The organism is Tenacibaculum sp. UWU-22, assembly GCF_041021355.1.
Classification (GTDB): domain Bacteria; phylum Bacteroidota; class Bacteroidia; order Flavobacteriales; family Flavobacteriaceae; genus Polaribacter.
Window position 1 is genome coordinate 57,672 of record NZ_JBFNGP010000004.1, and the last position, 57,671, is coordinate 115,342.

The window sequence follows — 57,671 nt, forward strand, 5'->3', positions numbered from 1 at the left end:
CATGGATAACAAGAACGTCATACAGGTAGAAAATTTGTCAAAGCTATTTGGCGATTTTATAGCGGTAAATAAAATAAGTTTTGAAGTAAAAGCAGGAGAAATTTTTGGATTTTTAGGAGCCAATGGCGCAGGAAAAACTACAGCTATGAAAATGCTTATCGGCATATCAAAACCCTCATCAGGTAAAGCTTCTGTGGCGGGTTTTGATGTGTATAAACAAGCAGAATCTATAAAAAAGAATATTGGATACATGAGTCAAAAATTTGCTTTATATGATGACCTAACGGTAAAAGAAAATATTAATTTTTTTGGAGGCATATATGGTTTATCTAAAAAACAAATAAACACAAAAAGCACAGAATTAGTTGAAGAACTAGGACTCGAAAAGGTTGTTAATAGTTTAGTAGCTTCTTTACCTTTGGGTTGGAAACAAAAGTTAGCATTTTCAGTATCGCTATTACATGAACCCAAAATTGTTTTTTTAGATGAACCCACAGGTGGAGTTGACCCGATTACTCGACGTCAGTTTTGGGAACTCATTTATAAAGCAGCGCATAAGGGTACTACTATTTTTGTGACTACTCATTATATGGATGAAGCCGAATATTGCAATCGGGTATCTATTATGGTTAATGGTAAAATTGAAGCGTTAGATTCTCCTAAAAATTTAAAATTACAGTATAAAACAAACACAATGAACGAGGTGTTTTTAAAGCTAGCAAGAGGATGAAACGGTTTATAGGTTTTGTAAGAAAAGAGTTTTATCACATATTTCGCGATAAGCGCTCTTTATTTATTTTGTTTGGAATGCCTATAGTACAAATACTACTATTTGGATTTGCCATTACCAACGAAATTAACAACGTAGACATTGCTGTTTTAGATCAGGCTAATGATACCACAACAAAAGAAATTATAAATAAAATAGCAGCTTCAAAACATTTTAATATTGTTGATATTATCAGGCAAGAATCATCAATACAATCTATTTTTAAAAGAGGAAAGGTAAAGGCAGTTATTCAATTTAAAAATAATTTTGGAAATAATCTTATAAAAGAAAAAAACGCTACAGTACAAATACTTACCGATGCTACAGAACCTAATATGGCAAGTACAATTAGTTATTATATTACCTCTATTCTTAAAAAATACCAACATCAATTACTTAAAAATACAACAACCAATTACTTAATAGTTCCTGAAAGTAGAATGGCTTATAATGCCGAATTAAAAAGCGTTTATATGTTTGTTCCAGGTGTAATGACCGTTATTTTAATGTTGGTTTCAGCAATGATGACCTCGATATCGATTACTCGTGAAAAAGAACAAGGCACTATGGAAATTTTATTAGTTTCTCCTTTAAAACCTTTTCAAGTCGTTATCGGTAAAGTGTTTCCGTACATTTTTTTATCTATTATTAACGCAATTATTATTGTGCTGTTGAGCATTTTTGTATTTAATGTACCTATAAGAGGAAGCTTGTTTTTATTTGGATTTGAAAGTGTATTATTTATTATTACGTCACTTGCTTTGGGCATTTTAATATCAACAATAGCCACAACACAACAAACGGCAATGATGATGTCTTTAATGGGTTTAATGCTTCCTACCATTTTACTTTCTGGTTTTATTTTTCCTATTACCAGCATGCCTTTGTTACTTCAAATTATTAGTAATGTTATTCCTGCAAAATGGTTTATTATTATTATAAAGGCTATTATGTTAAAGGGTGTTGGTATTAGCTATGTTTTAAAAGAAACACTGATACTTGTTGCTATGACTTTAGTATTTATTGGTATAAGTATAAAAAAATATAAAATTAGATTAGAGTAATATAAAATCAATACAAGAGTAGGGAGGTAAATCTTGTGAAACTAATATAAACGTTAAATGAAAATAATTTTTCACATTATAAAAAAGGAGTTTAAGCAAATCTTTAGAAATAAAGGAATGTTACCTATTATTTTTATTTTACCTGTTATACAATTACTCATTTTATCTAATGCGGCAACCTATGAAATAAAAAATATAACCTTTGGTTATGTTGATGCAGATAACAGTGTTATTTCTAGAGGATTAATAGATAAGTTTAAGGCGTCTACTTATTTTAACGTATCTCGTCGGTTTTCTTCTGAAAAAGAAGCTTCTAAAGCAATGTTAGAAGGAAAAATAAAGGCTTATATAAATATTCCTACACATTTAGAACAAGCATTACAAAAAAATAAAACAAAAGATATCGGTGTTTTTATAGACGCTATCGATGGTTCTGCGGCAGGGGTAATTAATGTTTATATAACCCAAATTATTCAAAACTATAACAAACATATTGCTACCCAGTTTATACCGCTTTCAAATACGTTTAAAAGACCCATCAGTATTGATAGTATACCGCTGTTTTGGTATAATAAAACGTTAAATTATAAAACATTTATGGTACCTGGTATTTTGGTATTGTTTGTTACCATGATTACGCTTTTTTTATCGGGTATGAATATTGTTAGAGAAAAGGAGATAGGCACCTTAGAACAAATTAATGTAACTCCTATAAAAAAACAACAGTTTATTATAGGTAAGCTGTTTCCGTTTTGGGTAATCGGTTTGGGGTTGTTAACTATCGGATTATTTCTTGCTAAGGTTATTTTTAATGTACCTATCTTAGGGAGCTTATCTTTGTTATATGGATATACCTCAATTTATATATTAGTAGTTTTAGGTATAGGTTTATTTATTTCAAACTTTACAGATACCCAACAACAAGCCATGTTTATTTCGTGGTTTTTTATGGTAATTTTTATTTTAATGAGTGGTTTATTTACGCCCATTGAAAGCATGCCTAAGTGGGCGCAACTGCTTACCGATTTTAATCCGATTAAATATTTTGTGCAAATTATACGAATGGTAATGCTTAAAGGAGCTGGATTTGTTGATATTTTACCATTAACTATTAAAACAGCTGTATATGCATTTATAATGAATAGTTTAGCCGTTTTAAGTTATAAAAAAACCAATTGATGTTTTATGCAATAATATTGTTATCCGTTATTTATTATTTACAAAAAGCACCAATGTATTAAGAAAAACAAATTGAATTGTAAACAAAGAGAATACTATTATGTTTAATAGTTATACTTAAACTTTAATAAATCATTTTTTTGGAACTACTTCCCGATACAGAAATTAGAGAAAATATGCCCTAAGATATCTTTATCAACATCATATTCACCCGTAATATTACCTAAATGACGTAAACATTCGCGAATATCAATGGCAAATAAGTCAGAAGGTAAATTATCTTCTATTCCTTGTTGCACCCCTGTAATTGCCAATAATGCATTATTTAAAGCTTCAAAATGTCTAGAATTGGTAACAATAGTTTGGTTGTTACTTAAAGCGCCTTTATTTACCAAGCTAGTAAGTTCTTGTTTTAGTTTATCAATAGCTATATTTTGTTTAGCAGAAAGTAAAATTAAATTGTCAATTTCTGATTGTAATATCAAAATTTCACTACTAGACAAGGTGTCAATTTTATTGGCAATAACTAATAAACGTTTATTCGGAAAACGTTGTTTAATTGTTTCAATTTCTTCTAAAAAAATGTTTTTAGAAGATAGGTACTTGTTAGCATCAATTAAAAAGATAATTAGTTGCGCATTTTCTGCTTTTTCGAATGCTTTTTTAATCCCTATATTTTCAATTGTATCTTCTGTTTCTCGAATTCCAGCGGTATCAATAAACCGAAAAACAGCTCCGTCAATAATCAATTCGTCTTCAATTGCATCGCGTGTAGTACCTGGAATGTCTGAAACAATGGCTTTTTCTTCGTTTAATAACGCATTTAAAAGGGTAGATTTACCAACATTAGGCTCTCCAATAATAGCTACAGAAATTCCGTTTTTCATAGCATTTCCAAAAGCAAACGAGTCGATTAATCGTTTTAATACCACACTTATTTTAGCGACTAGTTCTTTAAACTTTGCTCGATTGGCAAATTCAACATCTTCACCTGAAAAATCGAGTTCTAACTCAATTAAAGCCGCAAAATCTAATAATTGGGTGCGTAACTCTTTTAATTCGTTAGTAATACCCCCACGCATTTGCTGCATGGCTATTTGATGTGAAGCTTCAGAATTTGAAGCAATTACATCGGCTACGGCTTCTGCCTGACTTAAATCTATTTTACCATTTAAAAACGCTCGCATGGTAAACTCGCCATTATCAGCTATACGACAGCCATTTTGTAAAAAAAGTTGGATAATTTTTTGCTGTATAAAACTAGATCCATGACACGATATTTCAACCACATTTTCGCCAGTATAAGAATTAGGCCCTTTAAATATCGAAACCAATACTTGGTCGAGTACGATTTCTTTATCAACAATATATCCTAAGTGCAAGGTATGAGAGTTTTGACTTTTTAGTGTTTTACCTTTTTTTTTAGGTTTAAAAAAAGCACTAACAAGTGTTATTGCATCTTCACCAGAAAGTCGTATTATAGCAATTGCACCAACACCCGAAGGGGTTGCTAAAGCGATAATTGTATCGTTTTTAATCATCCTGCAAATATACGGAGTTTAAAAGTATATTTTTACTATTATTTAGGGGTGTAGGCTACACAAGGTATAATCATTTCTTCTAACGAAATTCCGCCATGTTGATAGGTGTTTTTGTAGTATTTTACAAAATGATTATAGTTGTTTCGGTAAGCAAAGAATAAATCTTCTTTAGCAAAAATAAATCGATCGTTAATGGTTGTTGATGGTAAAAAAATAGCCTTAGGATCTGTTACCGCATACACATCTTTATCTTGATACGTTAGGCTTTTTCCTGTTTTGTAACGTAAATTGGCACTAATATTTTTATCGCCAATCACTTTACTTGGATTTTTACAATTTATGGTTCCGTGGTCGGTAGTAATAATTAATTTTTGGTTTAATTCTTTAGCTTTTTTTATAATTTCAAATAACGATGAGTTTTTAAACCAGCTTTGTGTTAATGAGCGATAAGCTTTATCATCGCTAGCCAGCTCTTTTATTACTTCCATTTCGGTTTTAGCATGTGAAAGCATGTCAACAAAATTATAGACAATAACTGTTAAATCATTTTGTTTTGTAATATGGTAATTCTCAGCTAAATCTTTCCCTGCTTTTAAAGAAGTAATTTTATAATATTGATGTTTAATGGGTAGATTTAAGCGTTTAATTTGAGCGGTTAAAAAATCGTTTTCATATAAATTTTTACCACCTTCATCGGTGTCGTTTTTCCAGTAGTTGGGGTATAGATTATTCATATCTAAAGGCATCAAGCCAGAAAAAATAGCATTTCGGGCATATTGAGTGGCGGTAGGTAGTATACTGAGGTATGATTTTTCAGCTTCTTTTTTATAATAGTCATTTATAAAAGGTTCTAAAACTCGATACTGATCGTAACGTAGATTATCAATAACCACTAAAAGTACATTTTGCTTTTGTTGTAAATGTGGTACAACATAATTTTTAAATAGCGTGTGTGAAAATGTGGGGCTATCAGGGCTTGTTAACCAATTTTTATAGTTCTTTTTAATAAATTTAAAAAACAAACTATTTGCTTCAGATTTTTGAGTTTCTAAAATCTCTAGCATTTCAATATTGTTTGTGTTTTCTAATTCTAGTTCCCAATGAATCAGTTTTTTATATAAATCAACCCATTCTTCGTAAGTGTTTATCATTACCAAATCCATCGAAATTTTTCTAAATTCTTGTTGGTAATTAACACTTGTTTTTTCAGAAACTAATCGAGAGGTGTCTAAGTTTTTTTTAAGGCTTAATAAAATTTGATTTGGGTTTACGGGTTTTATTAAATAATCAGCTATTTTAGAGCCAATAGCTTCTTCCATAATATATTCTTCTTCGCTTTTAGTAATCATTACAACAGGTAGATTAGCTTGTTGTTGTTTAATCGTAGTTAACGTTTCTAGACCAGTAATTCCTGGCATATTTTCATCTAAAAAAACAATATCAAAATTATTTTCATTAACTAAATCTATAGCGTCAGCACCATTGTTAGCCGTGGTAACTTGATAGTCTTTTTGTTCTAAAAATAAAATATGAGGTTTTAATAAATCTATTTCGTCATCGACCCAAAGAATATGCATTTTATTCATAAAAAAAACTCTGTTTTATTGGTTAGTATACAAAGAAACGGTTAAAATAAGTTTTGTTATATTTAAAAATGATAAAAATACGTTAATAAATTTGGTTTTGTTAGCTTTGTACCTTAGTCTACAAAATTATAAATGAGTACAAACACCAATAAATTAAAAATACTTAACGATCCTGTTTACGGCTTTATAACAACCCCTAACTCTTTAATTTTTGATATTATAGAACATCCTTATTTTCAACGGTTACGCCGTGTAACACAAATGGGATTGTCTAATTTGGTGTATCCAGGGGCTAACCATACTCGTTTTCATCATGCTATTGGATGTATGCATTTGATGGAAAAAGCGGTTCAGGTTTTACGAACTAAAAAAGTGCTAATATCTACCGATGAAGCTACGGCTTTATACTTAGCTATTTTATTGCACGATATTGGTCATGGAGCGTTTTCACATGCCTTAGAAAATAGTATTGTTGATCATATTTCACACGAAGAAATTTCGTTGAAATTTATGCATGTATTAAATAAAGAATTTGAAGGTAAATTAAATTTAGCTATTGAAATTTTCACAGGAAAATACCATAGAAAATTTTTTAATCAATTAATTTCTAGTCAGTTAGATATTGATAGGTTAGATTATTTAAAACGCGACTCTTTTTACACAGGTGTTACTGAAGGTAATATTTCATCAGACAGAATAATTGCAATGATGCATGTAAAAAATGATGAATTAGTTATTGAACATAAAGGAATATACTCGGTAGAAAATTTTATCATAGCTCGTAGATTAATGTATTGGCAGGTATATTTACATAAAACGAGTTTGGTAGCCGAAAGTATGCTGGTAGGTATTTTAAAACGAGCTAAAGAATTAGCTAAAAAAGGGGTAGAGCTACCCGCAACAAAGCCATTGTATTATTTTTTATACAATCAAATTTCAAAAGAAAATTTTACAGATCAAACCTTAGATATTTTTTCCAAATTAGACGATTACGATGTGTTATCAGCAATAAAAGAATGGACTAATCATCAAGATAAAGTGCTTTCTAAACTGTCGCAAATGTTAATGAACCGAAATTTATTAAAAATAGAAATACAAGACACTGCATTTACTAAAGGATACCAACAAAAAATAATCGATAAAATACAAAACAAACTACAACTTTCTAAGACCGATTTAAGTTACTTTATTTTTACCGATAGCGTTTCAAATCAAGCCTACAACACACAAAAACCCATAAAAATACTTACCAAAAAACAAGAGTTAAAAGAATTGGCAAAAGCTTCAGACCAGTTAAACCTACAAACCCTTACCAAACCCGTAATAAAATATTATTTTTGCTATCCTAAAAAACTAATTTTAGATTAATCGTAGGTTTTTTTATATTTTTGCCCTTTATGAAATTTACAGCCAAACAAATAGCGGAAATTTTAGAAGGTGAAATAGAAGGAAATCCTGATAAAGAAGTTTCAAAATTATCTAAAATAGAAGAAGGAGAAGAAGGTTCTTTGACTTTTTTATCGAATCCTAAATATCAATCCTATCTATATACTACAAAAGCATCTATTACTATTGTAGATAAGGATTTTATTCTCGAAAAAAAAGTAAGTACCACACTTATAAAAGTAGAAAATGCTTATAAATCTTTTTCAAAACTATTAGAATTTTATAACGAAGTAAAAAACAATAAAACAGGGCGAGAAGAACCCCATTTTATATCGTCTACAGCCATTCTTGGCGCTAACGAATATATTGGTGCTTTTTCGTATATAGGTGAAAATGTTAGTATTGGTGAAAATGTAAAAATTTATCCCCATACATATATTGGAAATAATGTAATTATCGGCAATAATTGCACTCTTTTTTCAGGCGTAAAAATTTATTCAGAAACAAAAATAGGAAACGATTGTAAACTACATTCAGGCGTAATTATTGGTTCCGACGGATTTGGTTTTACACCTAATGAAAAAGGAGAATATAAAGCTGTTCCTCAAATAGGAAATGTTATTATTGAAGATAATGTTGACATTGGTTCTGGAACAACCATAGACAGAGCCACTTTAGGCTCTACAATAATAAGAAAAGGCGTAAAGTTAGACAATCAAATCCAGATTGCTCATAATGTAGAAATAGGCGAAAATACCGTAATAGCCTCACAAACTGGTGTAGCTGGTTCTACCAAAATAGGTAAAAATTGTATGATTGGAGGGCAAGTAGGCATTGTTGGGCATATTAGTATTGGCGATAATGTAAAAGTACAAGCACAATCAGGTATTTCTAAAAGTTTAAAAGATAATGAAACCGTTCAAGGTTCACCTGCTTTTTCATATCCCGATTTTAACAAATCGTATGTGCATTTTAGAAACCTACCTAAAACAGTAACCACCTTAAATAAAATAGAAACGAAGTTAAATACTCTAAAAATTAGTGATGAGTAAAAAACAAAAAACAATAAAACAGCAAATAACATTATCTGGTGTTGGATTACACACAGGTAACCATGTAACGATGACCTTTAAACCTGCTCCCGTAAATCATGGTTATGCATTTACACGAGTAGATTTAGAAGGAAAACCTACTATTGAAGCTAAAGCAGACTATGTATTTGATACTCAAAGGGGTACTAACCTTAAAAAAAATGGCGTATTAATACAAACATCTGAACATGTTTTGGCAGCAGCAGTAGGGTTAGAAATTGATAATTTATTAATAGAAATAGATGCTGCTGAACCACCTATTATGGATGGCTCTTCAAAGTTTTTTATTGAAGCTTTAGAAAAAGCTGGTGTGGTTGAGCAAGATGCTGATATTGAAGAATATGTTGTAAAAGAAATCATTTCATATAAAGATCCTGTTTCTGGTAGCGAAATAATTTTAATGCCTGCAGACGAATACCAAATAACTACTATGGTAGATTTTGGAACTAAAGTTTTAGGCACTCAAAATGCCACCCTAAACAGCATTTCAGAATTTAAAACTGAAATTTCTGCGGCTCGAACATTTAGCTTTTTGCACGAAATAGAAATGCTTTTAAATAACGATTTAATTAAAGGTGGCGATTTAAATAATGCCATTGTGTATGTAGACAAAGAACTATCATTAGACACAATGGAAAAATTAAAAAAAGCGTTTAAAAAAGACGATATTAAAGTAAAACCTAACGGTATACTCGATAATTTAACATTACATTGGGCAAATGAAGCGGCACGACATAAACTATTAGATGTTATTGGCGATTTAGCTTTAGTAGGCACCCGTATTCGAGGTAAAATAATAGCCAATAAGCCAGGGCATGCTGTAAATTCAGCATTTGCTAAAAAATTAACGAATATTATAAAAAAAGAAAAACGAAATAATGTTCCGCGATTTGATTTAAATCAACCTCCATTAATGGATATTCATAAAATTATGAGTATTCTACCTCACCGCCCTCCATTTTTGTTAATTGATAGAATTTTAGAATTATCAGATAAACACGTGGTTGGTATGAAAAATGTTACGATGAACGAAAGTTTTTTTGTAGGACATTTTCCTGGAGCACCTGTTATGCCTGGAGTTTTACAAGTAGAAGCAATGGCTCAATGTGGGGGTATATTGGTATTAAGCACTGTACCCGACCCTGAAAATTACTTAACATATTTCATGAAAATGGATAATGTTAAATTTAAACAAAAAGTATTACCGGGCGACACGCTTATTTTTAATGCCGAATTAATATCACCTATTCGTAGAGGTATTTGTCATATGCAGTCGTATGCTTATGCAAACGGAAAATTAGTAGCAGAAGCAGAATTAATGGCACAAATTTCAAGACAAAAATAAGTATGAATCAGCCTTTAGCCTACGTACATCCACAAGCAAAAATTGCTCGAAATGTGGTAATAGAACCTTTTACAACTATACATCCTAACGTAGAAATAGGATCGGGCACATGGATTGGTTCTAACGTTACCATTATGGAAGGAGCCCGTATTGGAAACAATTGTCGTATTTTTCCAGGAGCTGTTATTTCGGCAGTACCCCAAGATTTAAAATACAACGACGAAGAAACCTTAACTATTATTGGAAACAATGTAACTATAAGAGAATATGTTACCATAAATAAAGGTACCAATGATAGAATGAAAACAGTAGTAGGAGACAATTGCTTAATTATGGCATATTGCCACGTGGCACATGATTGTGTTGTAGGTGATAACTGTATTTTTTCAAATAATACCACTTTAGCAGGACATATTAATGTAGGAAATCATGTGGTATTAGCAGGCATGGTTGCCGTACATCAATTTTGTTCTATTGGCGATTATGCATTTGTTACAGGGGGGTCTTTAGTACGAAAAGATGTTCCGCCTTATGTTAAAGCAGGGCGTGAACCTTTGTCGTATGTCGGAATCAATTCAATAGGATTACGTAGAAGAGGCTTTGAAGCCGAGAAAATAAGAGAAATTCAAGACATTTATCGAATTTTATATCAAAAAAACTATAACAATACCCAAGCATTAGAAAAAATAGAAGCTGAAATGGAGGCAACTCCAGAACGAGACGAAATTTTACAATTTGTTCGCGACTCTCAAAGAGGTGTTATGAAAGGGTATTTTGGAGGATAAAATAATAAACCATAAAATAAAAATAGCATATTACATATGGCATCAACATCAGATATTAAAAAAGGACTATGTATAAAATATAGTAATGATATTTATAAAATTATCGAATTTTTACACGTAAAGCCAGGTAAAGGACCAGCCTTTGTTAGAACCAAATTAAAAAGTGTAACCACAGGTAAAGTTATCGATAATACTTTTTCTGCAGGACACAAAATAGAAGATGTTCGAGTAGAAACACATAAATATCAATATTTATATGCCGAAGGCGATACTTTTCATTTTATGAATACAGATGATTATAATCAAATTTCGTTACAAAAATCAGTTTTAGATGCTCCAGATTTATTAAAAGAAGGAGAGGTGGTAACCGTTTTAATTAATACTGAAGATAGTTTACCTTTATCTGTAGAAATGCCATCGCACGTAATTTTAGAAATAACCCATACAGAACCTGGGGTAAAAGGTAATACAGCTACTAATGCTACTAAACCTGCTACCGTAGAAACAGGAGCTCGAATTAATGTGCCTTTATTTATTAACGAAGGTGATAAAGTAAAAATAGATACTGAAAAAGGAGCATATACTGAACGTATAAAAGAATAAAAATCTCTAAAACAGGTATTGTCTAGTATTAGATTTTATTAGCTACAACAAAAACATGAAATTTAAACAACCTCAAACTTTAGCACAAATAGCTTCGTTATTAAATATCGATTTTGTAGGCGATAAAAATTTTACCATAACAGGTATAAATGAAATTCATGTAGTTGAAAAAGGAGATATTGTTTTTGTTGATCATCCAAAATACTATCAAAAAGCTTTAGATTCTGCCGCAACAACCATATTAATTAATAAAAAAGTTGCGTGTCCAGAAGGTAAAGCCTTATTAATTTCGAACGACCCGTTTAGCGATTTTAATAAAGTAACAAAACATTTTAGTCCTCTTATAACCGAAGCAGCTAAAGAAAATATTTCTAAAAGTGCCGTAATCGGTGAAAATACGATTATTCAGCCTAATGTTTTTATAGGCGATAACGTTAGTATTGGTAAAAATTGTTTGATTCACCCAAATGTTACCATATATAACAATTCTGTGATTGGCAATAACGTTACTATTCATGCAAATACAGTTATTGGAGCCGATGCTTTTTATTATAAAAACAGACCTCAAGGTTTTGATAAATTACTTTCATGTGGTAGGGTGGTTATAAAAGACAATGTAGATATTGGAGCTTCTTGTACTATAGACAAAGGAGTAACTGGTGATACCATTATTAAAGAAGGCACAAAAATAGATAACCAAGTACACGTTGGTCACGATACAAAAATTGGTAAAAAATGTTTAATTGCTTCACAAACAGGTATTGCAGGCTGTGTTATTATTGAAGATGAGGTTACTCTTTGGGGGCAAGTAGGTACGGCAAGCGGAATAACAATTGGCGAAAAAGCAATTGTATTGGGGCAAACAGGCGTTACAAAATCTATTGCAGGAGGAAAAACATATTTTGGAACACCAATTTCTGAGTCAAGAGAAAAATTAAAAGAATTAGCAGCCATCAAGCGTATTGTTAAAAACGCTTCCGCTAAATAAAAATATAAAAAATGGTTTTTTAGTAGATTACAAAAAACTATTTTTGTCACATAAAAAAAAATAATATAAAAATAAACCAATGAGTGTTTTAGTAAATAAAGATTCAAAAATAATAGTACAAGGCTTTACGGGAAGTGAAGGCACATTTCACGCAGGTCAAATGATTGATTATGGTACAAATGTAGTTGGCGGTGTAACCCCTGGAAAAGGCGGTCAAGAACATTTAGGAAAACCTGTTTTTAATACCGTTTCAGATGCTGTAAAAAAAGTAGGTGCCGATACCTCAATTATATTTGTACCCCCTGCATTTGCTGCTGATGCTATTATGGAGTCTGCCGATGCGGGTATTAAAGTAATTATTTGTATTACAGAAGGAATTCCAACGGAAGACATGGTAAAAGTAAAAGCGTATATAGATGCTAAAGAAAACTGTACCTTAGTTGGTCCTAACTGCCCTGGGGTAATTACACCAGAAGAAGCTAAAGTGGGTATTATGCCTGGGTTTATATTTAAAAAAGGAAAAGTAGGTATCGTATCTAAATCAGGAACTTTGACCTACGAAGCTGCTGACCAAGTAGTAAAACAAGGCTATGGTATTACTACTGCTATTGGTATTGGTGGTGATCCTATTATTGGTACCACAACAAAAGAAGCTGTTGAATTATTAATGAATGATAATGAAACAGAAGCTATTGTAATGATTGGTGAAATAGGGGGTAATTTAGAAGCAGAGGCTGCTCGATGGATTAAAGCTGATGGAAATCGTAAACCTGTTGTAGGGTTTATTGCAGGACAAACCGCTCCTGCTGGTAGAACTATGGGACACGCTGGAGCAATTGTTGGTGGAGCAGACGATACTGCTCAAGCTAAAATGAAAATTTTAGCAGAAAATGGTATTCATGTGGTTAGTTCACCTGCTAAAATTGGAGAAACAATAGCAAAAGTATTAGCTTAATTGTTAAAATATACTTAAAAAAAATAGTTTTAAAATCGACTACTATATCTTAGTAGTCGATTTTTTTATTAAAAAACATACAAACTAACTCAAACTAAAAAAATATGAAAAAAATTTATCAAGTTTTAGGTGTTTGTCTTTTTATTCTTATAACAAGCTGTAAAACAGACGAATCTTCTGAAATTAAAACAGAGCAACATGTTGACTCTAACCAAATTTCATACACAACCGTTACCAATGACCCTACAGGGTTACGTTTATACACCTTAAAAAACGGATTAAAAGTATACCTAAGTAAAAACACAGACGAGCCTAAAATTCAAACCTATATAGCTGTTAGAGCAGGTTCTAATTACGACCCTAAAAATTCAACAGGTTTAGCTCATTATTTAGAGCATATGTTATTTAAAGGAACACACAAAATTGGAACACAAGATTGGGAAAAAGAAAAAGGATACTTAAAAAAAATATCCGACTTATATGAAGCGCATAGAGCTACAAAAGATGAAAACCAAAAAAAACTAATTTATAAACAAATCGATAAAGTTTCTTTAGAGGCCTCTAATTATGCAATTGCAAACGAATATGATAAAATGGCTGCTTCATTAGGTGCTACAGGTACCAATGCGCATACTTGGTTTGAAGAAACGATATATAAAAATAAAATACCAGCAAACGAACTAGATAAATGGATTGATTTAGAAGCTGAACGCTTTAGCACTCTTGTATTACGGTTATTCCACACAGAATTAGAAGCTGTTTTCGAAGAATTTAATAGAGGGCAAGATAATGATTTTAGAAAAAGTTATGCGGCTATGTTAGATGGTCTTTTTCCAACTCACCCTTATGGGCAACAAACTACCATTGGAACAGGGCATGACTTAAAAAATCCATCGATGGTAGATATTCATCATTATTTTGATACCTACTATGTTCCTAACAATATGGCAATTGTATTAGTAGGTGATATAGATTTTGACACAACAATTAAAAAAATTAACGATACATTCGGTAAATTCAAGAAAAAAGAAGTAACCCACCCAACGCTACCCAAAGAACAGCCCATTACTAAGCCTATTTTAAAAGAAGTGTACGGGCCAACATCAGAAAATGTTACGGTATCTTTTCGTTCAAAAGGGGTAAATACTGAAGAAATGAAATTTGTTACGTTATGTGATATGATTTTATCAAATGGTAATGCAGGCTTAATTGATTTAGATTTAAACCAAAAGCAAAAAGTACAAACAGCAGGTAGTTCTACCTTGTTTTTAAATGATTATGGCTTTCATAGGTTTTCTGCAACACCTAAATCAGGGCAATCCTTAGAACAAGCTAAAGACTTGTTATTAGGTGAAATAGAAAAACTAAAAAAAGGTGAATTTGACGATTGGATGATTAAAGCAGTAATAAACGATCTTAAGTTAACCCAAACTCGCCAATACGAAAATAGTGTTGCTTTAGCCACCGCTTATTACAATGCTTTTATACATCACGAAAACTGGACAGATAAAGTGAAGTTTTTAGACGATTTAAAAAAAATTTCGAAAAAACAATTAGTTGATTTTGCCAATTCGTTTTATAAAAATAATTATGTAGTTACCTACAAGCGTAAAGGTGAAGATAAAAACATTGTAAAAGTTGAAAATCCAGGTATAACACCTGTTCATTTAAATAGAGATAAAAGTTCTGCTTTTATAACAGCTTTTAATAAAATACAATCAAAACCACTACAACCTAAATTTATAGATTATAAAGAAGCATTAAAACAAACGAAAACCGAAAGTGGTATTCCGGTTACCTATGTTACAAATAAACAAAACGATTTATTCGATTTAAATATTATTTTCGATATGGGTAAGGATAATAATAAAAAGTTAAGTATAGCTGCAGGTTATCTAGAATATTTAGGCACCGATAAATATACTGCCGAACAACTAAAAAAAGAATTTTATAAACTTGGGGTAGATTATTATGTAAGTGCTCAAAGTGATAAAACATACGTAGGTTTAAGAGGGTTACAAGAAAATTTACCAAAAGGTTTAGAATTATTAGAACATCTTTGGAATCATGCTAAAGCAGACCAAAAAGCCTATGATAAATATGTTGAAAAAATAGATAAGAGTCGTCAAGATGCAAAAACACAAAAAGGAAATATTCTTTGGAGTGGGCTAATGAATTACGGAATGTATGGCGAAAATTCTAGGTTGCGAGACATTATGCAAATAGATGAATTAAAAGCCATTAACCCTGAAGAATTGGTAAATATTATTAAAGACATGAAAAACTATAAGCAACGTGTTTTTTACTACGGAAAAAATGTAGACCTTGCTATAGACGCTTTAAACAAAAACCATAAAATTTATGGAGAATTAAAAGATTATCCAGAAGCTAAAGAATATAAAAATATTGATACTGGAGGTAATGTGTTTTTCACTAATTACGATATGGTACAAGCCGAATTACTATTTTTAGCAAAAGGAGCTCCTTTTGACCCTAAAAACATAGCGGTTTCTGCTTTATTTAACACCTATTTTGGTAGTGGTTTATCATCTATTGTATTTCAAGAAATTCGTGAAAGTAAATCGTTAGCCTACTCAGCATTTGCTGGTTACAATAAAGCTAGCAAAAAAGGGAAGCCTAATTATGTTATAGCCTACATAGGTACACAAGCTAATAAATTAGAAGAAGCGGTTAATGCGATGATGCATTTAATGAATAATATGCCAGAGGCAGAAAAACAATTTAAAGCGGCAAAAGAGGCTACTCTAAAGAAAATAGCAGCCGAAAGAATTACCAAATCAAATATTTTTTGGAATTATGAAAGATTAAAAAAATTAGGTATCGACCACGATAATCGTAAAGAAATTTACAATGCCATAAAAAATATGACAATGAAAGATCTTAAAGATTTCTTTGATAAGAATATTAAAGGACAGTCGTATAATGTTTTAGTAATTGGTAATAAAAAAGAATTAGACGCCAAAGCATTACAAAAACTAGGTAAAATAAAAGAATTAGATGTTGATTACTTGTTTAATTACATTAATAAAAAAGAAGTAAAACAGTAAGTAATTTTTTTTAGTTTTCAGCTAAAAAAAGCCTGTTTAAAGTTAAACTTTAAACAGGCTTTTTATTTTCGATGTTGTCTCGTCTTAATATATGAAAGTGTAATCAAAAATTTTATACTACTTTAATTTCACATACATATTATTATGAGTTGGTTTTTGTAACATAGAGTTTGTAAATTCTTTTAATTCTTGAGGTGGTAATGTGGTGCTGGTAGATTGTCGGCTACCCGTAGTAATAAAAGTAATAGCTCTATGTAATAACGGTTCGTCTGTATCGCCTAATACCCCCAAGTTACCATAATCTTCGGGTAGTTTAATAGTAGGTTCAAAACCATCTTTATTATTTGTTCCGTCTTTATTAATCATTTCGAGTACTATAGGCTGCATTGCCCAAGTATGATCTGGGTTTACATTTTCTTTTGAAAAATCGGGTGAATCGTATAAAGTAACCGAACCTACGTATTTTCCATGTGTTTTAGTACCTATTAGGTTTACGTTGCTTTTACCTAAATAAGGAATTAAACCATTAATAACTAGTTCAGAAGCAGAGGCAGAATTACCCGTAGTAATAAAATAAATAGAATTTAATGCTAAACTGTTAATGGTTCTAGGTGTTTCTTCATTACTATTTTTTATCTGATCTCTAAAATTATTGTTTAAATATTCAGGGTTTACAACTGCTTCAACTTTTGGATTCCATAATTCTTTTGCAAACAATTGCCCCGTAAATTGTCCCGTAATCATACTTGCTAAATAAACCGCTGTTCGAACAGAGCCGCCACCATTATATCGTAAATCTATAATTAAATCATCAATACCCGCAGCTTTAAAATCAGCAAAAACAGCATTTAAATCATCGTCAAAATCACTCACAAAACCGTTATATAATAAATAACCTATTTTTTTACTTCCTTCGTTAAAAACGGCTGTTTTGTATATGGGGTTTTCTAAATATTCGCTCTTACTTAAATTAATAGTTGTTTCATTGGTAATAGGGTCTCCATAATTATAATCCGCTAAAGAAATTGTATAAGAGTCAGCACTTGAAAACAGCAAGCTTTTATAATTATTAGGGGTAAGTTGTATTCCGTTTATTTCGGTAAAAATCATGCCACGGGTAACACCTTTGGCTTCTGCATCGGTTTCTTTAGCTACATATTTTACAAATCCAAAAACTTTTGAATTATCACTTTTATAATACACCAAACCAAACTCCATTCCGTTTGTTTTAGTAACCCCTTTAAATGATTGCTCTAAAGCTACATAATCACTTACAATCCAAGACCACTTATCTATGGTATCTCTTTTATATAATAAATTTTCAAATAAGTTTGAAGGGTCGTTATATCCAGATAAATAGTTGGTTAATTGTTCGTTTGAGCTAAAACGTGTGTCAGCTAAATCTGCAATTTCAGGTTGCCATAAATAGTATGCGTTTAAACCTTTCCAAATAAAATTTTGTACCGCAACATCTTTAGGTATCGTAGAATCTTTTTTAGAACAATTAATTAGTAATAGAGTAATTGAGCAAAAAACAGTAATTTTAATAAATTTATTCATCACAATAGTAACGCTATATGGTTTTGTATATTACAAATTAGCTAAAAATATTTTAAAATAAATAATTAAATTTTTTATTTTTATTTGTAACAAAAAAAGTATTGCCTCGTCATAGGGGTAAGCAGCAAAATAAAAACTGCTTATTAAACCAAACTAAACTAATGACACAATCGGACTTTTTAAAAGTTGTTTTACCATTTAAAGACAAAGTTTTTCGTTTGGCAAAGCGATTGTTAATATCTACTGACGAAGCAGAAGATGCAGTGCAAGAGTTGTACCTTAAATTATGGAAAAATAAAGAAAAAATAAGCGATTATAAAAATGTGGAAGCATTTGCAATAACAATGACTAAAAATTATTGTTTTGATAGGTTAAAATCGAAACAAGCTCATAATTTAAGTTTAATACACAGTAATTATCAAGAAAAAAGAACTAGTTTAGAAAAAAATATAGAATATAAAGATAGTGTAACCCAAGTACATGAATTAATAGAAATGTTACCCAAACAGCAAAAAATAATTATTCAATTACGAGATATAGAACAATATAATTTTGATGAAATTTCAGAAATAGTTGATATGAATCCAACGGCAATACGAGTAGCTTTATCAAGGGCTCGAAAAACAATTAGAGAAGCTTTAATAAAACAACATAGCTATGGCGTTAACTAATATAGAAGAATTACTAGAAAAATATATAAATGCTGAAACCACTTTAAAAGAAGAGGCATTATTGCGTAGCTATTTTACTTCAAATAATGTGGCATCACATTTGCAACAGTATATACCGTTGTTTACATATATTGATAATTGTAAAAATGAAACGTTTACCAAAACCATTAGGTTAAAATCAGTAAAGAAAAATAAAACAAGCCGTAAATGGTTATCGGTAGCCGCATCAATAACAGTATTAATTGGCCTTTATTTTATAGGTAATAAAGTTTATCAGCGGCAACAACAAAAAAAGCAATTTGAAAAATTTAAAGAAACATTAGAGTTTGTTTCATTAAATTTAAATAAAGGCAATGAAGCAACAGAGTATTTGTACACTTATGAAGATACAGTGCATAAAATACTAAAACAAGTAAAATAAAATTTAAAAAAAACAATAAAGAGTGAAAACCATGAAAAAACAAATTTTTGTAATTATATGTATATTTCTTAGTGCTTTTAGTTATTCGCAGTCTATTTTTAATAAATTAGAAGATTTAGACGATGTAAAATCGTTTGTACTAACCAAAGATGCATTTGAGTTATTAAAGAAATTTCCTGATGCCAAATCAGAAGATATGGAAGTGTTCAATAGCGCCAAAGGCTTAGAAGAGCTAAAGGTTTTTTCTACTGAAAATACGGCTATAGCTTCTCAAATGGAAAACTTAGTAAATTCGGCTGTTAAATCTGGCGGTTTAACACAATTAATGCGAGCCAAAGACCAAGGTTCTCGAGTAAAAATTTTTATAAAAGCAACCAGTAATAAAGATTTGGTTAGTGAAGTGCTTATGTTTGTAAAAGATAAAGATAGCACCAACGGAAAATTGAATTCTACTATTGTATCTTTAACAGGACAAATAGATGTAAATAAATTGTCGAAAATAGCAGACGGTTATTCAAAATAAATTGTGTTGTGTAAGATAAATTTTCGCAGAATGTATAATGTAAAAAAAATTAAAAAACACTGTTTGTAAGTGTTATAAAAACAAATAAAGACACTAACTAAAATTTATTCGCATGAAAAAAACTGGACTATATGCTTTAATTATACCTTTATTATTTATTGCTTGTCAAAATGAAGCATCTTTGCAAAATTACCTAGTAGAAAGTCAAGATAAAGAAGATTTTTTAAACTTAGATATTCCTGCAAGTGTTTTAGAACTAAATACAAATGAAGCTACTCAAGAACAGCTTGAAGCCTATAAAACAATACGAAAAATTAATATCGTAGCATTGCCTTACAGTAATTCAAATGAACAAGAATATCAACATGAAAAACAAAGGTTACAGGCTATTTTTAAAAACCCAAAATACAAAAGTGTCTTAAAATTTAATACAAGCGGAAGAAAGATGTTTGTTTATTATTTAGGAGACCCTGAAGCAATTGACGAAATTGTGGCTTTTGGTTATGGTAAAGAACTTGGTGTAGGTGTTGCTCGTCTTTTAGGCGATAATATGAACCCATCTAAAATTTTAGCAATGGTAAAAAATGTGAAAGTAGATAGTACCAACGTCCAATTAATTAAATTTAAAAATTGGATCAAGAAAAATAAAAACGATATAGAATAGTTATTCAACTATAATAACATTATCAGAACGCCTATTTTTTTTTTACTAAAAATAGGCGTTCTGTTTTTAACCAACTCTTAACAACCAACAAAAGTAAAATTGTTACTTTTGAGCGTTAATTATTGAAAAGAGTTATCACAATATGAAAATTATTAAAATTTTAGTGCTATTTCTTGTATGCACAAGTTCTTATTTACAAGCTCAAGACAGCAATTTATACAGAGCTGAAAGAGAAAAAATAAATGATTTAATACACACCAAATTAAAGGTGTCTTTTGATTTTGATAAAAAAGAATTGTACGGAGAAGAATGGCTAACGGCAAAACCCCATTTTTATCCGACAAGCACTATTACATTAGATGCCAAAGCCATGTTAATTCACAGTGTTCAGGTAAACAACAAAGCTGTACACTACGAATATGACAAAAAAAAGCTAGTTATAGATTTGCCTAAAAAATATACTCGAGACGAAGAATATACTCTTTACATAAAATATACTGCGCAACCCGAAAAGGTAAAACAAAAAGGAAGTGCAGCCATTACAGAAGCTAAAGGACTGTATTTTATTGATGGAGACAAAGCTAATGGAAAATCACCTCAAATATGGACGCAAGGCGAAACCGAAGCAAGTAGCTGTTGGTTTCCAACAATAGATTCGCCTAACCAAAAAACCTCACAAGAAATTTATATAACAGTACCTGATATATATGTTACGTTGTCAAACGGTAAATTAGAAAATCAAACCAAAAATAACGACGGTACTCGAACAGATTATTGGAATTTCACTAAAAAACACGCTCCTTATTTATTTTTTATGGGAGTAGGTAACTATAAAATTGTAAAAGATCATTACAAAAACATACCCGTAAATTATTATGTAGAAGCTCCGTACGCTCCATATGCAAAAGAAATTTTTGGCGACACCCCAGAAATTTTAGCTTTTTATTCAAAAATAACGGGGGTTGACTATCCATGGAGTAAATACGACCAAATTGTAGGTCGAAACTATGTGAGCGGTGCTATGGAAAACACCACGGCTGTTATACACGGTGAAAGTGCTTATCAAAAACCTGGACAGTTAATTGACGAAAACAGACAAGAAAACACCATTGCTCACGAGGCATTTCACCATTGGTTTGGCGATTTAGTAACCACCGAAAGCTGGTCTAATCTAACATTAAACGAAAGTTTTGCTAATTATAGCGAATACCTATGGCGTGAACATAAATATGGTAAAGACGATGCTGATGCACACTTGCTAGAAGAAACACAAGGATATAAAAGAGGACAAAATTTTGATAAAAATCTAGTTCGTTTTAATTACGCAGACAAAGAAGATGTGTTTGATGCGGTAACCTACAATAAGGGAGGGGTTATCTTACACATGTTACGAAATTATTTAGGTGACGAAGCCTTTTTTGCAGGATTACATAAATATTTAGTTGATAATCAATATAAATCTGCTGAAGTACCTCAATTACGAATAGCATTAGAAGAGGTAAGTGGTAAAGATTTAAATTGGTTTTTTAATGAGTGGTATTATGGTAGTGGACATCCTAAAATAGAGATTTCTTATGATTATAATACTTTAGAAAAGAAAGTAACGGTAAATATAAAACAAACACAAAATCAGCTCTTTCAATTTCCGTTTGCTATTGATGTTTTTGAAGACGGCAAAGCTACGAGACATCATGTTTTTGTAAAAGATAAAGATGCATCGTTTACCTTTGACTACAAGCACCAGCCCGATTTAATTCAAGTAAATGCTGATGGCGTTTTATTGTGTGATATCGTTGAAAATAAAGTATTGAGTGATTATATTTATCAGTTAAAACACGCTCAAAACTATATACATCGCAGAGAAGCGTTATTAGAAGTAGCTAAAAAACAAGACGATAAAAAAGCATTTAATGCCCTAGCAGCCGCACTAGCCGACCCATATTATAAAATTAGAATTTTAGCCTTAGAACATATCGATCTTATTAATAAAAATAGCAAAAAAAATGTTATTAATACTATAAAAAATATGGCTACCAACGACCCTAAAACTTTAGTTCAAGCCGCAGCTATAGAAACATTAGGTAAATTAACCGACCCTGAGCTTAAGCCTATATTTACAAAAGCTTTAAAAAGTAAATCATATTCGGTTATGGGTAAAGCCTTAGTAGCAATGTATTATATTGATAAATCGGTAGCCGTTGCTAAATCTAAAGAATTACCTCTAGAGGTTAAAAAAATTATAGCTACACCGCTTACTCGTATTTATTTACAAGAAAATAATACTGACGAACTTACTTTTATTGCAGGTAATGTTATTAGTGGTATGTTTTTAAATGGAGATAAAAAGGTACAAGCATTATACAAAAATGCTTACGACAAAATAGCCAAAAGTAATAATGTAGAAGCAATACAAAATTTAGCTGATGATATTGTAAGTAAAGGAAAACAGTATAAACAATATAATTTTGATAAGGTAGGTATAAATATGCTTAAGCAAATTATAGACGTTCAAAAGGGCGAAAACAACACAAATAGAAGTAAAATTGAAACAATTGTTAAAGAAGCAATGGAAAAATTGCTATTATAATTGCTATCTATTTAAAAAGAAGTATATTTGCACCCTTAAAAATAAACATTATTAAATAATTAATTATGAATCATTACGAAACTGTTTTCATTTTGAATCCCGTTTTATCTGACACTCAGATAAAGGAAACAGTACAAAAGTTTGAAGACTATTTGGTTTCTAAAGGTGCCGAAATGATACACAAAGAAGATTGGGGGCTTAAAAAATTAGCCTATCCAATCGAGAAGAAAAAAAGTGGATTTTATCACTTGTTTGAATTTAAAGTTGCAGGCGAAGTAATTGCTCCGTTTGAATTAGAATTTAGACGAGATGATAGCATTATGCGTTATTTAACCGTAAAGTTAGATAAACATGCTGCTGCTTGGGCAGAGAAAAGAAGAACTCATGTTAAATCTACAAAAAAGTAACAAATGGCAACGATAGAACAACAAGCAAAAGGTGGTAAACAAGGAGAAGTACGCTATTTAACTCCTTTAGACATTGAAACTAAAAAAGAATCTAAATATTGCCGTTTTAAAAAGAATGGTATAAAATACATCGATTATAAAGATGCAGATTTTTTAATGTATTTAGTAAATGAGCAAGGTAAAATTTTACCAAGACGTTTAACAGGTACTTCATTAAAATACCAACGTAAAGTAGCACAGGCAATTAAAAGAGCTCGTCATTTAGCTTTAATGCCATACGTAGGTGATATGTTAAAATAATAAAGCAGTAGAGAATGGAATTGATATTAAAACAAGACGTAGAAAATTTAGGTTTTAAAGACGATTTAGTAACTGTTAAAAACGGATATGGTCGTAATTATTTAATACCTCAAGGATATGCAATTTTAGCAACTTCTTCTGCTAAAAAAGTATTAGCTGAAACTTTAAAGCAACGTGCTTTTAAAGAAGCTAAGTTAGTTGCTGATGCTAACGCATTAGCTGAAACTATTAAAGGATATGAGTTAAAAATTACCTCTAAAGTGGGTAGTGGCGATAAATTATTTGGATCTGTAAACAATGGTGATTTAGCTGAGGCTTTAGCTAAAGTTGGAACAGCAATAGACAAAAAATTTATTAAAGTTGCTGGAGGTAATGTAAAAAAATTAGGTAAATATAATGCATCAGTACGTTTACACAGAGAAGTTGTTGCTGATATAGCATTTGAAGTTATACCTGAAAAAAACAAATAAGCTATACTGATTAGCATTATTTATTTTATATAAAAAAAGAGGCGGTCTAAAATTTTAGACCGCCTCTTTTTTATGTTATTTATTAGATAAGAAGTTTATCTAATAATGGTTTGCTTTCTGTCTGGACCAACCGAAACAATTGTAATAGGTACCCCTGTTTCTTTTTCTATAAAATCAATATAGTCAAGTAAGTTTTTGGGCAACTCTTCTTCAGTAGTCATTTCAGTTAAATCGGCTTCCCAACCTTTAAATTCAGAATATATTGGCGTAATATTTTCTGGTTCGATATTGTACGGTAAATGTGTAACCTCTTTGCCTTTATATTTATATGAAGTACATACTTTTAAAGTGTCAAAGCCAGATAAAACATCACCTTTCATCATCATTAATTGGGTAACCCCATTTACTTGCACAGCATATTTTAAAGCCACTAAGTCTAACCAACCACATCGACGAGGTCTTCCTGTAGTCGCTCCAAATTCGTGCCCTACACGAGCCATTGTTTCACCATTTTTGTCAAACAATTCAGTAGGGAAGGGGCCTGATCCTACACGAGTGGTATATGCTTTAAAAATACCATATACATTACCTATTTTATTAGGTGCCACACCTAAACCTGTGCAAGCACCTGCTGCCGTTGTATTTGATGAAGTTACAAAAGGATAGGTACCAAAATCAATATCTAACAGCGAGCCTTGAGCGCCTTCTGCTAAAATTGTTTTATTTTCTTTTATGGCTGTATTTAAATAGTCTTCGCTATCTATAAACTGAAGGCTCTTTAATTTTTCGATTCCTTTATAAAACTCTACTTCTAGTTCTTTTAAATCATACGATATTTGAATATTAAAATAATCAAGTATCTTTAAGTGTTTTTGAGTAAGAGCTTGGTATTTTTCTTTCCAATCATCTAATTCTAAATCACCTACACGGATACCGTTTCTACCTGTTTTATCCATATAAGTAGGACCAATTCCTTTTAATGTAGAGCCTATTTTTGCTTTCCCTTTTGAGGTTTCAGAGGCAGCATCTAATAAACGATGTGTAGGTAAAATTAAATGAGCCTTTCTAGAAATTAGCAATTTTTTTTCGTAGTCTATATTATTTTTATCTAGATTTTCTAGTTCCTTTTTAAAAATTACAGGATCTATCACCACACCATTTCCAACAATATTTAAAGCAGTTTTATGAAAAATACCTGAAGGAATCGTGTGTAAAACGTGTTTGTTTCCGTTAAAAATTAAAGTATGTCCAGCATTAGGGCCTCCTTGAAAACGAGCAATAATATCATACTTTTTAGTAAGTACATCTACAATTTTACCTTTTCCTTCGTCGCCCCATTGTAATCCTAGTAGTAAGTCTACAGCCATTGATTTTTATGTGTTAGTATTATTTTATTTAAGTTAATTATGCATTAATAGAAAATAATAAGTAATTATTTTTTTTTAGTTCCGTAAAAATAAAGTGAGTGATTATGAATATTTATATCAAAAACTTCTTCGATTGTTTTTTTTATAATGTGTATACGAGGGTCGCAAAACTCTTTTACCTCGCCAGTATCGGTTAAAATTACATGATCATGATTTTTATCAAAGTAACTTTTTTCATATCGTGCCATGGTTTGACCATCAAATTGATGTTTCCGTACTAACCCACAATCTAATAACAAATCAATCGTATTGTATAATGTGGCACGACTTACCCTATAGTTTTTATTTTTCATATTGATATATAAAGATTCTATATCAAAATGTTCTTCTACATCGTAAATTTCTTGAAGTATAGCGTATCGTTCTGGAGTTTTACGATGTTTTTTTTCTTCAAGGTAGGCAGTAAAAACTTTTTTTACAATATCGTGATTTTCTATTGAACTGCTCATAATTTAACTTTTGCAAAAGAGCAAATTTACGGTTATTTCTTTATATAAATGTAGTATTTGTAAACGAAATTTATCAACTATTAATGCGCTCTACTTTTTGTATACCTTCTACCTTTTTTAAGTTGTTTATTAGTTTGGTTAATTGACTTCTGTTTTTTACGCTTATGGTGAGTTTTCCACCAAAAACACCTTCGTCTCCAGAAATGTTAATACTATGAATATTTACATTCATGTTGTTCGATATAATTCGGGTTAAATTATTTACCATTCCTTTATGGTCAATACCACTTACGCGTAATACAACTTTAAATTCTTGTTTGGTTGAGTCAATCCATTTTGCAGAAATAATTCGATAGGCGTAGTTAGATTGTAACGAAATAGCATTCGGACAATTTATTTTGTGCACCTTTACTCCTTCATTAATTGTTATAAAACCAAAAACTTTATCACCAGCAATAGGGTTACAGCATTTTGCTAAGGTATATTCTAATTTTTCTTCTTCTTTACCAAAAACAAGTAAATCGTACTTATTTGTAACCTCTTCTTTATCAATAACTTCTTTAGATGGCGCGCGTTTAAATGTGCTTTTAAAGAAGTTTATAAAGCTACTATTTCGCTGGCTTACAAATGCTTTTAATTGAGTGTTATCAATGGCTCCATTACCTATTCGATAAAATAAGTCGAAACTAGTTTTTAATCGAAAGTAATTTACCAATTCGTTCACCACTTTTTGGTTAAAAGGTATTTTTAAGTGTCGTAATTTTCGAGTTAAAACGGCTTTACCTTCTTCTGCAATTTTCTTTTCTTCTTCTTTAAGTGCTGTTTTTATTTTAGTTCTAGCCCTTGCTGTAATTACAAAATCTAACCAGCGAATGTTTGGTTTATTATTTGCCGCAGTTAACACTTCTACCTGTTCACCACTTTTTAACTTATAACTTAAAGGCACCAATTTACCATTTACTTTTGCGCCTCTACATTTTAGTCCAACATCGGTATGAATAGAAAAAGCAAAATCTAATGCCGAAGCACCTTTGGGTAATGATTTTAAATCACCTTTAGGAGTAAAAACATAAATTTCTTTAGCATAGAGGTTTAATTTAAAATCTTCTACAAAATCTACAGCATTACTATCTTGGTTTTCTAACGTTTCTTTTAATTTGTTAAGCCAGCTTTCTAAGCCATTTTCGTTAACCTTACCTTGTTTGTATTTAAAGTGAGCGGCATATCCTTTTTCGGCAATTTCATCCATTCGTTCTGAACGTATTTGTACTTCTACCCATTTAGATTCTGGACCAATTACCGTTATATGCAAGGCTTCATACCCCGTAGTTTTGGGTTGTGAAATCCAATCGCGTAAGCGAGCAGGGTTGGGTTTAAAAAAATCGGTTACAATTGAATAGATTTTCCAGGCATCAAACTTTTCGTCATTTGAAGTGGGTTTGTAAATAATACGAATTGCAAATTTGTCATATACTTCTTCAAACGATACTTTTTGAACTTTCATTTTTCGTCTAATAGAAAAAATAGATTTAAAGCGTCCTTTTACTTTGTAGGTAAAATCTTCTTTATCTAAAGCTGTTTTTAAGGTATCGGTAAATGAATTGATGTATCGTTGTTGCTCTTCTTTACTTTCTTTTATTTTATATAAAATATCATTATATACTTCGGGTTCAGTATACTTCAGCCCTAAATCTTCTAATTCGGTTTTAATATTATACAAACCTAAACGGTGTGCTAAAGGAGCATAGATATAAAGTGTTTCAGAAGCTATTTTAACCTGTTTATATTGAGGCATAGCATCCATAGTTTGCATATTGTGTAGCCTATCTGCAATTTTAATGAGTATTACTCTTACATCGTCGTTTAAGGTTAGCAACATTTTGCGAAAATTTTCTGCCTGTAACGAAAAATCTTGCTCTTTTTTTAAGTTTGATATTTTGGTTAACCCATTTACAATACGAGCAATAGTTTCGCCAAACAATCGCTCAATATCTTCAATCGTATAGTGTGTATCTTCTACCACATCGTGTAATAAGGCAGCAGCAATAGAAGTGGCACCTAAACCAATTTCGGTAGCTACAATTTTGGCAACAGCTATCGGGTGAAAAATATAAGGCTCACCTGTTTTTCTTCGTTGTTTACTATGCCCTTCAACAGCTACATCAAAAGCTTTACGAATAAGAATTATATCTTTTTTAGATAAATCTTTATAAGTATCTTTTAATAAATCTTTATAACGATTGGTAATCTCTTTATTTTCTTCTTCTAAAGTAGCCCTATAAGTATTCATACAAAAATAAAATTTCAAAAATTTATTTATATACGAAAAGTAACATAAAGAATTTTATAAAACAAGTTTTTCTATAGGTTTAGGTAATATTTATACTGTAATAATATAGTAAGCTCATAGCCTTTATATATGGTTTGTTATGGTAAAACACTGATACTCTAACAAAAAAAGCAGGTGAAGTTCACTGGAGTTATAAGCAAGAAAATTTAGTGGTGTAATCGGTATAAAATCTGTAAATTTGTACTTTGAAAAAATTAGATTTCACGAATGAAAATATCATATAATTGGTTACGCCAATTTTTACAAATAGAATGGGAAGCTGCAAAAACAGGTGAATTATTAACCGATTTAGGCTTAGAAGTTGAAACCATTGAAACAAAAGAATCAATTAAAGGAGGATTAGCAGGGGTAGTCGTAGGAGAGGTTTTAACCTGTAAGCAACATTCAAATGCCGATAGGCTAAAAGTAACAACAGTAGATATAGGATTAGATAAACCGGTGCAAATTGTTTGTGGAGCGCCTAATGTAGCAGAAGGGCAAAAAGTACCTGTAGCCACCATAGGTACCACATTGTATGATGATAAAAACGAAGGTTTTACCATTAAAAAAGGTAAAATTAGGGGAGAAGAAAGCTACGGGATGATTTGTGCACAAGACGAGTTAAGCTTAGGTAGCGATCATGATGGAATTATGGTGCTACAAAGCAATTTAAAAGTAGGAACTCCTGTTGCCGAAGTTTTTAACATAGAAACCGATCAAGTTTTTGAAATAGGATTAACCCCTAATCGTTCTGATGCAATGAGCCACTTTGGGGTAGCACGTGATTTACGCGCAGGATTAATGCAACAAGACATTAATTTAGAATTAATTTCGCCTTCAGTTTCAGATTTTCATGTAAACGAACGTACTTTAAAAATTGATGCCGAAGTACCTGATAAAAATTTAGCGCCTCGTTATTGCGGTATTACAATTGTTGATGTTACGGTTAAAGAGTCTCCTGAATGGATTAAAAACCGTTTAAAAGCAATTGGTATTACCCCTAAAAATAATATTGTAGATATTACTAACTATGTATTACACGAGTTAGGGCAACCTTTACATGCCTTTGATGCTTCAAAAATTAAAGGAAAAAAAGTTGTTGTTAAAAACCTTTGGGAAGGAACAAAGTTTACAACCTTAGATGGGGTTGAACGAGAACTGTCTGCCCAAGATATTATGATTTGTGATGCAGAAGACAATCCGTTGTGTATTGCAGGGGTTCTTGGGGGTATAAACTCTGGAGTTACCCAAGACACTCGAACTATTTTTTTAGAAAGCGCTTATTTTAAACCTGTTTCCATAAGAAAAACAGCAAAACGACACGGGTTAAACACCGATGCTTCTTTCCGTTTTGAGAGAGGAATAGACATTACACAAACAGAATATGCTTTAAAAAGAGCAGCTTTACTAATTCAGCAATATGCCGGAGGAAAATTATCGTCGGATATAATTGATATTTATCCTGAAAAAGTAGAAGATTTTCAGGTATTTTTATCATTTGCAAATATTTACAAACTTATAGGGCAAAAAATTTCTCCAGAAACAATTAAAAAAATACTTTCTTCATTAGAAATTAAAATTAATAGTTCTACTGAGGCTGGTTTGGGGCTTACCATACCTTCGTATAGAGTAGATGTTCAACGCGAAGCAGATATTATTGAAGAAATTTTACGTGTTTATGGATATAATAATATCGAATTTTCACATAAATTAAAAGCTTCTATTACTTTTGACAGAAACAATAAAGTAAAAATAGAGAATATTGCAGCAAACTTTTTATCGTCTTTAGGTTTTAACGAAACAATGTCAAATTCTTTAACAAAACCAAACTACGTTAACCTTTCTGATACGATAAACGATCAAGAAAATGTAACAATTTTAAATGCTTTAAGTAACGATTTAAAAGTAATGCGTCAATCGTTATTGTTTAGCGGATTAGAAAGTATCGCTTACAATCTTAACCGAAAAAACAATAACTTAAAATTCTATGAATTTGGTAAAACCTATCATAAAAACAATAAAGGCTATCAAGAAAATAAGCATTTAACGTTATTGGTAACCGGAAATAGAACAAAAGATAATTGGATTTTACCAGAAAAAACAACTGATTTCTTTTATCTAAAAGGTATTATGTTAACCCTATTAAACCGTATAGGAATTAATAAGTTAACCTCACAGCCGTCAAAATCAGATATTTATTCAGAAGGAATTACCTTATGTATTAAAGATGCGGTAATAGCAGAAATGGGTGTAGTTAAACCATCTATTTTAAAGGAATTTGGTATTAAACAACCTGTTTTATTTGCAGATTTTAATTGGGAAAATGTATTGAAATTTTGCGGTAACGAGAAATTTAAAATGGCTGATTTACCTAAATATCCTGCAGTAAAACGCGATTTAGCTTTGTTGTTAGATACACAAATAGAATATAAAGAAATCTATAACTTAGCGTTTGAGCTAGAAAAGAAGCTATTAAAAGAAGTAGATTTATTTGATGTATACGAGGGAGACAAATTACCTAAAGGTAAAAAATCGTATGCGGTAAGTTTTGTATTGCAAAACCCAAATAAAACACTAGAAGATAAGCAGATAGATAAAGTAATGCTAAAACTGCAACAAGCATTTGAAAACAAATTAGGAGCTGTTTTACGATAGCTAAATTAAAAATATGTATAAACTATTAATAAGACCACTACTCTTTCTTTTTGATCCTGAAAAGGTACATCATTTTACTTTTTCATTTTTAAAAATCACCTTAAGAGTTCCGTTTATTTCTACTATTGTTAGTCGTTTATATCAAGTAAAAGACAAAAAGTTAGAGCGTAATTTATTTGGCTTAACATTTAAAAATCCAGTAGGTTTAGCTGCAGGTTTTGATAAAAATGCTGTTTTGTATAACGATTTAGCTGATTTTGGTTTTGGTTTTATAGAAATTGGCACCGTAACCCCAAAAGCGCAAGCAGGCAACCCTAAAAAAAGGTTATTTCGCCTACCAAAAGATAAAGGCATTATTAATCGAATGGGATTTAATAATAAAGGGGTAGAGGCAGCCATAAAACAATTAAAAAATAATAAAAAAAAGGTGCTTATCGGCGGTAATATTGGTAAAAACACCCAAACAACTCCTGAAAATTACACTTCAGATTATACCACTTGTTTTAAAGCATTACACCCTTATGTAGATTATTTTGTGCTTAATGTAAGTTGTCCAAATGTATCTAGTCATGCAAAATTAGAAGATGCCGCTTACTTAAAAGAATTAATTACCGAAGTTCAGAAAATTAACAATCAACAAAACATACAAAAACCTATTTTATTAAAAATTGCTCCTGATTTAAATACGATACAATTAGATGAGATAATTGATTTGGTTAATCAAACCAAAATAGAAGGTGTAATTGCATCTAATACTTCGGTAAACAGAGAAGGACTAAAAACATCAACAGAAAAATTAGATCAGATTGGTAATGGTGGTTTAAGCGGGCAACCGATTAAAGAAAAAAGCACTCAAGTTATTCGTTATTTAGCAGAAAAGTCGAACAAATCATTTCCAATTATCGGGGTTGGTGGTATTCATTCCGCTGAAGATGCTTTAGAAAAATTAGAAGCGGGAGCCGATTTAGTACAAATTTATACCGGTTTTATATACGAAGGGGCAGGTTTGGTAAAACAAATTAATAAAGCCATTTTAAAAGCATAGCTTTTTATCGTAGTATTGAAACAATAATTAAACTTGAGGTAAAAAAGTATATTGAAAACGCTTGTTTCTTTTGTGTTTGCAACAGCTATTTTGGCTATTTCTCCTGGCCCAGATAACATTTTTGTACTTACACAAAGTATTACATATGGTAAAAAACAAGGATTAGCAACCGTTGCAGGCTTATTAACGGGTTGTTTAGTACATACTACACTAGTGGCTTTTGGGGTTTCTGCCATTCTTACACAACATAAAAATTTATTTTTTATCCTTAAACTTTTCGGATCGGGTTACCTACTTTACTTGGCTTACAAGGCGTATACAAGTAATGCTCAAATTACTTTTTCTGCCGATACCCAAAAAAAGAAATCAGCTATAACACTTTATAAAACAGGTTTTTGGATGAATGTTTTAAATCCGAAAGTTACCATTTTCTTTTTAGCTTTTTTTCCGCAGTTTTTATTTTCAAAAACACTTTCACCCATTATTCAATTTTATATTTTAGGAGCTATTTTTATTATTGTTTCGTTTTTAATTTTTGCAACTATAGCTGTTTTATCGGCAACCATAGCCCGTTATATAAAACAGCATACTACTGTAAATATATACTTAAAATGGATGCAAATAGTGGTATTTATACTGATTGCCGTATTTATTATACTATAAATTACACGGCATTAAAAAGTTTTACACGTTCTTTTGTTTGATTATCTTTGAAATCGATGAATAAAAAAGTTAAAATCATAGAATGTCCTCGCGATGCTATGCAGGGTATAAAATCGCATTTTATTGCTACAAAAGATAAGGCAATGTATATTAATTCGCTATTAAATGTAGGTTTTGACACGATAGATTTTGGCAGTTTTGTATCACCAAAAGCAATACCTCAAATGCGAGATACAGCTCAGGTATTGGAAAAGTTAGATTTAAGTAACACGCAAAGTAAGCTGTTAGCTATTGTTGCTAATGTTAGAGGGGCAAACGATGCCGCTCAGTTTAATGAAATCGATTATTTAGGCTATCCATTTTCTATTTCAGAAAATTTTCAAATGCGAAATACCCATAAAACCATTGCGCAATCTATAGTGGTTTTAGAAGAAATTTTAGCTATTGCTAAACGAACCAATAAAGAAGTTGTTGCTTATTTATCGATGGGCTTTGGCAACCCGTATGGAGACCCTTGGAATGTTGAAATAGTAGGGGAGTGGACTCAAAAATTATCGGATATGGGGGTAAAAATTATTTCGCTTTCTGATACTATTGGAAGCTCAACCCCTGAGGTTATCACCTATTTATTTACGCATTTAATACCCAATTATCCTAAGATAGAATTTGGAGCACATTTACATACAACACCCGATACTTGGCACGAAAAAGTAGATGCTGCCTATAAAGCAGGTTGTTTGCGTTTTGATGGTGCTATAAAGGGCTACGGTGGTTGTCCGATGGCAAAAAACGAACTTACAGGTAATATGCCTACCGAAAAATTATTATCGTATTTTACAACCGAAAACGCAATAACGGGTATAAAACCCTTGAGTTTTGAAAGTGCTTATAACAAAGCTTTACAGGTGTTTTAACTAACTAAAATACTGTAGTTTTATATTGCTAGTTAAGTGCTATTTGTATTTTAGCTTCATTACCAAAATTATCGACGAAAATATGAGCGTAATACCATTGGCAATAATCATTGGTAAATCGGATATTACTAATCCGTAGATAAACCATAAAAAAATTCCAACAGTAAAAAGCAGATACATGGTAAGCGATAAGTCTTTAGTGTGTTTGGTTTTTATAACCTGTATGGCTTGAGGTAAAAACGAAATGGTTGTACAGGTTGCAGCTATTAATCCAATTATTGTATACGCTTTCATAATTAATTTATCAGGGTGAAATTTATAAAAAAAGCTTAAACAAATAATGTTAAACACATTCATTAATTGTGTCAATTAAAATGTCGCAACCCTGTTTAATTTCTTCTTCAGAAATGGTAAGGGGAGGGGTAATTCGGATAGCCTTTTTTTCAAATAATAGCCAAAATAAAATTAATCCTTTTTCTAAGCATTTTAAAATAACTTTCGAAGCTAATTCTGGCGATTCAACCATAACAGCAAGCATTAATCCTTTTCCTCTAATTTCGGTAATGGCATTATGTTGTAAATACTTTCTAAATAATTGCTCTTTCTTTAGCGTTTGTTCTATTAAGTGATTTTTGGTTATTTCTTTTACCGTGGCTAAAGCCGCTGCTGCAATTACAGGATGTCCGCCAAAGGTGGTAATATGACCTAAAGACGGATTTTCTTTTAGGCAATTCATTATTTTTAAAGGAGCAATAAAAGCACCGATAGGCATTCCGCCACCCAATCCTTTTCCTGTGACAATAATATCTGGCGTTACTTGGTAGTTTTCAAAACCCCAAAATTTTCCAGTACGCCCAATACCCGTTTGAATTTCGTCTAAAATTAATAACGCACCTACCGTTTTACAACGGTTGTATACTTTTGTTAAATAGTTGTTTTTAGGTTCGATAAATCCTGCACCGCCCTGTATGGTTTCTAAAATAACCGCCGCAGTATTGGTGGTTATTTTTTCGAGTTCAATTGGGTTGTTAAACCCTATAAATTTAATACCTGGAATTAACGGACGAAAAGCACTGTTTTGCTGTTCAGTACCACAAACACTCATTGCACCTTGTGTATTGCCATGATAGGCATTTTTTGCCGAAATAATTTCGCTTCTGCCTGTAAATCGTTTGGCTAGTTTTATCGCTCCTTCAGTTGCCTCGGTGCCCGAATTTGTTAAATAAACCGACCCATTTTTTTGAGGTAGTGTTTTTGCTAAAAATTTACATAACTGCAATGGGGTTTGTTGCACAAACTCACCATAAACCATTACATGTGTATATTTTTTTAACTGTTTTTTTATGGCTTTGTTTATTTTTGGATGGTTATGCCCTAAGCTGTTGGCAGAAACCCCTGCTACAAAATCTAAATACTGTTTATGAGTGGTATCAAAAATATAACTACCCGTAGCATGCGAAATTTCTATGGCTAGTGGATATGGAGTTGTTTGTGCTTGATATGTTAAAAAATCGGTTTTCAATACTCCTGTTTTAGTTGTTAGGGGTCGTATTATTTTCTTTTAAAAGTAATTCTTTTGCCTTTTTTAGGTTGTTGCTATTTGTAGGGTTAATTGTTTTTAGTTGTGGTTGTGCTATTTGCTTTTCGTTTTTACTAAAAATATCTTCCATTGTTTTTGGGCGTTCATTTTCGCGCCAAACAAACCCTCTTAGCTTTCGTTCACTTTTTGGAAATTCTGATGGAGGATAGGTTTTTCCTTCGGTATTTTTTAAACATTTTATGCTTACAATTTCGTTGTTTACCAAATCAAAATCAATATTACTGCACAATTGCTTTGTAATGGTTTCTAACTTTTGTGTTTGTTTGTTTCTGTTAAAATTAATTACCTCAGCATTACCTTTTACCGAAAGTGTTTTCAGTTTATTGTTAATAAACTTGCCATACATATTTCTACCCTTAATTTGGTTGAAATTATCTTTAGACAGCGAATCTTTTTCTATCACCAAGGCATTGTTTAAGATTTTTAACGAATCTAGTTTTTCAGTTTTTGTATTCGAAAGTATCTGAATGCTATCGCCTGTAATTTGATTTTTACCCGACCATAAAACAGGAGATCGAAACATTCTTGTTAAGCCATTTGCTTGGTTGATATGAATAGAATCGCATTTGCCTTGTAAATTTGATTTAAAAATTTTTACATTTTTAAAAATACGAACAATTCGTTTTTTAGGTTTGCCCGTTACTAAAATTTTATCGCCATGTACATACATTGAATCTTTTTCTAGTATCGAAATAGCCACTGCTTTATTGGTAATAAATAACGAGTCTTTATGTTCGTATAACTCGGCATAATTGCCCTTAACCACAAAATTTTGTGTGGTATCAATAACTTTAATGTTATTTGTAGCCGAGGCAAATCCTTTTTTTTGGTTATAGTATAAGCTATCACCTAAAATAATTTTTTCTTTTAAGTATAGTTTGGTATGCTTTACAAAATAACTCACATCGGTTTTGGTATTATGAAAGCCTTTTTCGGTATATATTTTATTATCGTTTTTAGTGTTGGTAATTGTTGAAGGCCCATATAAATAAGCTATACCTGTATTGGTGTAATAATCTAAATGATTAGAGGTTAGCTTGTGGTCGGGGTTGTCAACAGTTACTTTTGTGGTTGCCGTAAACTTTTTGTGGATTAAATCGTATGTGCCTTTTTTACTTTTTAGCGTATTGGTTTTATCTTGAATAGTACCACCTGTAGTATAAAATAGTTTTTGTTTTTCTCTATCAAATCTAAGGGTATCGGTAGTGAGCTTCATGGTAGGGTCGTTCATTTCTACATTACCCCACGAAATGGCTTTTTTAGTATTTCCATTATAATCGGCATAATCACTATACTGAATAATAGAGTCCCCTTGTTCTATTATTACATCGCCCATTGCTTTAAAAAAGTTTTTGTTTTTATAAAAAAAAGCTTTTTTACAATCTAAGGTTATTCCATCATGTTTAATTTTTACATCGCCAATTAAAATGGTAGCTTCAGGAAATTTTTCTTCATTTCTAGTAATTAGTTTAGACGAAAGTATTTTAATATTTTTTGTTTGTGAAAAAACATTGAATGTTATCGCCAATAGTATAAAAAGAAATATTTTCTTCAAAAATTTTTATTTTTAGTATGGCAACAAAAATAATGAAAAGAATAGATTCTATTTCTTAATATATCGATAAAATAAAAACAGCACCTTTTATATAATATAAAAGTAATTTTCTTTTATTTTTTTAATCAATGCTTTTTTTACTACAGCTAATGGAATACTTTTTATACGACGACATAGAAGGGAAGTGGAATGTGTGTGGAGTGAAAAAAAGAGTTAATTATCTCAATATCAATATATTAAAATCTTAATTTTTACTGTTATTTGACTTTGAATTTCCTTAACTTTGGTAGTTGCGAGCTTAACAAATTTATGAATAAACAAAAACTAACTTACATTGATTTATTTTCAGGAGCAGGTGGACTCTCCGAAGGCTTTATAAATGCAGGTTTTAAACCTATTGCTCATGTAGAAATAGATGAACATGCATGTAAAACATTAGAAACAAGATTAGTTTATCATAAACTAAAAGAAGAAAATAAATTAGGACACTACCATGATTATCTTCTTGAAAAAACATTAAGAAGTGATTTCATTTTAAAACATGGAGATAAAAAGTTATCTGAATCTGTTTTAAATATAGGTATTGGTGGCAAAAGTAATGATACTATTTTTAGAAAAATTGATGAGTTAGCTGGTGATAATGATATCGATTTGATTGTTGGTGGACCACCATGCCAAGCATATTCATTGGTTGGTAGAGCAAGGGATAAAAAAGGAATGAAAGATGACCCAAGAAATTTCCTTTATAAAGAATATGCAAAATTCTTAAAAAATTATAACCCAAAAGTCTTTGTTTTCGAAAATGTTATGGGTCTTATCACTGCTGATAAAGGAAGATATTTTACAAACATGAAAGCCTATTTTAAAAGAATAGGATATGAATTAGATTTTACAATACCTAATGCAGCTGATTTTGGAGTTTTACAAAAACGCAAACGAATTATTTTAATTGGTTGGAGAAAGAATAGTGATTTTAATTACCCAGAATTTACGAAGGTTAAAAAATCTTGGAAAATACAAGATTTGCTTATGGATTTAAAAAAATTAAAACCAGGAGAACAAAACAACATCACTAAATATAAAAAGGATAGTTCTGAATATCTCAACAAATTTAATTTAAGAAATGGAGTTGAGTTCGTTACTCAACATGTTGCCAGACCTCATAACAATAGAGATTTAGAAATTTACAAAATCGCTATTAATAAATGGTTAAAAGATTCCGAAAGGTTAAAATATCCTGATTTACCAAATAGATTAAAGACACATAAAAATGAAAAATCATTTGTGGATAGATTTAAAGTAGTTGACCCAAATGGTTACTCTCATACTATGGTTGCACATATAGCTAAAGATGGCCATCATTATATTTATCCAGACGCTAAACAAGTTCGCTCTTTATCTGTCCGTGAAGCTGCAAGAATACAATCATTTTCAGATGACTTCTTTTTTGAAGGAGGAAGAAGTTCTGCATTTAGACAAATTGGTAATGCAGTCCCTCCATTAATGGCATATGAAATTGCTACTAAAATATCTGAAAAAATAGTATGAGTATAGAAGTATCTGCATTTAAGGCTAAAAGTCATATTTTAAGTTTGCTTGGTGATGAACTAATCGGCAGTGATAGTTTGGCAATTTTTGAATTGGTTAAGAATTCATATGATGCTGATTCTGAAGAAGTAAAAATAATTTTTAATGATTTGAACACGCCTAATCAATCAATCGTGATAGAAGATGATGGTTATGGAATGACATTAAAAACAATTAAAGATGTTTGGCTAGAAATAGGCACAGATTTCAAAAGGGGTAAAAGGAGAAAGCCAAGTCCAAAATTTGGCAGAATATCTTTAGGAGAAAAAGGTGTTGGAAGACTGGCGGTTCATAAATTAGGGAAGAGATTTACTTTGGAAACACAACGAGAAGGAGATATGTTTTCAAGTAGAATTCATATAGATTGGAAAAAACTTATTTCATCAGGGGAATATATACAAGATTTAAAAGTAGAAATTGAAACAGTATCCGAAAGTTTATTTGAAAAAGGAAAAGGAACAAGAATTCATATTTCGGATTTAAAAAAGAAAACTTGGAGTAAAAAGGAAGTAAAAGATTTAGTAAGAAAAATTAATACTATCAAAAATCCATTTGTAGATGATATAATCAGTTCTCCCAAATCTGTAAAAAACATAGAAAAAAAACTTGAGCAATTTGATGTAGAAATTTATGCCAATGATGATAAGCATAACAATTGGATTAAAGAAGTAAAAAATGTAAATGAAATTCTCTCCGATTCGCTTTATTATTTTGATTTTTATATTAATGAAGATGCTCAAATAAGCACATATTATTCTTTTAATCCTCCAAAAATATTCAAAGATTTAAAGTCGCGAACCGTTGAAAGCCTATTTAAGCCAACCAGAATTATTGAAGATAAGCAAGGTGATGTTTTTGCTAAAGACCAAAAAATATTAAGAACTGTTGATTTAGAGGGTATTGGTGCATTTGGTGGAAGGTTTTACGTTTACAATTTAGACTCTTATATATTAAATTCTGTAGGACAATCTGCTGCTATTAGAGCTTTTGTGAGAGAGAATAATGGAATAAAGATTTTTAGAGATGGAATAAGGGTTTATAATTATGGTGAGCCAAATGACGACTGGTTAGGCATGATTTTAAGAAGACTTCAAAGAGTTGGTGATAAATTTAGTAAGAATACTGTAATTGGAGCTATAGAACTTTCTTTAGAAGATAGTCATGAAGGATTAGTAGAAAAGACTAATAGGGAAGGATTTGACGATAATATTGTTTATAAGAAGTATTTAGGTATTTGTATCAGTATTTTAGATTCATTTGAAAAAATTGCAAAGCCAGATAGAGATAATTTAAAATCATTCATTGAAGACATAAAACCTGTTAGAAAAGTTGGTTTGTCTGAAACAATAGAAGACTTAAAAGCAAAACTTAAACAAAAAAACATAGAAAAAGAATTATCTCCTTTAATCAAAAGAGTTGAAAATGATTATAATGAAATGAGAGATGTAATGGTTAATTCTGGAATGTCAGGGTTAAATTTAAGTTTAGTTTTTCATGAAGTAGAAAGGGAAATGAAGTTTTTGAATGTAGATATTAATAAAAATCATGATGTAAAAACAATTAAAAAACGTGTAAAACATATATTAGAACTTCTAGAGAATTTTTCACCAATATTAAAGCAACAAAAAAATGTTATTTTAAATGCAAGCAAGTTAGTTGAGACTGCTGTTAATATTAATAAAACTAGATTTAAATATCATAATATTGTTTTTTCTAGTCCACTTATGTCAAAAGAAAGTCAAGATTTTCAAATAAAAGGACCAGGAAATTTACTTACAAGTTCTATTTCAAATTTAATTGACAATGCCATTTATTGGGTAAGTGCAAAAAAAGAAATATTTGATAATAATAATATTGATTTCATACCTAGAATTTGGATTTCCTCGAACACAAAAGATTATAAAGGACCAGCAATAATAATCGCTGATAATGGAGAAGGTTTTAACATGGCTCCAGAAGACTTAATCCAGCCTTTTAGAACAACAAAACCAGGAGGAATGGGGCTAGGGCTTTATTTTGTTAATATAGTAATGGAAATGTTAGGAGGTAAGCTTATTATTCCTGAAACTGAAGATTTAGATTTACCAAAAGGTATGACTGGTGCTTCTATTATTTTAGTCTTTCCTAAAGAATAAAAATCATGTTGAATACCATAAATAAAATTATTCTTGTTGATAATAGAGAAGATCATTTAAATACTTTAAGTGAGGTTTTTTTTAATGAAAACATTGGATGTTTACCTATAATTTATGAAAGCACTTATGACAAGCCGTTAGTAGGAGTTAGGTTAGCGTTTTTTGATATTAATTTGTTAGATTTAGGAAGTGAATCTCAAATAATAGCTACTGTAGTTGATGCTATACCTAAATACATTAGCACCGATAATGGTCCATACGCTTTAATTTTTTGGACTGATAAAAAGACTTTAATACCAAAAATAAAGAAGTACATTAACGAGCGTAAAATTGATGTTCCTAAACCAATTATGATAGATTGCATAGATAAAGACGTATTTTATGATGATGCAACTGAATTATTAAATAAATTAAAGCAAATTTTTGCAGATAAAACCTTAAATGTTTTAATAGATTTTGAAAACGTTGTTACAAACGCTGCATCAAAAACAGTTAATCAATTTTTTGAAATAATTCCTTCAAATGACAAATGGGGTAGTAGTAAAGATTATGTTGGTAATTTTGAAAAGATATTTTCTAGTTTAGCTGAATCCTCTTCTGGATTTCACTCTGCTAAAGCGAATCCTGATAAAGCAGTATATTCTACTTTAAATGAAGCTCTAAAGTTTCACATTGAAAATTCAACTAATACTAATAGCTGGAAAAACATATTAACTTCATTAAACAATGCTAAAAAACCTAATAAAATTAGTAAAGTAGCTAGGTTTAATTACTTTCAACTGAACAATTTAATTCATATTGAAAATGAGATTTCAAGTCTAAATAAGGATGATAGAGGAGTGGTTATTGAATTAGATAAAAGCTACTTAAAAAACTATGGTCTAACTTTTCGTAAATTTTATGATGCAATGATAAAATTTAAAAAAAGATATAAGGAATCTACAAAAATTCTTCGTTTAATTCATAGTAGTAAATTAGTTTGTATTGAGATTAGTGCATCATGTGACCACTCTCAAAGAAGTAACAGAATTAACAAATACATATTTGGAATTATTACTAGAAAAATGAAGTCCAAAGATTATGAACACAATAATAATTCTATTCCTGCCAATAGTGTTTGTGTCCTTAATTATTTAGATAATAAAGAAGAAAAACAAATCTGGGTTAACTACAACTATGTTGTAGGTCTAAATACTAGCGATGAAAATTTAGGCAGAATACTTTTTCGCTTAAAAGGAGAAATGATTAATCAAATTGGCAATAGATATGCTAATCATGTTTCAAGAATTGGTATTACGAGTTTTAGATGAAATTATTATGTAAAATAGAACCTCAATAGGTGAGTGTAACGACCATATTTTAGGGGTTTAGTTACTGTTTTTATTGGTATTTCTGCGTATTATGGTGTTTTCTTTAGAAATCTTGGCTAGTTACAATGTTTCCTAAAATATAGCGTAACAAGTCGTTAATTATTTCCAAAGTTTTATGTAGTCTTGATTTTTTTGTTTTCTTTTATCAAGAAAAAAAGAATTAATCGCATCTTAAGAAGTTCAAAATATTAATTTCTATTTTACATAATATTAGAAGTTACAATTAAAAGAATATTCTAATAGAGGTAAAAATAAAGCAAGTGTATAGAAATTTTAAAGCAAGGAATTGAGCAAGGGAAAATTTTATACTCTTGCGATAAAACTTAATAAAACCGTCTAAAACAATAGTAACGAAGCAAATAATGTCCATACGTCGCAATTTACTTTTACATAATATCCCTGTCGATATAAGTCTAAAGACCTTATATCTGATATTATGCTAAAATAGCACAGCTATACGTAAATTGCTACAATACAATACTTGTACTATAATGTTCTGCGTTATGTAACTTTGCTTTGGTAAAAGCGAAGTTCTTTAACCCAATTTTCTTGGATTTTTTTCTTTCTAAAAGTTTCTTTAAAAATGTAATGGAATACTCTTTTTGCAGAAAGGGCAGAGGAGTGGAGGCAAAATGTGTATGGAATGGCCATGTTTATCTATAATTATTCCTTTTTCATATAGTAATTGCACTTGTATATCTATCTTATTTTAACAATACTCTGACAACTTATATATTTGAAAGTTTTGTAAAACTAATTCAATACCTCGGATAAAATAATTATGTAGATTTACAAAATAACTAGTATCAAATTTGGGAGAATTAATAAAAAATAGAAGACAATTTTCGATTCACATGTTTATATGGGCAATACTTTATTCAGTTGTCCTGTTTTTTGTGTATTCAGAAGGTAAAGAAATTACGCTTAAAATTTGTTTGAGAATTGCGTTTGGAGCAGTAATTTTTTATACGAACTATAGTTTATTAGTGCCGCATTTATTACTTAAGAAGAAGAAAATACTTTATCTATTATCTATTATCATTCTTTTAATAGTAGCCTATTTGATCATTTCAAATGTATTCAATTTTGACTTTTATAAGAATCAAAACCTTCTAGATAAACGGCCTTCAAAATTTATAATAATTATATTTTTCAATGCTGTAATAATTATTATAGGAACCGTAATTAGAGTATACGAACAATGGATAGAAAATGATAAGATTAAAACGGAAATTGAAATTCAAAAAAATAAAACAGAATTAGAAGCCCTCAAAAATCAACTAAACCCTCATTTTTTGTTTAACTCTTTAAATAGTATTTATTCGTTAACCGTTAAAAAATCTAATGATGCCCCAGAAGCTGTTATTATGCTTTCTGAATTAATGCGATATATGTTATATAAAGCTAACGACAGTAAAGTATTACTTAAAGACGAAATTCAATATATTGAAAATTATATTAAGCTTCAACGTATAAGAATAGCAAAAAACGAAAATGTAAAAACAAACATAAAAGGCATTATAACCTCTCAAAAAATTAGCCCTTTACTTTTTATATCCTATATCGAAAACGCTTTTAAATATGGGACAGATTTTAAAGGAAATACTGAGGTCGAAATAACTATTAGTATAGCGGATAGTGAATTACACTTTAAGTGTAGTAATATCATAGGGAATAAAGCTAAAGACAAGGAGAGTTCTGGTATAGGAATGCAAAACACCAAAAACCGTTTGGAGCTATTGTATCCTAATAAACATTGGTTAACCACAGTGGAAAAGGACAATAAATTTTGGGTTGATTTAAAATTGAAATTAGATTAAAATACAACAGATGAAATGTGTAATTATAGATGATGAACCATTGGCAGTAGATGTTTTAGAAACCTATGTCAATAAAATAGGAGGGATGGAAATTGTTGCAAAATGCAATAATCCATTAGAGGCGATTACAATATTAAATAAGCATCAGGTAGATTTGGTGTTTTTGGATATCGAAATGCCTAATTTAACAGGATTAGATTTGGTGAAAACAGTGGAGAACATTCCGCAATTTATCTTTACAACGGCTTATCCACAACACGCTTTAGAAGGTTTTGAATTAAATGCAACCGATTATTTGGTAAAACCTATTCCGTTTAAACGTTTTTTAAAAGCAGTATCTCGGGCCAAAGAACAGTGTGAGTTACTAAAACAGTCTGTTGAGCCACAAGTCCATATTTCTTCTGAAGAAAATAATAACGACTTTATTTTCGTAAAATCAGAATATGAAAATATTAAGGTTAATGTTCAAGATATAGAATATATTGAAGGCTTGAAAGATTATATAAAAATTCATCTTAAAGACCAAGTAAAAACCTTGTTAACGCTATCGAGTTTTAAGGCCATTTTAGAAAAACTACCTTCCAATTTTATTAGAACACACCGTTCTTATATCATTAATATTGATTGCATTAGGGCTTTGCAAAAATCGAAAGTTGTTATTAGAGACATTCGTATTCCTATTGGAGAAACCTATAAAGAAGTCGTTCTAAAACGACTCGGCGTGTAAAATCTCTTTTAAATTTTTAAAACCCAGATTTCAAGAAATTAGGGTTAAAAAAGTATCGATACATATTCCTTGTTTGTCGATACTTTTTTTTTGTGCGTATATCATTTTTTTCGCTGCTTCTAACTGCTCATACTTTTGATATTAAATATTAAAAATGAATACAAATGAGTACACAAAAAACATTCATAGCAAGCATTATTATCATTAATCTTTTACTGTTTTCTTGTGGCAGTAGTAAGCAAACGGCATATCCTGTAACATCCTATGACCAAGCTAAACAATCCATAAGTACAGTATATGATGCGGATAATAAGTTAGGATATACCATTACCAAAGACAACTCGCACATGTATGTGACAGTAAATACTCAGGATAAAGTAACACAGTTAAAGATGATGCGAAATGGTGTAACTATTTTCTTTGATAATGAAGGAGAAAAAAACAAACACTTATCTGTACAATACCCTATAGCAAAGGAAAATCAGACTCTTGATATTGAAAAAATAAAAAAAATGCGAGAAAATGGAAATCGACAAGAAATACTACAAAAAATGATGGCTTCATTAGGTGCTGATATTAAGGTTACCGAAAATAAAGAAGAGCGAATAATTAATAAAGAATTGAATAGTGAAGGAATCTCGGTAACCCATAAAGCAGCTATAGAAGGTTTATCGTATACATTAAAAGTACCGCTTTCCTATATAGCATCTCAATCTGATAGTAAATCAATAGGAATTTCCATTAAAGGAATGAAACAACCTGACGGAACTAATGCAGGATTATCTAGGGGAGGAAGATCTTCCGACCGTATAAAACGTGCTATGGCAATGCGTGGCGGTATGAGAGGAAATAACCCAGATATTAATCAATTAAAAGAACTATTAAATGACATTGACATTTGGATTCCAATTGAATTAAAATAATAGTTTCTTAATCAAAAGAAAATAAATATGAAGCATCTAAATAAAGTAATAATATTATTTGTACTGATATTTTCAGTAGCTATTTCTGCACAAAACACCAATGGCAAAGCCTACTACATTGTAAAAAATACGGTAAAAATGAACTTTGGTAATCGTCAAATATCAGAGGCTCAAAAGGCAATGATACAAGAGCGTATCAATAGTATGTCTACTAATAATTTTGTGCTCTCTTTTAATAAGAATTCTTCTCTATATGCTGAAGAAGAAAAGTTAGAACAAGACCAAGGTAATGGAATAATGGCACAACGAATGGGAATGGTGAAAATGATATTGAATCAAGGGAGTGGTGGCAAACTTTACAAGAATAATATCGACAATACGTACAAAAATCAATTAGACCTTTATGGGAAACTATTCCTAATTCAAGATTCACTTAAAACGATAGATTGGAAAATTACTGATGATATAAAAACGATTGGAAAGCATACCTGCTTTAAAGCTACTGCTATCATAAAAAATAGAGGGTTGCCAACAAACTTTCGTCCAGGAGAGCAACAAACAGATGACTCGAGAGAAGACAGAAAAATAGCCGATGAAATGATAATAGTAACGGCTTGGTTTACCCTTGATATTCCTGTTTCTCAAGGACCTGCAATGTATTATGGTTTACCAGGGTTAATTCTAGAAGTAAATGCGGGAAATACTACAATTCTTTGCTCAAAAATCGAATTAAATAAAGAAGGAGAAACAGTTAATCCGCCTAAAAAAGGAAAAAAAATAAACCAAGAAAAGTATGATGAGCTTGTAAAGAAAAAGGCAAAAGAGATTCGAGAAAATTTTCAAAGAGGTAGAGGAGCCCTTGGTAGAAGAGGTAATTAAAAATAAGTTCAAATGAAAAAAATCTTATATATACTTTGTGTACTATTTTCTTTAAACTCTTTTTCGCAGGAGATTAATGTTTCAGGATCTATAAAAGATAGTATTGGTTCTCCTTTAGAATCTGCTAATGTGGTGGCGATAAATAGTGAAACAAAGAAATTAGCTTCATATTCGGTTGCTAACAATAAGGGCAGGTATCAGCTTTCGCTTGAAAAGAATGCTAATTATACTTTAAAGGTTAGTTTTTTAGGGTACAAAACCATTTCTGAGACTTTAGAAATAACCGAGCAATCTATAGACTTTGAAAAAAACTTTACACTTTACGAAGATAATAGCCAATTAGATGAAGTTCTTTTAACTTATGAAATGCCCATTACAGTTAAAGGTGATACCATTGTTTATAATGCCGATTCTTTTAAGAATGGAACAGAAAAAAAATTAGGCGATGTGCTTAAAAAATTGCCAGGAGTAGAAATTAATGATGATGGAGAAATTGAGGTTGAAGGTAAACGTGTACAGAAGCTAATGGTAGAAGGGAAAGATTTTTTCGACGGAGATTCTAAACTGGCTGTAGAAAACATCCCATCTAGTGCTATAGAAAAAGTGCAAGTGCTTAAAAATTATAATGAAGTCTCACAATTGCAAAGCGTTACAAATAATGACGATAGTATAGCTATTAATATTAAACTTAAAGAAGGAAAGAAGAATTTTTGGTTTGGTGATGTTACAGCTGGTGGTGGACCAGATGAACGATATTTGGTTCACCCAAAGCTGTTTTATTATAGCCCAGAAAAGAGTATTAATATAATAACAGACATCAATAATATTGGTGAAATACCTTTTACTCGTAGAGATTATTTTAAGTTTACAGGAGGTTTTAAAAATTTGTCAGGAGGAGGAACTACCTTAAATTTAACTCAAGATAATTTAGGCTTTTCATTACTTCAAAACAATATGGCAAATGAAATAGAAACTCAATTTGGAGCAGCAAATTTTAGCTATGCGCCAAGTAAAAGCCTTGATTTAAGTGGTTTCTTTATTTACTCTGGAACAAAAACAGATATAGAAGAATTAACAACAAGAGATTATATTTTAGATGATCTCACAGAGGAAACTACTACGAGTTCTATTCAAGATAATAAGTTAGGGCTTGGTAAAATAAGTGCATCTTATAAACCGCATAGCAATTTTCAATTAGATTATGATGTGTTTTTAAAACTATCTGAACAAGAAGAAAGTAGCAACGTTTCGTCTACAACAGCAACTGTAAATAATACCATAAATGAGCTGCGAGAGGATAACCCTTTTTCTATTAACCAAAATGCAAACCTATATTATACATTAAACGATAAAAATATTTTCTCGGCTGAAGTTCAACATTTATGGTCTAAAGAAAACCCTTTTTACAATGCCACATTTTTAGGTTTGGGTGAGAATCCAAGTATAGCAGAATTACCATTTTCAACAGTATTCCCTTATGATACAACACAAGAAGATTATAGATTAAATCAAAACAAAACAATTAATACAAACAAGTTTGATGCTAAAGTGAATTATTATAATGTACTAAATAACAAAAGCAATTTAAACTTTGTTTTTGGTGGAACTCATAGTAAGCAGAATTTTGATTCCTCTATATTTCAAACCTTGGATGATGGCAGTTCGAGCAGTTTTACTGGAGACGAATTTAATAATGACGTTACTTCAAATTTTTCAGATATATATGCTGGTGCAAAATATAAATTTGTTACTGGAAAATTCACATTTGCGCCAGGAGTAAACCTTCATAGCTATACGTATAATAATGAACAACTCGGAGAAAAATATGAAGATACTCAAACGAAACTATTACCAAATTTTTATGCTAATCTGCAATTTAAAAAATCTGAAAGCCTACGATTTAACTATTCTAAAACTGTAGAATACCCCGATATTAATAGTGTAGCACAAGGGTATGTGTTTAATAATTATAATTCACTATTTCAGGGAAATAACGAAATTAAAAACGGGCTATACGATACGTTCAGTTTAAACTATAGTAGTTTTAGCTTGTTTAACTATACTAATGTATTGGCATCATTACGATATACAAAAATGAATGATCCAATTAAAAATAGTCTTATCTATCAAGGTATAAACTCTATCGCTACACCTATTAATTCAACCTTAACAGACGAAAGCCTTACTGGAATGTTTCGTTGGGATAAAACCATTGGTAAGTATAAAGTCAACTTAAATGCAAATGTATCTTGGATCAATAATTTTAATTTGGTAGATGATGAAATTACCGAATCGGAATCATTAACACAGCGTTATAAAGCAAGTATTTTGACCAATTATAAAAAAGGGCCAAATTTTGAAATCGGTTACCAACGCATCATAAACAATTTTACAAATTCAGGGACTAAAAACAGCTTTTATACCGATATGCCTTTTGCGAAGCTAGAAATGGTATTTTTAAAGGATTTTTCTTTTACATCCGATTATAGCTTCCATAATTATTCCGATGACCAGCAGACACTAAACACGTATTCTTTTTTAAATGCCAATCTCTATTATAGCAAAAAAGACAGTAAATGGGAATACAGATTTGGGGTTAAGAATATTTTGAATACCCAATCCATAAACCAAAACAATTATAACGAAGCATTTTCTACCACCACAGAGTATTATGTACAACCGCGTTATGGTTTTTTTACGGTTAGGTATAATTTATAGGCAGATACATTTATAGGATTTGTCTATATATTTTACGTCTAGGTATAGTAAATTTTAGTAGCCTTTTAAGCCATACTATTTTTGAAGTAGAGTTGAATAAGTAATTAAAAACATTAAAAAGAAAAAAATGAAATTATTAAAAAACAGTATCGTAGTACTAGCATTGTTAGTGAGCACAATATCTTTTGCACAAGACAGAGAACTTACAGAAGAACAAAAAGAGCAAGTAAGAGAACAGTTAAATCAATATTATGAAAAATTAAGTTTATCCGAAGAGCAGAAGCCACAATTTGAAGACATTACAACCAAGTACGCACTTCAAATGAAAGCTTTAAAAACGAGTACTAAGGGTCGATTTGCCAAGTACAGGGAATTTAAATCAATACAAAATTCTAAAAACAAAGAAATGGAAACATTGCTTTCTGCTGAGCAATACACGGTTTATAAAAAAACCCAAAAAGAAATTCAACAGAAGATGAAAGAGAAACGTAAAAATAGAAATTAAAAAAGCAAAAAAAATGATGAAAACGATAAAATACAATTTTAGAAAATCAATACTGGATATGGTAACAGCACTGAATTCGAAAACAATAGTAATAATAGGCATATTAGTGCTTTTATTAAGTTGCACTGATGATGATAATTCTATAAATAACACAGCACCTTTAGTCGCAAATCAAACATTTTCGATAACTAATGACGCGGCCATTGGGACTTCGGTAGGAACAGTTATAGCTGCTGACGAAGATAACGATGTTTTAAGCTACAGCATTACTGCGAGTAATGACGATAACATCTTTGCAATAAACAGTACAACGGGACTCATTACCGTTTCAGGAGAAATAAATCCAACCGCAACATATACGTTAACTGTGCAAGTTAGTGATGGACAAAGTAATACTGATGCTACTATTACCATTAACTTGGTTGAAGTAACAGTTACTTACCCGCAAGGACCTTTGTCACTTTTTTATGATGGAACTCTAATTGGAGCTGACTATTGGTCAGAAACCCCAGAAATTCTTTCAGCATCCTATGGTTTTGGAGATATTATTGGATTGCCTGGTACAGAAATCACGCAACAACTGGTTGAACAAGCAGGAGGCGCTTGGCTGTCCGATGTTACTTGTGCTGACGGTAATACAGCACCCTTAACTTCTTCAGTAACGCAACAGCAATTAGCTAATGGATATATATTAAAAACGCCTTATCAGCAGTTTTTAAAAGATGGCGCTTTGGGTTTAGATGGGATGCCTATTGTATTCAGTTGGCCTGTGTTAACCAATACAGTAGATATAAATGATGTTCAAGTTACATTGAACACGGGAGAAGTAGTTTCGCCAATGGCAATTGGTATGCTACCTAATTTTGAAAATAATGAACGTAACTGTATCGTAGTTTTTGGTGAATTTGGTAACCGACTGCCTAGTACAGACCCAGATGCACGTTTTCCTGTAAGAGTAGAAATCGTAACAGGTGACACACCGTTAATGTTGGCTGGCCCTAATAACCAAATGGTAAGCGCTGTGGGGCTATCTTGGGAAACCACTACAAGCCCATACGACCCAAATAATGGACCAAGATTGGTGGGCGCTAAACTGAACCACGTAGGAACACAAGCAATTGGTGAAGGTGTTAGCAATCCTATTGTGAATATGCAATTGCCACAAAACGATGAATTTGATTTATATGGTGGTGGCGATTTCCGACTTCGTGTACTAACCTCAGGTGGCTTTTCACCAGATGGAGTTCGTGGAGTGCTACCTACAGATTATGAACGTTTTTTTAGAATTCATGCTACAGGTACAGACGGTTCAACAGTTTTAATCGAAGATGTCGGTGTGGATTACCAAGTTGAAGGTGGTACCCTAAAAATATTGGGCTTATCAGATTTAGGAAACGTAGCAGGCTTTAATGGCACAGTATATGGAGATTGTTATATGGAAGATAGAGACAATTACATAGACATTATTATTGAAGGTGATGAGGGTGCGGCAAGAAACATTACATTCGTAGAAATTCCAAGTTTAGAAGGTGGTTATGATGCTTTTTATAACCCAGGCGGACCAGGAACAACACCATTTTCAAACGTAAACTACACACAGCCAGGCCCAAGGGATTTAGAACCTGTAATTATAGCATTAGATAATCCGATGCGTGTAACAAACTAAAAATATTATTAATAACTGCACCTAATACAGTGTATAAACAATAGTGGTTTGAGTGAAAACTTAAACCGCTATTGCGTTTATTTAAGTATATTGCTTATCGAAAAGTAGTTGCTTAAATCCGCCACTGTTCATACACAAAAGCGTTTATGGCGAAGTTGAATTAACATATCAATTTAATATTTGAATTTATAAATGCAATTAATTGAATTTCTTATCAATAATTCTTTTCTATCTATTGATTTTTGAAATAGAAAAAAAGTGCTAAGATTACAAAGTAAGATTTAAGATAATAAAAAGCATAATTCTATAATATTATGTAAAATAGAACTTGTGTTTTTTACCCAGATAGAGCGATGGCAAAACGGCCTCATAAAACTTTGGCTAAAACAATAGGTGAATGAGCGTGAATATTTTAGAGGGTTAGTAGCAGTACACATTTTTTAAATATTAATAAATTTTAAAACGAGTTCTAAGCAATCTTAAAACGTTCCAATGTTTTCTAAAATATAGCGATTGAGCCGTACATTGTTTCCAAAGTTTTGTGCAGCCTTGATTTTTTTGTTTCTTTTTGTATCAAGACAAAAAGATATGCAAACACTTGAAAGTTTAAAACAAATGCACAATTAAAACAAGTGTATAGAAATTTTAAAGCGTGGATTTGAGCCAGGGAAAATTTTATACTCTTGTGGCAAGCTTACGAGAATGTCGTAGAAAAAAATCTTGCAGGATTTTTCTCTAATACGAGAATTATAATTAAGAGCAAAAAGTTTAGCTTTTTTTGGTGTGGCCAAGCGTTGGCAAATTGAGTTTAAAAATAAATGCCATAAAAGCATTTAATTTTTTAAAAACAATAAAGCGGTTGGGCGCGGCAATTTTACATAACGGCTAATTATAGATACAAATGTTTTTTAAACGCTGCGAAGCAAACCGCTTATTAGTTTAATGACCCAAGTTCCAATTATTCTTATGAAAACGAATGCTTCTGGGATATTTTACATAATATTACATTATAGCTTACAAATGGATAAACCACTCTTATTAACTATAACAATACATTTGTACTATAATTTATATTATGTTAAATAATAAATATATAATCCTTTATTTCTTACAAGAACCCTCTTTTTACGTTAAATAACCAATAATAAAGTAAAGCAACTATAAATTTTAGTATCTTTATTTTTATAAAATAAAAACATTACAAATGTTTACTACATATCCATTAATTGCAGGACTCCTTGCTGCTTCGCTTCATGTAATCTCTGGGCCAGATCATTTGGCAGCGGTGACTCCTTTTGTTATTGATACGAAAAAAAATGTATGGAAAATTGGGTTATTTTGGGGATTTGGGCATCTACTAGGTATGCTATTAATTGGCGTGCTTTTTTTGCTTTTTAAAGATATGATTCCTGTTGATCGTATTTCTAAATATAGTGAGCAAATGGTTGCGTTTGTACTATTAGCCATTGGATTTTTAACATTTTATCGCATTTTTAATGATAAAAAACCACACGCACACCCCCATGTTCATACCGAATCAGAAACTTATGCTCATATACATAAACACAATCATCATAACGTTAAAGAACCACATCAACACAATCATACTAAAGTGTTGAAAAACAACAATGTATCAGCATTAGTCATTGGAATTATACATGGTTTAGCGGGGGTAGCTCACTTTTTACTTTTACTACCTGTATTGGGCTATCAAACCACTAGTAAAAGTGTACTTTATATTGTTGGCTTTGCTTTAGGTACCGTATTTGCTATGATGTTTTATACTCTTGTTTTAGGTAAAATAACAAACTACTCTAAACAACACTACAATAATATTTTTTTTAAAGGAATTCGTATTGCAGGAGGTTTATTTGCTCTTGTAATTGGATTTTATTGGTTGTATTTAAGTTTGTAAATCACAAATAACCAATCGATGATTTCCTGTATCGGCAATAAATAATTTGTTGGCACTCGTAGTAATAGAAAACGGCCAATAAATAGCGGCTTCTGTACCCATCATATTGTATTTGTATTCACTACTAGTGTTAAAATCAGGTCTGCCAATTAAACTATCGGCTTTACTATTGTTTTTTTTAGGTAGCGTATCAAATACTAAAACTCTACTATTACCCGTATCGTTAATTAATATGCCCTCTTTATAAAAACAGGTATCGTAAATCCAATTTAGGGTATTGGCTTCAGGTGTTAATCGAAGCTGATTTTGCCCACAATTATCAAAATTTTCTTGTCCAATAATAATATCAGCAGCTTTGTTAAATGCATCATTCTTGTTATTCCACAGCAAAGTTCTATAAAACTGAGTGTCGGCAATAGCTAAACTGCCCTGCTTACTTATTTTTACTGAATATGGCCAAACAGAATCTTCATTTTTATAATCTCTAGTTTTAAAGTCTGGTTTTCCAATAACATTGGTTGCTTTAGCAAAATTTTGAGTAGGTATAGTATCATAAAAAAGTACTCGCCTATTACCTGTATCTGCAATCCAAAGATTTTTACCATCAGAAAAAACGCCATATGGCCAGTGTAAGGTATTGGCTTCTGGATTTGCTGCTTGTCCTTTTGTATTGGGTAAATTACTTTTAAAATCGGGTTGACCTAAAACTACATCGGCAGGTTGCGCATTTTGAGTAGGTAATGTATGCCACAGCAATACCCGATGATTCCAAGCATCGGCAACTATTAACTTATTACCGTCGCTCCAAATTCCAGAAGGATAATGTAAGGTTTTTGAAGATACGTTACTATCTGCATTTCTACCGCTATTTTCAATAGTTTGTTGCCCTAAAATAACATCGGGTTCTTGAAATTCGGTAGTTGGAATGGTGTGCCAAATACAGACTCTATTTTGTCCTGTATCGCTAACAAATAGCATATTATTAGCTACACAAATCCCTCTTGGCGCTAAAAATGGATTTTTTTTAGCCCCTTTAAAAATATAGGCATTGGATACTTTATTACCTAATGTTGTATAATCCATACTAGCAAATTCTAGGCAATTGTTCTCCTGGAAGCATATTAACTACTCGCTTCCCTCCTATACTACTTTCTAAAATTACCTGTTTTGGGTGTTCTGCTACAACGGTTCCTATAATTTTAGCATACTTGCCATTTGGGTCTTTTTGTAGTGATTCTAAAAATTGGTCGGCAATTGAAGCCTCAACAAAACTTAAAAAAACACCTTCATTAGCTACATATAATGGATCTAAACCTAATAATTCACAAGCACTTGCTACTTGAGCATTTATAGGAATATTTTTTTGAAAAATATGAATACCAACATTAGCCAAAAGGGCTATTTCTTTTAAAACAGTAGCCACTCCCCCTCGTGTTGGGTCGGTAAGTAAATGAATTTTTGTTCCGTACTGATCTAATAACGCTGCAGTAGTATGATTAAGGTTTGCCGTATCGCTTTGTATTTCAGAATCAAAAGCTAGTCCTTCGCGAACCGACATAATAGCCATACCGTGACTAGCAATATTACCACTTACAATAATTTTATCGCCTACAGCAATATTTTTTCTATTGATATTTGCCTTTGGATGCATATTACCAATACCTGAGGTATTGATAAATATCTTATCGCCCTTCCCCTTTTCAACCACTTTAGTATCGCCTGTAACAACGGTTACTCCTGCTTTTTCACAGGCTTTTTTTATCGACACAAGAATTTCCCAAAATTCGGTCATTTTTAATCCTTCTTCAATAATAAAACTTAGCGATAAGTGCTTGGGTATAGCCCCACACATTGCCAAATCATTAACGGTTCCATTAACCGCTAACTCACCAATATTACCGCCTGGAAAAAAAATAGGTGAGATTAAAAAACTATCAGTAGAAAAAGCGATTTTGTTATTCATTTCTAAAAAAGCCCCATCGTGTTTTTTATCAAGAATATCGTTACTTAATAAGTCAAAAACGCCACTATCTAACAATTTGTTGGTTAACATACCCCCACTACCATGCCCTAGCGTAATAATATCAAAGTCTAGCTTAGGCATAGGGCATTGTAAATTCATTCGTGTTTTTTTTGAATCAGACATTGTGTTAATTTGTTTATAAGTCTCTATGCTTCTATTAAACCCGAAAAATGATAATAGGCAGCACAAGCCCCTTCGCTACTTACCATAGGTGCGCCTAATGGAAATGAAGGCTTGCATTTTTTTCCAAATTGCGGACATTCAAAAGGTTTTTTAATTCCTTTCATTATTTGTCCTGAAATGCAATCAGGATGTTCAGGTGCTTCTTTTATACGAATATCAAATTTTTTGTTAGCATCGAAAGAACGATATTTTTCTTTAACAACATATCCACTTTTTGGTATTTCTCCAATACCCCTCCACATTTGATTTTGAACTTCAAAAACTTCAAAAATGATTTTTTGCGCTTCAATATTACCTTCTTCTTTAACAATTCTTGAATATTGGTTTTCAACTTTAGCTTTATTTGCTTCTAACTGTCTAATAACCATAAGAATACCTTGTAAAACATCTAAAGGCTCAAAACCAGTAACCACTATAGGCACATTATAAATTTTTGATAGTGGATGGTATTCTGAATTTCCCATAATAGTACAAACGTGACCTGCCGCTAAAAAACCGTCAATTTTACTTTCATCGTCATCAATAACTGCTTTAATAGCTGGTGGAACCAACACATGCGATGCCAATATAGCATAGTTTTTTAACCCTTTTCTATGCGCATGAATTACCGATAAGGCATTTGCAGGAGCAGTAGTTTCAAAGCCAACAGCAAAAAACACCACTTGTTTATCGGGGTTGTCTTCAGCAATTTTTACAGCTTCTAAAGGCGAATATAAAATACGCACATCTGCCCCCTCTGCTTTGGCTTGTAGCAAGCTAATTTTTGACCCTGGAACACGAAGCATATCGCCAAAAGAGCATAAAATAACGTTTTCATGTAAAGCTAAATAAATAGCTTTATCTATTAAATTTAAAGGCGTAACACAAACAGGGCAACCAGGACCATGAATCATGGTTATGTCATCGGGTAGCATATTAATAATACCGTTTTTTACTAAACTATGGGTTTGCCCACCACAAACCTCCATAATAGACCAAGGTTGTGTAACTGTTTTTTGTATTTCGCTTAAATATTTTTTGGCTAATTCGGGGTCTCGATATTCGTTTATGTATTTCATATTATTTTTTTTTGACTTTTAAGGAAGGTAATCTTCGATGTCGTCTAACTCGCCTAATTCTCCAATTTCTTCTAAGTATTTAAAGGTTTTTTGCGCCTCTTCTTCATTAACTTTACTAATGGCCACACCAACGTGTACAAGTACATAATCGCCAATTTCAGCATTGGGTAACATTTCTAAACTTGCATTTTTGGTAATACCACCAAAAGATACTTGTGCTATTTTTACCATACCATTATATTGGGTAGTAATACTTTTTATTTTTCCAGGAATAGCTAAACACATAGTTTTAATTTTTAATATATAAGTGATACATTAATTGTCCGTACGATATATTTTCGTCATTAGCAGACAAGTTACAATTTAATTTTAAATTAATTTTCTCTTTTTGGGTAAGTTTACCTAAAAAGTTTATTAAAGTTGTATTTTGAAATACACCACCACTACAAGCAACGGTATTAACGTTATTTTTTTTAGCTAGGTATATAATACTTTTTGCTAAGGTATATATAAAGCTACGTGCTATATAGGCTTTTGATACCCCATCTACTAAGTACGCTTTTAAAATTATATTTACTAACCTTTTTGAGGGGATTTTATCGTAGTCGATATGCGCTAGTAAATCGATGCAATCATTATTGTTTATAGTATTAGCACAGTATTCTATTTGCATTGCGGCTTCGGCTTCAAAAGTATTATTATCGATTAAATTTAAAGCTGAAGCTACCGCATCAAACAATCTACCTACCGACGAAGTTTGTACTTTGTTCGTTTTTTTTAGCGTTAAATAGGTTTTCCATTCTGTGGGTGTAAATTTGTCTTTTATTAGGTTTTGATGCTCCTCATCTAAAAGACTTAATAAGGCTAAACGGGGCTCTTTTGCCATTTTATCGTTTGCTAACCAATCAAAGTATTCAAAATGAGTAAGCCGTTCTATTTTATAATGCTGATAGCTAAAAAACTCACCTCCCCAAATATGATTATCATCGCCTAAACCTGTGCCATCCCAAATAACCCCTAAAATTTTTTTATTACTTTTAAATAAGTCATTTTCACCTAATACACTACAAAAATGCGCTTTATGATGTTGTATTTTTTGTAGTTGGCTGTTCCATTTTAATGCTAATTCGTGCCCTAAAATACTACTTTGGTATTGAGGGTGGGTGTCAACAAGAATTTTTTTAGGACTACTTTTAAACAAATCAACATACTGTTCAATAGTATTTTTATACCGTTCTAAAACGGTGTAATTATCTAAATTACCAAAGTATTGGCTAGTATATGTTTGTGCATTAGGAGTAAAAGTAATGGTACTTTTTAAATGCGCTCCCATTGCTAAAATAGGCTCTTTATGTCGGGTCTTAGCACTAATATTAGGAGCTAACCCACGCGAACGTCTTAAAATAATCGGCTTAGAATCGGCATATTTTATAACCGAATCGTCTTGCGGAAATTGAATAGCAAGGTTATGATGCAAAAAATAATCGGCTATTGTTTTTAACTGTTCTTCTGCCTCTTTTTTTGTAGCTATAATTGAAGACCCGTGTATGTTTCCACTAGTA

Annotated in this window: 48 protein-coding genes (1 of these 48 only partly in view); 34 read left to right on the forward strand and 14 right to left on the reverse strand. The window is 31.2% G+C overall.

From position 1 onward, the window contains the following. The first annotated feature begins 1 nt into the window (after position 1). The 3 genes from AB2B44_RS07955 to AB2B44_RS07965 are packed head-to-tail and all read left to right on the forward strand — an operon-like array spanning position 2 to position 3,012. Positions 2–730, forward strand: coding sequence for an ABC transporter ATP-binding protein (locus AB2B44_RS07955; protein ID WP_369049042.1), 729 nt, complete (start codon positions 2–4; stop codon positions 728–730). Continuing rightward, a complete protein-coding gene (locus AB2B44_RS07960) occupies positions 727–1,833 on the forward strand; it encodes an ABC transporter permease (RefSeq protein ID WP_369049043.1) in 1,107 nt (368 codons plus the stop codon). The genes AB2B44_RS07955 and AB2B44_RS07960 overlap by 4 nt, the downstream gene beginning before the upstream one ends. A gap of 57 nt (positions 1,834–1,890) precedes the next feature. Then, positions 1,891–3,012 carry an ABC transporter permease gene (locus tag AB2B44_RS07965; RefSeq protein WP_369049044.1) on the forward strand — a complete coding sequence of 374 codons (1,122 nt, stop codon included), beginning with the start codon at positions 1,891–1,893 and terminating at the stop codon, positions 3,010–3,012. Between the two features lie 146 nt (positions 3,013–3,158). Here the strand turns inward: AB2B44_RS07965 and mnmE are convergent, their stop codons facing one another. Further along, positions 3,159–4,553: a tRNA uridine-5-carboxymethylaminomethyl(34) synthesis GTPase MnmE gene (gene mnmE, locus AB2B44_RS07970; protein WP_369049045.1), complete on the reverse strand. Its 1,395-nt coding sequence runs from the start codon at positions 4,551–4,553 to the stop codon at positions 3,159–3,161. A 38-nt stretch (positions 4,554–4,591) separates the two neighbouring features. Further along, positions 4,592–6,139: a response regulator gene (locus tag AB2B44_RS07975; RefSeq protein ID WP_369049046.1), complete on the reverse strand. Its 1,548-nt coding sequence runs from the start codon at positions 6,137–6,139 to the stop codon at positions 4,592–4,594. Positions 6,140–6,271: 132 nt separating this feature from the next. Between AB2B44_RS07975 and AB2B44_RS07980 the strand changes: the two genes are divergently transcribed. The 8 genes from AB2B44_RS07980 to AB2B44_RS08015 all read left to right on the forward strand — a co-directional run bounded on the left by AB2B44_RS07980 (position 6,272) and on the right by AB2B44_RS08015 (position 16,360). Continuing rightward, positions 6,272–7,507, forward strand: a complete 1,236-nt coding sequence (locus tag AB2B44_RS07980) for an HD domain-containing protein (RefSeq protein WP_369049047.1) — start codon at positions 6,272–6,274, stop codon at positions 7,505–7,507. A 29-nt stretch (positions 7,508–7,536) separates the two neighbouring features. After that, positions 7,537–8,577, forward strand: coding sequence for a UDP-3-O-(3-hydroxymyristoyl)glucosamine N-acyltransferase (gene lpxD / locus AB2B44_RS07985; protein WP_369049048.1), 1,041 nt, complete (start codon positions 7,537–7,539; stop codon positions 8,575–8,577). Beyond that, the gene (locus AB2B44_RS07990) at positions 8,570–9,961 is read left to right on the forward strand and encodes a bifunctional UDP-3-O-[3-hydroxymyristoyl] N-acetylglucosamine deacetylase/3-hydroxyacyl-ACP dehydratase (RefSeq protein WP_369049049.1); all 1,392 of its coding nucleotides are present in this window, start codon (positions 8,570–8,572) and stop codon (positions 9,959–9,961) included. Before lpxD (AB2B44_RS07985) ends, AB2B44_RS07990 begins: the two co-directional genes overlap by 8 nt. Before the next feature lie 2 nt (positions 9,962–9,963). Continuing rightward, positions 9,964–10,746: an acyl-ACP--UDP-N-acetylglucosamine O-acyltransferase gene (gene lpxA, locus AB2B44_RS07995; protein ID WP_369049050.1), complete on the forward strand. Its 783-nt coding sequence runs from the start codon at positions 9,964–9,966 to the stop codon at positions 10,744–10,746. Positions 10,747–10,782: 36 nt separating this feature from the next. Beyond that, positions 10,783–11,349: an elongation factor P gene (efp, locus tag AB2B44_RS08000; protein ID WP_369049051.1), complete on the forward strand. Its 567-nt coding sequence runs from the start codon at positions 10,783–10,785 to the stop codon at positions 11,347–11,349. 55 nt (positions 11,350–11,404) lie between these two features. Beyond that, complete coding sequence (gene lpxD, locus AB2B44_RS08005) at positions 11,405–12,337, forward strand: UDP-3-O-(3-hydroxymyristoyl)glucosamine N-acyltransferase (RefSeq protein WP_369049052.1); 933 nt, start codon at positions 11,405–11,407, stop codon at positions 12,335–12,337. Between the two features lie 79 nt (positions 12,338–12,416). Beyond that, positions 12,417–13,292: a succinate--CoA ligase subunit alpha gene (gene sucD, locus AB2B44_RS08010; protein WP_369049053.1), complete on the forward strand. Its 876-nt coding sequence runs from the start codon at positions 12,417–12,419 to the stop codon at positions 13,290–13,292. A 104-nt stretch (positions 13,293–13,396) separates the two neighbouring features. After that, on the forward strand, positions 13,397–16,360 hold the full coding sequence (locus tag AB2B44_RS08015) for a M16 family metallopeptidase (protein WP_369049054.1): 2,964 nt from the start codon (positions 13,397–13,399) through the stop codon (positions 16,358–16,360). A gap of 117 nt (positions 16,361–16,477) precedes the next feature. Here AB2B44_RS08015 and AB2B44_RS08020 read toward each other — a convergent pair whose 3' ends face one another. Beyond that, positions 16,478–17,920 carry a S41 family peptidase gene (locus AB2B44_RS08020; protein WP_369049055.1) on the reverse strand — a complete coding sequence of 481 codons (1,443 nt, stop codon included), beginning with the start codon at positions 17,918–17,920 and terminating at the stop codon, positions 16,478–16,480. A gap of 161 nt (positions 17,921–18,081) precedes the next feature. On the opposite strand from AB2B44_RS08020, the gene AB2B44_RS08025 reads away from it, so the two are divergent. From AB2B44_RS08025 to rplI, 8 genes are all read left to right on the forward strand, one after another. Then, positions 18,082–18,591 carry an RNA polymerase sigma factor gene (locus AB2B44_RS08025; RefSeq protein WP_369049056.1) on the forward strand — a complete coding sequence of 170 codons (510 nt, stop codon included), beginning with the start codon at positions 18,082–18,084 and terminating at the stop codon, positions 18,589–18,591. Then, the gene (locus AB2B44_RS08030) at positions 18,578–19,012 is read left to right on the forward strand and encodes a hypothetical protein (protein WP_369049057.1); all 435 of its coding nucleotides are present in this window, start codon (positions 18,578–18,580) and stop codon (positions 19,010–19,012) included. Before AB2B44_RS08025 ends, AB2B44_RS08030 begins: the two co-directional genes overlap by 14 nt. A gap of 31 nt (positions 19,013–19,043) precedes the next feature. Further along, positions 19,044–19,535, forward strand: coding sequence for a DUF4252 domain-containing protein (locus AB2B44_RS08035; RefSeq protein ID WP_369049058.1), 492 nt, complete (start codon positions 19,044–19,046; stop codon positions 19,533–19,535). Between the two features lie 112 nt (positions 19,536–19,647). Next, complete coding sequence (locus AB2B44_RS08040; protein ID WP_369049059.1) at positions 19,648–20,199, forward strand: DUF4252 domain-containing protein; 552 nt, start codon at positions 19,648–19,650, stop codon at positions 20,197–20,199. Between the two features lie 142 nt (positions 20,200–20,341). Further along, complete coding sequence (locus AB2B44_RS08045) at positions 20,342–22,786, forward strand: M1 family aminopeptidase (RefSeq protein WP_369049060.1); 2,445 nt, start codon at positions 20,342–20,344, stop codon at positions 22,784–22,786. A 65-nt stretch (positions 22,787–22,851) separates the two neighbouring features. Beyond that, entirely contained in the window at positions 22,852–23,193 is a 342-nt protein-coding gene (rpsF, locus tag AB2B44_RS08050) for a 30S ribosomal protein S6 (protein ID WP_369049061.1), read from the forward strand. Positions 23,194–23,196: 3 nt separating this feature from the next. Then, the gene (gene rpsR / locus AB2B44_RS08055; RefSeq protein WP_369049062.1) at positions 23,197–23,493 is read left to right on the forward strand and encodes a 30S ribosomal protein S18; all 297 of its coding nucleotides are present in this window, start codon (positions 23,197–23,199) and stop codon (positions 23,491–23,493) included. 14 nt (positions 23,494–23,507) lie between these two features. After that, the gene (gene rplI / locus AB2B44_RS08060; protein ID WP_369049063.1) at positions 23,508–23,963 is read left to right on the forward strand and encodes a 50S ribosomal protein L9; all 456 of its coding nucleotides are present in this window, start codon (positions 23,508–23,510) and stop codon (positions 23,961–23,963) included. 95 nt (positions 23,964–24,058) lie between these two features. Here rplI and AB2B44_RS08065 read toward each other — a convergent pair whose 3' ends face one another. The 3 genes from AB2B44_RS08065 to AB2B44_RS08075 form a co-directional block, all read right to left on the reverse strand. Next, positions 24,059–25,330: an adenylosuccinate synthase gene (locus AB2B44_RS08065; protein ID WP_369049064.1), complete on the reverse strand. Its 1,272-nt coding sequence runs from the start codon at positions 25,328–25,330 to the stop codon at positions 24,059–24,061. A gap of 65 nt (positions 25,331–25,395) precedes the next feature. Continuing rightward, positions 25,396–25,839 carry a Fur family transcriptional regulator gene (locus tag AB2B44_RS08070; RefSeq protein ID WP_369049065.1) on the reverse strand — a complete coding sequence of 148 codons (444 nt, stop codon included), beginning with the start codon at positions 25,837–25,839 and terminating at the stop codon, positions 25,396–25,398. 73 nt (positions 25,840–25,912) lie between these two features. After that, positions 25,913–28,129, reverse strand: coding sequence for a bifunctional (p)ppGpp synthetase/guanosine-3',5'-bis(diphosphate) 3'-pyrophosphohydrolase (locus AB2B44_RS08075; RefSeq protein WP_369049066.1), 2,217 nt, complete (start codon positions 28,127–28,129; stop codon positions 25,913–25,915). A gap of 267 nt (positions 28,130–28,396) precedes the next feature. Between AB2B44_RS08075 and pheT the strand changes: the two genes are divergently transcribed. From pheT to AB2B44_RS08095, 4 genes are read left to right on the forward strand one after another with little or no spacing between them, the layout of a single operon-like run. After that, complete coding sequence (pheT, locus tag AB2B44_RS08080; protein WP_369049067.1) at positions 28,397–30,823, forward strand: phenylalanine--tRNA ligase subunit beta; 2,427 nt, start codon at positions 28,397–28,399, stop codon at positions 30,821–30,823. 13 nt (positions 30,824–30,836) lie between these two features. After that, on the forward strand, positions 30,837–31,868 hold the full coding sequence (locus tag AB2B44_RS08085) for a quinone-dependent dihydroorotate dehydrogenase (RefSeq protein WP_369049068.1): 1,032 nt from the start codon (positions 30,837–30,839) through the stop codon (positions 31,866–31,868). Between the two features lie 48 nt (positions 31,869–31,916). Next, positions 31,917–32,531 (forward strand): LysE family translocator, encoded by a 615-nt coding sequence (locus AB2B44_RS08090; RefSeq protein ID WP_369049203.1) that lies wholly within the window; start codon positions 31,917–31,919, stop codon positions 32,529–32,531. A gap of 56 nt (positions 32,532–32,587) precedes the next feature. After that, positions 32,588–33,445: a hydroxymethylglutaryl-CoA lyase gene (locus AB2B44_RS08095; protein ID WP_369049069.1), complete on the forward strand. Its 858-nt coding sequence runs from the start codon at positions 32,588–32,590 to the stop codon at positions 33,443–33,445. A 39-nt stretch (positions 33,446–33,484) separates the two neighbouring features. Here the strand turns inward: AB2B44_RS08095 and AB2B44_RS08100 are convergent, their stop codons facing one another. The 3 genes from AB2B44_RS08100 to AB2B44_RS08110 are packed head-to-tail and all read right to left on the reverse strand — an operon-like array spanning position 33,485 to position 36,600. Continuing rightward, positions 33,485–33,739: a SemiSWEET transporter gene (locus AB2B44_RS08100; RefSeq protein ID WP_369049070.1), complete on the reverse strand. Its 255-nt coding sequence runs from the start codon at positions 33,737–33,739 to the stop codon at positions 33,485–33,487. Positions 33,740–33,788: 49 nt separating this feature from the next. Next, the gene (locus tag AB2B44_RS08105; RefSeq protein WP_369049071.1) at positions 33,789–34,967 is read right to left on the reverse strand and encodes an aspartate aminotransferase family protein; all 1,179 of its coding nucleotides are present in this window, start codon (positions 34,965–34,967) and stop codon (positions 33,789–33,791) included. Positions 34,968–34,977: 10 nt separating this feature from the next. After that, entirely contained in the window at positions 34,978–36,600 is a 1,623-nt protein-coding gene (locus AB2B44_RS08110) for an OstA-like protein (RefSeq protein WP_369049072.1), read from the reverse strand. A gap of 309 nt (positions 36,601–36,909) precedes the next feature. On the opposite strand from AB2B44_RS08110, the gene AB2B44_RS08115 reads away from it, so the two are divergent. The 11 genes from AB2B44_RS08115 to AB2B44_RS08165 all read left to right on the forward strand — a co-directional run bounded on the left by AB2B44_RS08115 (position 36,910) and on the right by AB2B44_RS08165 (position 52,845). Then, positions 36,910–38,148: a DNA cytosine methyltransferase gene (locus AB2B44_RS08115; protein ID WP_369049073.1), complete on the forward strand. Its 1,239-nt coding sequence runs from the start codon at positions 36,910–36,912 to the stop codon at positions 38,146–38,148. Then, positions 38,145–40,322, forward strand: a complete 2,178-nt coding sequence (locus tag AB2B44_RS08120) for an ATP-binding protein (protein ID WP_369049074.1) — start codon at positions 38,145–38,147, stop codon at positions 40,320–40,322. Before AB2B44_RS08115 ends, AB2B44_RS08120 begins: the two co-directional genes overlap by 4 nt. 5 nt (positions 40,323–40,327) lie before the next feature. Then, a complete protein-coding gene (locus tag AB2B44_RS08125) occupies positions 40,328–41,632 on the forward strand; it encodes a hypothetical protein (RefSeq protein ID WP_369049075.1) in 1,305 nt (434 codons plus the stop codon). Positions 41,633–42,504: 872 nt separating this feature from the next. After that, positions 42,505–43,512 (forward strand): sensor histidine kinase, encoded by a 1,008-nt coding sequence (locus AB2B44_RS08130; protein WP_369049076.1) that lies wholly within the window; start codon positions 42,505–42,507, stop codon positions 43,510–43,512. A 10-nt stretch (positions 43,513–43,522) separates the two neighbouring features. After that, on the forward strand, positions 43,523–44,239 hold the full coding sequence (locus tag AB2B44_RS08135; protein ID WP_369049077.1) for a LytR/AlgR family response regulator transcription factor: 717 nt from the start codon (positions 43,523–43,525) through the stop codon (positions 44,237–44,239). A 164-nt stretch (positions 44,240–44,403) separates the two neighbouring features. Continuing rightward, positions 44,404–45,162 carry a hypothetical protein gene (locus tag AB2B44_RS08140; protein ID WP_369049078.1) on the forward strand — a complete coding sequence of 253 codons (759 nt, stop codon included), beginning with the start codon at positions 44,404–44,406 and terminating at the stop codon, positions 45,160–45,162. A 27-nt stretch (positions 45,163–45,189) separates the two neighbouring features. Next, positions 45,190–46,041, forward strand: coding sequence for a GLPGLI family protein (locus AB2B44_RS08145; protein WP_369049079.1), 852 nt, complete (start codon positions 45,190–45,192; stop codon positions 46,039–46,041). A 12-nt stretch (positions 46,042–46,053) separates the two neighbouring features. Then, positions 46,054–48,759, forward strand: a complete 2,706-nt coding sequence (locus AB2B44_RS08150; RefSeq protein WP_369049080.1) for a carboxypeptidase-like regulatory domain-containing protein — start codon at positions 46,054–46,056, stop codon at positions 48,757–48,759. A gap of 127 nt (positions 48,760–48,886) precedes the next feature. Further along, on the forward strand, positions 48,887–49,264 hold the full coding sequence (locus tag AB2B44_RS08155; protein WP_369049081.1) for a hypothetical protein: 378 nt from the start codon (positions 48,887–48,889) through the stop codon (positions 49,262–49,264). 13 nt (positions 49,265–49,277) lie between these two features. Continuing rightward, positions 49,278–50,930 (forward strand): cadherin repeat domain-containing protein, encoded by a 1,653-nt coding sequence (locus AB2B44_RS08160; protein ID WP_369049082.1) that lies wholly within the window; start codon positions 49,278–49,280, stop codon positions 50,928–50,930. A 1,204-nt stretch (positions 50,931–52,134) separates the two neighbouring features. Further along, on the forward strand, positions 52,135–52,845 hold the full coding sequence (locus AB2B44_RS08165; protein ID WP_369049083.1) for a sulfite exporter TauE/SafE family protein: 711 nt from the start codon (positions 52,135–52,137) through the stop codon (positions 52,843–52,845). Here the strand turns inward: AB2B44_RS08165 and AB2B44_RS08170 are convergent. The 5 genes in view from AB2B44_RS08170 to hypF are tightly spaced (at most 23 nt apart) and all read right to left on the reverse strand, a layout consistent with a single transcriptional unit that may run on beyond the window. Next, the gene (locus AB2B44_RS08170; RefSeq protein WP_369049084.1) at positions 52,834–53,928 is read right to left on the reverse strand and encodes a hypothetical protein; all 1,095 of its coding nucleotides are present in this window, start codon (positions 53,926–53,928) and stop codon (positions 52,834–52,836) included. The two genes, AB2B44_RS08165 and AB2B44_RS08170, sit on opposite strands and share 12 nt — an antisense overlap. A 1-nt stretch (position 53,929) precedes the next feature. Next, positions 53,930–54,991 carry a hydrogenase expression/formation protein HypE gene (gene hypE, locus AB2B44_RS08175; protein ID WP_369049085.1) on the reverse strand — a complete coding sequence of 354 codons (1,062 nt, stop codon included), beginning with the start codon at positions 54,989–54,991 and terminating at the stop codon, positions 53,930–53,932. A gap of 23 nt (positions 54,992–55,014) precedes the next feature. Beyond that, positions 55,015–56,109, reverse strand: coding sequence for a hydrogenase formation protein HypD (gene hypD / locus AB2B44_RS08180; protein ID WP_369049086.1), 1,095 nt, complete (start codon positions 56,107–56,109; stop codon positions 55,015–55,017). 18 nt (positions 56,110–56,127) lie between these two features. After that, positions 56,128–56,394 (reverse strand): HypC/HybG/HupF family hydrogenase formation chaperone, encoded by a 267-nt coding sequence (locus AB2B44_RS08185; RefSeq protein ID WP_369049087.1) that lies wholly within the window; start codon positions 56,392–56,394, stop codon positions 56,128–56,130. 4 nt (positions 56,395–56,398) lie between these two features. Next, positions 56,399–57,671 carry the 3' portion of a carbamoyltransferase HypF gene (hypF, locus tag AB2B44_RS08190; protein ID WP_369049088.1) on the reverse strand. Its footprint extends 986 nt past the window's final position, so the window shows 1,273 of its 2,259 coding nt (coding positions 987–2,259); its start codon lies beyond the right edge, outside the window; the stop codon is at positions 56,399–56,401.

Excerpts from the sequence above, each read along its gene's own strand:
- AB2B44_RS08165 (WP_369049083.1), top strand. The coding sequence starts at position 52,135 with ATGTTTACTACATATCCATTAATTGCAGGACTCCTTGCTGCTTCGCTT.
- AB2B44_RS07955 (WP_369049042.1), top strand. The coding sequence starts at position 2 with ATGGATAACAAGAACGTCATACAGGTAGAAAATTTGTCAAAGCTATTT.
- AB2B44_RS08170 (WP_369049084.1), bottom strand. The coding sequence starts at position 53,928 with ATGGATTATACAACATTAGGTAATAAAGTATCCAATGCCTATATTTTT.
- AB2B44_RS08065 (WP_369049064.1), bottom strand. The coding sequence starts at position 25,330 with ATGGCTGTAGACTTACTACTAGGATTACAATGGGGCGACGAAGGAAAA.
- rpsR (WP_369049062.1), top strand. The coding sequence starts at position 23,197 with ATGGCAACGATAGAACAACAAGCAAAAGGTGGTAAACAAGGAGAAGTA.
- lpxD (WP_369049052.1), top strand. The coding sequence starts at position 11,405 with ATGAAATTTAAACAACCTCAAACTTTAGCACAAATAGCTTCGTTATTA.
- mnmE (WP_369049045.1), bottom strand. The coding sequence starts at position 4,553 with ATGATTAAAAACGATACAATTATCGCTTTAGCAACCCCTTCGGGTGTT.
- AB2B44_RS08095 (WP_369049069.1), top strand. The coding sequence starts at position 32,588 with ATGAATAAAAAAGTTAAAATCATAGAATGTCCTCGCGATGCTATGCAG.
- hypE (WP_369049085.1), bottom strand. The coding sequence starts at position 54,991 with ATGTCTGATTCAAAAAAAACACGAATGAATTTACAATGCCCTATGCCT.
- AB2B44_RS07975 (WP_369049046.1), bottom strand. The coding sequence starts at position 6,139 with ATGAATAAAATGCATATTCTTTGGGTCGATGACGAAATAGATTTATTA.
- rpsF (WP_369049061.1), top strand. The coding sequence starts at position 22,852 with ATGAATCATTACGAAACTGTTTTCATTTTGAATCCCGTTTTATCTGAC.
- pheT (WP_369049067.1), top strand. The coding sequence starts at position 28,397 with ATGAAAATATCATATAATTGGTTACGCCAATTTTTACAAATAGAATGG.
- AB2B44_RS08150 (WP_369049080.1), top strand. The coding sequence starts at position 46,054 with ATGAAAAAAATCTTATATATACTTTGTGTACTATTTTCTTTAAACTCT.
- AB2B44_RS08155 (WP_369049081.1), top strand. The coding sequence starts at position 48,887 with ATGAAATTATTAAAAAACAGTATCGTAGTACTAGCATTGTTAGTGAGC.
- AB2B44_RS08100 (WP_369049070.1), bottom strand. The coding sequence starts at position 33,739 with ATGAAAGCGTATACAATAATTGGATTAATAGCTGCAACCTGTACAACC.
- AB2B44_RS07980 (WP_369049047.1), top strand. The coding sequence starts at position 6,272 with ATGAGTACAAACACCAATAAATTAAAAATACTTAACGATCCTGTTTAC.
- AB2B44_RS08160 (WP_369049082.1), top strand. The coding sequence starts at position 49,278 with ATGATGAAAACGATAAAATACAATTTTAGAAAATCAATACTGGATATG.
- AB2B44_RS08040 (WP_369049059.1), top strand. The coding sequence starts at position 19,648 with ATGAAAAAAACTGGACTATATGCTTTAATTATACCTTTATTATTTATT.
- AB2B44_RS08020 (WP_369049055.1), bottom strand. The coding sequence starts at position 17,920 with ATGAATAAATTTATTAAAATTACTGTTTTTTGCTCAATTACTCTATTA.
- AB2B44_RS08085 (WP_369049068.1), top strand. The coding sequence starts at position 30,837 with ATGTATAAACTATTAATAAGACCACTACTCTTTCTTTTTGATCCTGAA.
- AB2B44_RS08135 (WP_369049077.1), top strand. The coding sequence starts at position 43,523 with ATGAAATGTGTAATTATAGATGATGAACCATTGGCAGTAGATGTTTTA.
- lpxA (WP_369049050.1), top strand. The coding sequence starts at position 9,964 with ATGAATCAGCCTTTAGCCTACGTACATCCACAAGCAAAAATTGCTCGA.
- AB2B44_RS08140 (WP_369049078.1), top strand. The coding sequence starts at position 44,404 with ATGAGTACACAAAAAACATTCATAGCAAGCATTATTATCATTAATCTT.
- hypD (WP_369049086.1), bottom strand. The coding sequence starts at position 56,109 with ATGAAATACATAAACGAATATCGAGACCCCGAATTAGCCAAAAAATAT.
- AB2B44_RS08125 (WP_369049075.1), top strand. The coding sequence starts at position 40,328 with ATGTTGAATACCATAAATAAAATTATTCTTGTTGATAATAGAGAAGAT.
- AB2B44_RS08145 (WP_369049079.1), top strand. The coding sequence starts at position 45,190 with ATGAAGCATCTAAATAAAGTAATAATATTATTTGTACTGATATTTTCA.
- lpxD (WP_369049048.1), top strand. The coding sequence starts at position 7,537 with ATGAAATTTACAGCCAAACAAATAGCGGAAATTTTAGAAGGTGAAATA.
- rplI (WP_369049063.1), top strand. The coding sequence starts at position 23,508 with ATGGAATTGATATTAAAACAAGACGTAGAAAATTTAGGTTTTAAAGAC.
- AB2B44_RS08035 (WP_369049058.1), top strand. The coding sequence starts at position 19,044 with ATGAAAAAACAAATTTTTGTAATTATATGTATATTTCTTAGTGCTTTT.
- AB2B44_RS08070 (WP_369049065.1), bottom strand. The coding sequence starts at position 25,839 with ATGAGCAGTTCAATAGAAAATCACGATATTGTAAAAAAAGTTTTTACT.
- AB2B44_RS07960 (WP_369049043.1), top strand. The coding sequence starts at position 727 with ATGAAACGGTTTATAGGTTTTGTAAGAAAAGAGTTTTATCACATATTT.
- AB2B44_RS08045 (WP_369049060.1), top strand. The coding sequence starts at position 20,342 with ATGAAAATTATTAAAATTTTAGTGCTATTTCTTGTATGCACAAGTTCT.
- AB2B44_RS08015 (WP_369049054.1), top strand. The coding sequence starts at position 13,397 with ATGAAAAAAATTTATCAAGTTTTAGGTGTTTGTCTTTTTATTCTTATA.
- sucD (WP_369049053.1), top strand. The coding sequence starts at position 12,417 with ATGAGTGTTTTAGTAAATAAAGATTCAAAAATAATAGTACAAGGCTTT.
- AB2B44_RS07965 (WP_369049044.1), top strand. The coding sequence starts at position 1,891 with ATGAAAATAATTTTTCACATTATAAAAAAGGAGTTTAAGCAAATCTTT.
- efp (WP_369049051.1), top strand. The coding sequence starts at position 10,783 with ATGGCATCAACATCAGATATTAAAAAAGGACTATGTATAAAATATAGT.
- AB2B44_RS08025 (WP_369049056.1), top strand. The coding sequence starts at position 18,082 with ATGACACAATCGGACTTTTTAAAAGTTGTTTTACCATTTAAAGACAAA.
- AB2B44_RS08030 (WP_369049057.1), top strand. The coding sequence starts at position 18,578 with ATGGCGTTAACTAATATAGAAGAATTACTAGAAAAATATATAAATGCT.
- AB2B44_RS08120 (WP_369049074.1), top strand. The coding sequence starts at position 38,145 with ATGAGTATAGAAGTATCTGCATTTAAGGCTAAAAGTCATATTTTAAGT.
- AB2B44_RS07990 (WP_369049049.1), top strand. The coding sequence starts at position 8,570 with ATGAGTAAAAAACAAAAAACAATAAAACAGCAAATAACATTATCTGGT.
- AB2B44_RS08185 (WP_369049087.1), bottom strand. The coding sequence starts at position 56,394 with ATGTGTTTAGCTATTCCTGGAAAAATAAAAAGTATTACTACCCAATAT.
- AB2B44_RS08115 (WP_369049073.1), top strand. The coding sequence starts at position 36,910 with ATGAATAAACAAAAACTAACTTACATTGATTTATTTTCAGGAGCAGGT.
- AB2B44_RS08075 (WP_369049066.1), bottom strand. The coding sequence starts at position 28,129 with ATGAATACTTATAGGGCTACTTTAGAAGAAGAAAATAAAGAGATTACC.